The 57,671-nt window shown below is 62.9% G+C and carries 46 protein-coding genes and 3 tRNA genes; 28 read left to right on the forward strand and 21 right to left on the reverse strand.

Going from position 1 to position 57,671, the window contains the following annotated elements; genetic code table 11:
- Positions 1-67 precede the first annotated feature (67 nt).
- Entirely contained in the window at positions 68-487 is a 420-nt protein-coding gene (locus AC3RCG_RS14200) for a YidB family protein (RefSeq protein WP_070218647.1), read from the forward strand.
- 165 nt (positions 488-652) lie between these two features.
- Here the strand turns inward: AC3RCG_RS14200 and AC3RCG_RS14205 are convergent, their stop codons facing one another.
- The gene (locus tag AC3RCG_RS14205; RefSeq protein WP_492401563.1) at positions 653-1,678 is read right to left on the reverse strand and encodes a LacI family DNA-binding transcriptional regulator; all 1,026 of its coding nucleotides are present in this window, start codon (positions 1,676-1,678) and stop codon (positions 653-655) included.
- Positions 1,679-2,122: 444 nt separating this feature from the next.
- Between AC3RCG_RS14205 and AC3RCG_RS14210 the strand changes: the two genes are divergently transcribed.
- The 5 genes from AC3RCG_RS14210 (at position 2,123) to AC3RCG_RS14230 (ending at position 6,690) form a co-directional block, all read left to right on the forward strand.
- On the forward strand, positions 2,123-3,373 hold the full coding sequence (locus AC3RCG_RS14210) for an Hsp70 family protein (RefSeq protein ID WP_492401562.1): 1,251 nt from the start codon (positions 2,123-2,125) through the stop codon (positions 3,371-3,373).
- Between the two features lie 119 nt (positions 3,374-3,492).
- Positions 3,493-4,122 (forward strand): 3'-5' exonuclease, encoded by a 630-nt coding sequence (locus tag AC3RCG_RS14215; RefSeq protein ID WP_175444733.1) that lies wholly within the window; start codon positions 3,493-3,495, stop codon positions 4,120-4,122.
- 176 nt (positions 4,123-4,298) lie between these two features.
- Positions 4,299-5,687, forward strand: a complete 1,389-nt coding sequence (locus tag AC3RCG_RS14220) for a tetratricopeptide repeat protein (protein ID WP_492401560.1) — start codon at positions 4,299-4,301, stop codon at positions 5,685-5,687.
- A gap of 101 nt (positions 5,688-5,788) precedes the next feature.
- Positions 5,789-6,265 (forward strand): DUF4262 domain-containing protein, encoded by a 477-nt coding sequence (locus AC3RCG_RS14225; RefSeq protein WP_492401559.1) that lies wholly within the window; start codon positions 5,789-5,791, stop codon positions 6,263-6,265.
- Positions 6,262-6,690: a DUF6386 family protein gene (locus tag AC3RCG_RS14230; RefSeq protein WP_492401558.1), complete on the forward strand. Its 429-nt coding sequence runs from the start codon at positions 6,262-6,264 to the stop codon at positions 6,688-6,690. The genes AC3RCG_RS14225 and AC3RCG_RS14230 overlap by 4 nt, the downstream gene beginning before the upstream one ends.
- Before the next feature lie 18 nt (positions 6,691-6,708).
- Here AC3RCG_RS14230 and AC3RCG_RS14235 read toward each other — a convergent pair whose 3' ends face one another.
- Positions 6,709-8,496 (reverse strand): GGDEF domain-containing protein, encoded by a 1,788-nt coding sequence (locus AC3RCG_RS14235; protein ID WP_230506141.1) that lies wholly within the window; start codon positions 8,494-8,496, stop codon positions 6,709-6,711.
- 410 nt (positions 8,497-8,906) lie between these two features.
- Between AC3RCG_RS14235 and AC3RCG_RS14240 the strand changes: the two genes are divergently transcribed.
- Positions 8,907-11,102 (forward strand): prolyl oligopeptidase family serine peptidase, encoded by a 2,196-nt coding sequence (locus AC3RCG_RS14240; RefSeq protein WP_492401556.1) that lies wholly within the window; start codon positions 8,907-8,909, stop codon positions 11,100-11,102.
- 93 nt (positions 11,103-11,195) lie between these two features.
- Here AC3RCG_RS14240 and AC3RCG_RS14245 read toward each other — a convergent pair whose 3' ends face one another.
- The 6 genes from AC3RCG_RS14245 to AC3RCG_RS14270 all read right to left on the reverse strand — a co-directional run bounded on the left by AC3RCG_RS14245 (position 11,196) and on the right by AC3RCG_RS14270 (position 17,064).
- The gene (locus AC3RCG_RS14245; RefSeq protein WP_492401555.1) at positions 11,196-12,083 is read right to left on the reverse strand and encodes an STM4011 family radical SAM protein; all 888 of its coding nucleotides are present in this window, start codon (positions 12,081-12,083) and stop codon (positions 11,196-11,198) included.
- Positions 12,077-13,456, reverse strand: a complete 1,380-nt coding sequence (locus AC3RCG_RS14250; RefSeq protein ID WP_492401553.1) for an STM4012 family radical SAM protein — start codon at positions 13,454-13,456, stop codon at positions 12,077-12,079. Before AC3RCG_RS14250 ends, AC3RCG_RS14245 begins: the two co-directional genes overlap by 7 nt.
- Positions 13,453-14,298 carry an STM4013/SEN3800 family hydrolase gene (locus tag AC3RCG_RS14255; RefSeq protein WP_492401552.1) on the reverse strand — a complete coding sequence of 282 codons (846 nt, stop codon included), beginning with the start codon at positions 14,296-14,298 and terminating at the stop codon, positions 13,453-13,455. The genes AC3RCG_RS14250 and AC3RCG_RS14255 overlap by 4 nt, the downstream gene beginning before the upstream one ends.
- Complete coding sequence (locus AC3RCG_RS14260) at positions 14,291-15,373, reverse strand: STM4014 family protein (RefSeq protein ID WP_492401550.1); 1,083 nt, start codon at positions 15,371-15,373, stop codon at positions 14,291-14,293. The genes AC3RCG_RS14255 and AC3RCG_RS14260 overlap by 8 nt, the downstream gene beginning before the upstream one ends.
- A gap of 19 nt (positions 15,374-15,392) precedes the next feature.
- On the reverse strand, positions 15,393-16,319 hold the full coding sequence (locus AC3RCG_RS14265) for an STM4015 family protein (RefSeq protein WP_070288214.1): 927 nt from the start codon (positions 16,317-16,319) through the stop codon (positions 15,393-15,395).
- Positions 16,320-16,488: 169 nt separating this feature from the next.
- Positions 16,489-17,064, reverse strand: a complete 576-nt coding sequence (locus AC3RCG_RS14270; protein ID WP_070218654.1) for a helix-turn-helix domain-containing protein — start codon at positions 17,062-17,064, stop codon at positions 16,489-16,491.
- 222 nt (positions 17,065-17,286) lie between these two features.
- On the opposite strand from AC3RCG_RS14270, the gene kbl reads away from it, so the two are divergent.
- Genes kbl through AC3RCG_RS14285 form a run of 3 tightly spaced genes read left to right on the forward strand, consistent with a single transcriptional unit; the run spans position 17,287 to position 20,948 of the window.
- Positions 17,287-18,513 (forward strand): glycine C-acetyltransferase, encoded by a 1,227-nt coding sequence (gene kbl / locus AC3RCG_RS14275; protein WP_121669322.1) that lies wholly within the window; start codon positions 17,287-17,289, stop codon positions 18,511-18,513.
- 20 nt (positions 18,514-18,533) lie between these two features.
- The gene (locus AC3RCG_RS14280; protein WP_070288215.1) at positions 18,534-19,499 is read left to right on the forward strand and encodes an NAD-dependent epimerase/dehydratase family protein; all 966 of its coding nucleotides are present in this window, start codon (positions 18,534-18,536) and stop codon (positions 19,497-19,499) included.
- Between the two features lie 48 nt (positions 19,500-19,547).
- Positions 19,548-20,948 carry an L-serine ammonia-lyase gene (locus tag AC3RCG_RS14285; RefSeq protein WP_409026421.1) on the forward strand — a complete coding sequence of 467 codons (1,401 nt, stop codon included), beginning with the start codon at positions 19,548-19,550 and terminating at the stop codon, positions 20,946-20,948.
- Positions 20,949-21,115: 167 nt separating this feature from the next.
- Here AC3RCG_RS14285 and AC3RCG_RS14290 read toward each other — a convergent pair whose 3' ends face one another.
- Positions 21,116-21,856 (reverse strand): AAA family ATPase, encoded by a 741-nt coding sequence (locus AC3RCG_RS14290; protein WP_070311981.1) that lies wholly within the window; start codon positions 21,854-21,856, stop codon positions 21,116-21,118.
- Positions 21,857-22,125: 269 nt separating this feature from the next.
- Here AC3RCG_RS14290 and thrC point away from each other — a divergent pair, with 269 nt between their 5' ends.
- Genes thrC through AC3RCG_RS14305 form a run of 3 tightly spaced genes read left to right on the forward strand, consistent with a single transcriptional unit; the run spans position 22,126 to position 25,098 of the window.
- Complete coding sequence (gene thrC, locus AC3RCG_RS14295) at positions 22,126-23,607, forward strand: threonine synthase (RefSeq protein WP_070218659.1); 1,482 nt, start codon at positions 22,126-22,128, stop codon at positions 23,605-23,607.
- Positions 23,607-24,833 (forward strand): molybdopterin molybdotransferase MoeA, encoded by a 1,227-nt coding sequence (locus AC3RCG_RS14300; protein ID WP_492401548.1) that lies wholly within the window; start codon positions 23,607-23,609, stop codon positions 24,831-24,833. The genes thrC and AC3RCG_RS14300 overlap by 1 nt, the downstream gene beginning before the upstream one ends.
- Positions 24,834-24,843: 10 nt before the next feature.
- Positions 24,844-25,098: a MoaD/ThiS family protein gene (locus AC3RCG_RS14305; RefSeq protein WP_492401547.1), complete on the forward strand. Its 255-nt coding sequence runs from the start codon at positions 24,844-24,846 to the stop codon at positions 25,096-25,098.
- A gap of 47 nt (positions 25,099-25,145) precedes the next feature.
- On the opposite strand, the gene AC3RCG_RS14310 is transcribed toward AC3RCG_RS14305, so the two are convergent.
- Positions 25,146-25,379, reverse strand: a complete 234-nt coding sequence (locus AC3RCG_RS14310) for a hypothetical protein (RefSeq protein WP_070218662.1) — start codon at positions 25,377-25,379, stop codon at positions 25,146-25,148.
- Between the two features lie 154 nt (positions 25,380-25,533).
- Between AC3RCG_RS14310 and AC3RCG_RS14315 the strand changes: the two genes are divergently transcribed.
- Positions 25,534-26,775 (forward strand): TIGR03862 family flavoprotein, encoded by a 1,242-nt coding sequence (locus AC3RCG_RS14315; RefSeq protein WP_492401546.1) that lies wholly within the window; start codon positions 25,534-25,536, stop codon positions 26,773-26,775.
- Positions 26,776-26,930: 155 nt separating this feature from the next.
- Here the strand turns inward: AC3RCG_RS14315 and AC3RCG_RS14320 are convergent, their stop codons facing one another.
- From AC3RCG_RS14320 to hpnC, 6 genes are all read right to left on the reverse strand, one after another.
- Positions 26,931-27,737, reverse strand: coding sequence for a head GIN domain-containing protein (locus tag AC3RCG_RS14320; protein WP_070288222.1), 807 nt, complete (start codon positions 27,735-27,737; stop codon positions 26,931-26,933).
- 10 nt (positions 27,738-27,747) lie between these two features.
- Entirely contained in the window at positions 27,748-28,533 is a 786-nt protein-coding gene (locus tag AC3RCG_RS14325) for a DUF1700 domain-containing protein (RefSeq protein ID WP_492401544.1), read from the reverse strand.
- Between the two features lie 28 nt (positions 28,534-28,561).
- Entirely contained in the window at positions 28,562-28,717 is a 156-nt protein-coding gene (locus tag AC3RCG_RS14330) for a hypothetical protein (protein WP_162995637.1), read from the reverse strand.
- Positions 28,718-28,841: 124 nt separating this feature from the next.
- Positions 28,842-30,227: a hydroxysqualene dehydroxylase HpnE gene (hpnE, locus tag AC3RCG_RS14335; protein WP_492490359.1), complete on the reverse strand. Its 1,386-nt coding sequence runs from the start codon at positions 30,225-30,227 to the stop codon at positions 28,842-28,844.
- Complete coding sequence (gene hpnD, locus AC3RCG_RS14340; protein ID WP_070311986.1) at positions 30,220-31,053, reverse strand: presqualene diphosphate synthase HpnD; 834 nt, start codon at positions 31,051-31,053, stop codon at positions 30,220-30,222. Before hpnD ends, hpnE begins: the two co-directional genes overlap by 8 nt.
- Positions 31,054-31,099: 46 nt before the next feature.
- Positions 31,100-31,981, reverse strand: a complete 882-nt coding sequence (hpnC, locus tag AC3RCG_RS14345; RefSeq protein ID WP_070218668.1) for a squalene synthase HpnC — start codon at positions 31,979-31,981, stop codon at positions 31,100-31,102.
- A 291-nt stretch (positions 31,982-32,272) separates the two neighbouring features.
- On the opposite strand from hpnC, the gene AC3RCG_RS14350 reads away from it, so the two are divergent.
- The 3 genes from AC3RCG_RS14350 (at position 32,273) to AC3RCG_RS14360 (ending at position 36,799) form a co-directional block, all read left to right on the forward strand.
- Positions 32,273-33,436 carry an efflux RND transporter periplasmic adaptor subunit gene (locus AC3RCG_RS14350; protein ID WP_083287094.1) on the forward strand — a complete coding sequence of 388 codons (1,164 nt, stop codon included), beginning with the start codon at positions 32,273-32,275 and terminating at the stop codon, positions 33,434-33,436.
- Positions 33,433-36,531, forward strand: coding sequence for an efflux RND transporter permease subunit (locus tag AC3RCG_RS14355; protein WP_070218669.1), 3,099 nt, complete (start codon positions 33,433-33,435; stop codon positions 36,529-36,531). Before AC3RCG_RS14350 ends, AC3RCG_RS14355 begins: the two co-directional genes overlap by 4 nt.
- Before the next feature lie 185 nt (positions 36,532-36,716).
- Positions 36,717-36,799 (forward strand) — tRNA-Leu (locus AC3RCG_RS14360).
- A 74-nt stretch (positions 36,800-36,873) separates the two neighbouring features.
- Here AC3RCG_RS14360 and AC3RCG_RS14365 read toward each other — a convergent pair.
- Positions 36,874-38,445: a hypothetical protein gene (locus AC3RCG_RS14365; protein WP_492401543.1), complete on the reverse strand. Its 1,572-nt coding sequence runs from the start codon at positions 38,443-38,445 to the stop codon at positions 36,874-36,876.
- Complete coding sequence (locus AC3RCG_RS14370) at positions 38,408-38,590, reverse strand: hypothetical protein (RefSeq protein ID WP_070218671.1); 183 nt, start codon at positions 38,588-38,590, stop codon at positions 38,408-38,410. Before AC3RCG_RS14370 ends, AC3RCG_RS14365 begins: the two co-directional genes overlap by 38 nt.
- Positions 38,591-39,189: 599 nt before the next feature.
- On the opposite strand from AC3RCG_RS14370, the gene tig reads away from it, so the two are divergent.
- From tig to AC3RCG_RS14410, 8 genes are all read left to right on the forward strand, one after another.
- Positions 39,190-40,530, forward strand: a complete 1,341-nt coding sequence (tig, locus tag AC3RCG_RS14375; RefSeq protein WP_046685568.1) for a trigger factor — start codon at positions 39,190-39,192, stop codon at positions 40,528-40,530.
- Positions 40,531-40,615: 85 nt separating this feature from the next.
- Positions 40,616-41,233, forward strand: coding sequence for an ATP-dependent Clp endopeptidase proteolytic subunit ClpP (clpP, locus tag AC3RCG_RS14380; RefSeq protein WP_369811567.1), 618 nt, complete (start codon positions 40,616-40,618; stop codon positions 41,231-41,233).
- Between the two features lie 199 nt (positions 41,234-41,432).
- Positions 41,433-42,701: an ATP-dependent Clp protease ATP-binding subunit ClpX gene (clpX, locus tag AC3RCG_RS14385; RefSeq protein WP_010398446.1), complete on the forward strand. Its 1,269-nt coding sequence runs from the start codon at positions 41,433-41,435 to the stop codon at positions 42,699-42,701.
- Between the two features lie 276 nt (positions 42,702-42,977).
- Positions 42,978-45,389 carry an endopeptidase La gene (gene lon, locus AC3RCG_RS14390; protein WP_034751007.1) on the forward strand — a complete coding sequence of 804 codons (2,412 nt, stop codon included), beginning with the start codon at positions 42,978-42,980 and terminating at the stop codon, positions 45,387-45,389.
- Between the two features lie 204 nt (positions 45,390-45,593).
- Positions 45,594-45,866 (forward strand): HU family DNA-binding protein, encoded by a 273-nt coding sequence (locus tag AC3RCG_RS14395; RefSeq protein ID WP_010398442.1) that lies wholly within the window; start codon positions 45,594-45,596, stop codon positions 45,864-45,866.
- Between the two features lie 125 nt (positions 45,867-45,991).
- Positions 45,992-46,068: transfer RNA gene (locus AC3RCG_RS14400), tRNA-Asp, on the forward strand.
- Between the two features lie 17 nt (positions 46,069-46,085).
- Positions 46,086-46,162 (forward strand) — tRNA-Asp (locus AC3RCG_RS14405).
- 410 nt (positions 46,163-46,572) lie between these two features.
- A complete protein-coding gene (locus tag AC3RCG_RS14410; RefSeq protein WP_492401540.1) occupies positions 46,573-48,495 on the forward strand; it encodes a SurA N-terminal domain-containing protein in 1,923 nt (640 codons plus the stop codon).
- A gap of 167 nt (positions 48,496-48,662) precedes the next feature.
- Here AC3RCG_RS14410 and AC3RCG_RS14415 read toward each other — a convergent pair whose 3' ends face one another.
- On the reverse strand, positions 48,663-49,352 hold the full coding sequence (locus tag AC3RCG_RS14415) for an arylesterase (protein WP_492401539.1): 690 nt from the start codon (positions 49,350-49,352) through the stop codon (positions 48,663-48,665).
- Here AC3RCG_RS14415 and AC3RCG_RS14420 point away from each other — a divergent pair.
- The gene (locus AC3RCG_RS14420; RefSeq protein ID WP_373631156.1) at positions 49,351-50,112 is read left to right on the forward strand and encodes an ABC transporter ATP-binding protein; all 762 of its coding nucleotides are present in this window, start codon (positions 49,351-49,353) and stop codon (positions 50,110-50,112) included. The genes AC3RCG_RS14415 and AC3RCG_RS14420 overlap by 2 nt on opposite strands.
- Positions 50,113-50,222: 110 nt before the next feature.
- Here AC3RCG_RS14420 and AC3RCG_RS14425 read toward each other — a convergent pair whose 3' ends face one another.
- Complete coding sequence (locus AC3RCG_RS14425) at positions 50,223-51,776, reverse strand: NAD(P)H-hydrate dehydratase (protein ID WP_492401538.1); 1,554 nt, start codon at positions 51,774-51,776, stop codon at positions 50,223-50,225.
- A 130-nt stretch (positions 51,777-51,906) separates the two neighbouring features.
- Between AC3RCG_RS14425 and AC3RCG_RS14430 the strand changes: the two genes are divergently transcribed.
- A complete protein-coding gene (locus tag AC3RCG_RS14430; protein WP_492401537.1) occupies positions 51,907-55,479 on the forward strand; it encodes a hydantoinase B/oxoprolinase family protein in 3,573 nt (1,190 codons plus the stop codon).
- Here the strand turns inward: AC3RCG_RS14430 and AC3RCG_RS14435 are convergent.
- Positions 55,461-56,420 carry an AraC family transcriptional regulator gene (locus tag AC3RCG_RS14435; protein ID WP_070288240.1) on the reverse strand — a complete coding sequence of 320 codons (960 nt, stop codon included), beginning with the start codon at positions 56,418-56,420 and terminating at the stop codon, positions 55,461-55,463. The genes AC3RCG_RS14430 and AC3RCG_RS14435 overlap by 19 nt on opposite strands.
- A 178-nt stretch (positions 56,421-56,598) precedes the next feature.
- On the opposite strand from AC3RCG_RS14435, the gene AC3RCG_RS14440 reads away from it, so the two are divergent.
- A complete protein-coding gene (locus AC3RCG_RS14440; RefSeq protein WP_070218675.1) occupies positions 56,599-57,645 on the forward strand; it encodes an NAD(P)-dependent alcohol dehydrogenase in 1,047 nt (348 codons plus the stop codon).
- Positions 57,646-57,671: the final 26 nt, after the last annotated feature.

The following is a 57,671-nucleotide window of genomic DNA, read 5'->3' on the forward strand; positions in this document are numbered from 1 at the left end:
GACTATGCGCCGGCCTTACCGGATGCCGCTGTATGCGGCACCAATTGACAGCGTTCAGGAGAATACGATGAGTTTGCTAGATCAACTTGCAGGACAGGCGATGAGCGCTTTGGGCAACAAGGGTGCGGACGGCGAAGCCTCGTCGGGACTGATGGCCAGCGTGATGGACCTGGTCAACCAGCATGGCGGCTTGCCCGGCCTGCTGCAGAAATTCCAGGAAAGCGGCCTGGGCGACCAAGTGGCCAGCTGGATCGGCACCGGCGCCAATGCGCCCGTCTCCGGCGATCAGATCAAGGATGCGCTGGGCGCCGACACGATCACCGAGATCGCTGCAAAAGCGGGCGTCGCCCCGGACGCGGCCTCGGGCGGCCTGGCCGCCTTGCTGCCCCAGCTGATCGACAAGCTGACGCCGAACGGTCAAGTACCTGAAGGCAATGACCTGGTCAGCCAGGGCTTGAATATGCTCAAGGGCAAGATCTTCGGTTGAGCAGCCAATGCCACAACAAAAAACCTCGCAGCGATGCGAGGTTTTTTTATGTGCAAGGTTTTGTGTGCGAACTATGAACGTCTGAAAAACGCCCAGGGCTAGGCGCCGCCCCGAAGACAGTACGCGAGTACGGCGAGGGGCAGGCAACAACGCCATGGGCGTTTTTCAGGCGGCGGCCATCATGCCGAAGTGGGGAGGCGCGCCGGTCAGCCTGGCTGTACTCCCCTCGACCAGATAGGAGCAATAGCGGCGCCGCTCGGCGATGCCGCCGCGCCGTTCCATCAGTTCGCCCAGCATGGCGACGGCGTCGGTGGCCATCTTTTGCACGGGCTGGCGCAGGGTGGTGATGTCGTAGCTGAGCCAGCCCGATGCTTCCAGCGCGTCGAAGCCGGCCACGGACATTTGCAGCGGCACCTGGATGCCCATCTGGTGGCGTGCCGTGTCCAGGCAGCCGATGGCCATGATGTCGTTGCCGCAAATGACGGCGTCCGGCACGCGTCCCAGGCGGTCGATGACCTTGCGCAAGCCATGGCCGCCGCTGGCGTAATCGTAGTTGCCGCTGACGACGATGGGCGCGGGCAAGCCCAGTGTGAACAGCCGGTCCAGCACGCCGGTCTTGCGCTCCTGCGCGACGGCCGAGTCGCCGGGGCCGTCGATGACGGCGAACTGGCGGTGGCCCGCATCGGCCAGGCGCGAGACGAGCAGGCGCGCCGCTTCGCCCTGGTCGCACAGCACCGCGTGCACGGCGTGTTCGCGCGGGCTGCGGTTGAACAGCACCAGCGGCACGTCGCGCCGGCCGAATTCGGCCATCTGCTCGTCCGACAGGCAGGCGGCCACGACGGCGCCATCGACCTGGTATTGCCACACGTCGCTCAAGACCTTGCCGATGTCTGCTTCGCGCTCCAGGGTAAACAGCAATAAACGCTTGCCCTGGCGGGCGATTTGCTGGCTCAGGTCGGACAACACTTGCGGATAGTACAGATTGGCCAGGTTGGAAATGATGACGGCCACCAGATTCGAGCGCCGCGTGATCAGGCTGCGCGCGGCCGCGTTGGGAATGTAGTCGAGGCTGATGGCCGCCTGCATGACCTTGGCATGCGTGGCGGGCGAGACGCTGGCGCCCGGCTTGAAGCAGCGCGACACGGCCGATTGCGACACGCCGGCCAGCAGGGCCACGTCATACGAGGTCACGCGCCGTCCGGCACCGGGTATGGCGCGGGCAGTGGTGCCGGGTGTCCGGGCTACAGTATTCTTTTTTCGCATATTGGTCTGGCAAGCAACCTGTCTCAAAATATTCCTGCAGGCCCGGCCGCTTGTGGCGGCCTGGGCGGGAAAAATGAGCATAGCGAAAATATTTCCATGTGGCAAGACTGTTTTCTTATCCATGTTGCAAATAATTTGATTGAATGGCAAGTGGTATGCATGCCCTTCCATGGTCATGGTCGCAGGGGCCGCTGCCATAGGGGCGGAGGCGTCGCGTCGGGTCCGGCATCAATTTTCCAACAGGAGCTTTTGCGCGCGGCCCGTACCGAATGCAAAGCAAGCTTGGGATGTTCACCGGGCTGAACGGGTTTTTCTGGTGCAATGGCCTGCCTTCTGATAACATAACGCCCCTTTATTCAGGGAAGGGTCGACATGGCCAATGCTTGCGGCGTCGATTTCGGCACGTCAAATTCCACGGTAGGCTGGGCGCGTCCCGGGCAGAGCACCATGCTTGGCCTGGAAGATGGCAAGACGACCTTACCGTCCGTTGTCTTCTTCAATGCGGAAGACGAGGAAGTCAGTTTTGGCCGCGCGGCGCTGGCCGGCTATCTGGCCGGTTACGAGGGGCGTCTGATGCGCTCGCTGAAGAGCTTGCTGGGCACCAGCCTCATCGATGGCCAGACGGAAGTGGGCGGCCGCGCGCTGCCGTTCCGCATGTTGCTGGCGCAATTCATCGGTGAAGTGAAACGCCGCGCCGAGCAGTCCGCCGGCCGCGAATTCTCGTCCGCCGTGTTCGGCCGTCCCGTCTTCTTTATCGACGACAATGCGCAGGCCGACCAGCTGGCGCAGGACACCCTGGCCGAAGTGGCCCGTTCCGTCGGTTTCAAGGACGTCGCCTTCCAGTTCGAGCCGATTGCCGCCGCCTTCGATTACGAGTCGCAGATAGCCAAAGAAGAGCTGGTGCTGATCGCCGACATCGGCGGCGGTACTTCCGACTTTTCGCTCGTGCGCCTGTCGCCGGAGCGGGCGAAAAAGGCCGAGCGCCGCGACGATATCCTCGCCACGGGCGGCGTGCACATCGGCGGCACGGACTTCGATAAATACCTGAGCCTGTCCTCCGTCATGCCCTTGCTCGGCTATGGCAGCCGCCTGCACAACAATAGCGAAGTGCCGTCCAGCTATTATTTCAACCTGGCGACCTGGCACACGATCAACCTGGCCTACACGAAGAAGATCTGGGTACAGCTGGCCGACGTGTGCCGCGATGCACGCGAGCAAGACAAAGTGAAACGGCTGCAAACGCTGATCGACGAGCGCGCCGGCCACTGGCTGGCCATGAAAGTGGAAGAGGGCAAGATCGCCCTGTCCGATGCGGCCGAAGTGCAGCTGGAGCTGGACCGTTTGTCGCCCGCGCAAAGCCTGTTGCTCAAACGTGCGCAATTCGACGACGCCATCGGCCACCTTTGCGGCTCCGTGGAAGAAACCGTGCTGCGGCTGCTGCGCGACGCGGGCGTGGCGCCGGACGCCGTCGACACCGTGTTCTTCACGGGCGGCTCGAGCGGTGTGCGCTTGTTGCGCGAAAAGATCGCCGCCCTGGTGCCGGCCGCGCGCAAGGTCGAGGGCGATCTGTTCGGCAGCATCGGTGCGGGCCTCGCGCTGGACGCGGTACGTAAATTTGGTTGATAAAATGTGCATGGCGGCGTTGCCGCGTCTTGCCGTACTAGTGTACTGTCTGCGACGCGGCGCCTTGTCCTGCGCATTTTATCGATACACCCACTGTTGCACCCACGAAAGAACGCCCCATGCATGTGTTTGACAAACCGATCGTCATGATCGACTTCGAGACGACCGGCTTGTCGCCCGACATGGGCGACCGCATCACGGAAGTGGCGGCGCTGCGCATCGAGGGCGGGCGTATCACCGACCGCTATGTGACCCTGATCAACTGCAATGCGCGCATTCCCGCGTTCATCACGGGCTTGACGGGCATCACGCAGGCCATGGTGGACAAGGCGCCGCCCGTGGCCGAGGTGGTGCCGCAATTGCTGGATTTTATCGGCAGCGACGCCTTGTCGGCGCACAATGCCAGCTTCGATGAAAAATTCCTGCGCGCCGAAAGCGCCAGGCTGAACCTGACGCCCGCGCACCAGTCGCTCGTGTGTTCCTTGAAACTGTCGCGCCGCGTGTTTCCCGGCATGGCCAGCTACAAGCTGGGCTTGCTGTCGAGCCAGCTGGGTATCGCCTTCAAGAGCGCCGCCCACAGGGCCGAGTCGGATGCGGAAGTGGCGGCGCAAGTGCTGATCCATATCGGCCGCCACTTGCGCAGCAGCTACGGCATCGCCGATGTCGATGCCGACCTGCTGGTGTCGCTGAACAAGCTGGCCGCCGCCAAGGTGCCGCAATTCCTGCAAAAGCATCCATCGCGCCGCTGAGCGCCTTAGCCTGTCTAAGCAGGCTCATCAAAACGATATAATTTTGTTATTTCCTTTGAGCCTGCTCAAGTCCTTCCCCCGCATCGAATTTAAAATTTAAGCAACACACGATTTCGCCACCCTGGGCCGCCGTTTTGCGCGTGCCGCCGGCAAGCGCGATGTGGATGGGGGCGCACATGGACAAGCACCATACTGCCAGAGATAGCCACGAAGCATATATCTGGTTCCGCACGGCTGCCGAGCAGGGCAATGCGTACGCCCAGTTCAATCTGGGATTGATGTACAAGAAGGGCGAAGGCGTGGCGCAGGACGATGCGCGCGCCTTTGTCTGGCTGCGCCTGGCCGCGCTGCAAGGGCTGGCTTTCGCGCAGAACCATTTGGGCGCCCTGTATTACCACGGCCGCGGCGTGGCGCAGAGCGATGCAGACGCCGTGTTGTGGTTTCGCCGCGCGGCTGCCCAAGGCGATGCCTCGGCCCAGCAGAACCTGGGGCAGATGTACCGCAAGGGGCGCGGCGTGCTGCAGAGCGACGAGCTGGCCCTGGCGTGGTTCTACCGCGCTTCCGAGCAGGGCGTGGCCAGTGCGCAATCCTTGCTGGGCGAAGCGTATGCGCAAGGCCTGGGAGCGAAAAAAAACGATGCGCTGGCCCTGGCCTGGTTCCGCAAGGCGGCCTTGCAGGGCGATGCCCAGGCGCAGTTGAACCTGGGGCTCGTCTACAAACGCGGGCAGGGCGTGGTGCAAAGCGATGCCCAGGCGCTGGCCTGGTTCCGCCAGGCCGCCGCCCAGGGCCTGGCCGTGGCGCAGCGGCAACTCGGAGTGGCATATGCGGAAGGCCTGGGCGTGGCGCCCGACCAGCTGCGCGCCTACGCCTGGCTGCAGCGGGCGGCCGAACAGGATGACGCCGACGCCCAGTTCAACCTGGGCCTGATGCTGGCGCGCGGCCAGGGCGTGGACCAGGACGAGGCGCGCGCCGTCGTCTGGTACCGGCGTGCCGCCCTGCAAGGCCATTGCATGGCGCAATACAATCTCGGCGGCATGTTTGCTGGCGGGCGCGGCGTTGCCCGCGATTTGCGCCAGGCGCTGGACTGGTATGCGAAGGCGGCGGCGCAAGGCGCGTCGAATGCGCAATTCAACCTGGGCGTGATGTATGCCAACGGCCAGGGCGTGGAGCGCGACGAGGTGTGCGCCGTGCGCTGGTACCGCACGGCTGCCGAGCAGGGCGATGCCAGCGCGCAAAATAACCTGGGCGTCATGTATGCGAATGGTCATGGCGTGCCGCAAGACGATGGCTTGGCCGTGCATTGGTATGCGCGCGCAGCGGGCCAGGGCCATGCGCTGGCCCAGTACAACCTGGGCGGCATGTATAACAGCGGGCGCGGCGTGGAGAAGGATCGCGTTTGCGGCTATATGTGGCTGGCGCTGGCGGCCGAGGGGGGCGATAGCGGGGCGGTCAGGGCCAGGGAAGCGGCTGCCACCAGGCTGGCGCCGGCGCAGCTGCAGGAGGCGCAGCAGCGCGTGCGGCAATGGCATCAGGTGCGCTCGCCGCCGTTGCCGCCGGTCGAATGACGCGCCGGCGCCGTGCGCGCAGTGATGCGCGCTGCATGCGATAATTGCCCAAGAGCATGCCGCGAAGGCGGCGCGGTTTTCGGCACAGTGAAAGGTGGAGCATGGTAAGGCAGGCAGGTGAGGATGCATCCGAGCAAAAAGTTATCGACGACATCGCCACGCATGGCTGGCATGGCGTCCACATCGGTGCCGATGAAGAGGGGCCCGGCTATGCGTTTACCATAGGCGCCGGCCACAGCTTCGGCCAGCCTGAATTGCTGATCATGGGCTTGCCGCGCGCCATGGCCCACCAGATACTCGACGTGGCGCTCGATGCCGTGCGCAGCGGCGCCATCACGGATTTTACGGCCACCACGGACGCCTTGCTCGAAGGCCATCCGTGCGCCTTCGTGCGCGTGCCCGTCGAGCAATACCGCAACTACGTCGGCTATGCGCGCTGGTATTACCAGGGCGATGATTTTACCTTGTACCAGATCGTCTGGCCGTCGCGTGATGGCCATTTTCCGTGGCAGGCGCAAGCGAGCGCGCAGTATGTGGAGAGCCAGCCCCTGCTGGGACCGGCGCCACTGGCCACATGACGAACATTGTGACCGGGACGGCTACCCTGTGCGTGTTCGACCCTGCGCTCTTGCGCCACAAGCTGGAAGATGACTGCGATTGGTGGAGCCTCCCCAGCGCGGAACTGGCGGCCGTGAATGCGGGGCAGGCGGCGTTTTTCAACGTGGGCGGCGACGGCGCGTATGACGTGGTTTTGCACGGGGAACTTGCCGAGCCGCATGCGAGCGTGCACCTGGCCATCGTCTCGGGCCGCGTCTTCATCGGCGCCGGGGAAGACGTCACGGGCGGCGGCCTGGAACCGGACACGGCATACGGCGGCCTGTTCGTGGACGTGCCCGTGGGCAGCTACCGCGTGCAGGCACGCCGCGATGGCGCGCGCATCAGCCTGGCATTCGTGCCCGATGCGCGCAGCAGCAATGCGTTTGCCGACCTCGTGCGTATTTGATGCGCCGTTGCACCTTGGCTAGGCGTCCATGCGGGCCACGGCCGCGCCTTGCCGCCGGTCCAGGAACAGGCTGTTGCCGTGGATTTTCTTCGCCTGTTTCTTCGCTTCCGCCGCCTGGGTGGCGATCTGATGGTGCGTGTAATACTGGTGCGCCTCGACCTTGATCGCGCCCAACGATAGGCTGATCAAGGAATAAAACACTTTTTTGCCTTGCCGGTCTTCGCTGATGTAGCCGCCCCGTTCGCAGTCGCTGGTGCTGTAGTAGGCGGGGATGGCGGCCGCGAAGTCGTCCAGCATGGCCTGGCAGCGCGTTTCCCAGTCTTCGCTCTGGAACAAAATCATGAAGTCGTCGCCGCCGATGTGGCCGATGAAGTCGCGGTTCGGGTCGCAATGGCTGCTGAGAATTTCTCCCGTCAGCTGGATCACGTCGTCGCCCTTGCGGTAGCCGTACACATCGTTGAAGGGCTTGAAGTGGTCGAGGTCGCAATAGCAGACCCAGAAGCGGCTGCCGCTGTGCAATAAGCGGTCGATATGCTCGTTGATGGGGACGTTGCCGGGCAGTTGCGTCAGCGGGTTGGCGTAACGGGCCGCGTTGATTTGCATCTGCGTGATTTCGCGCATCAGGTCGTGGCCCGTGCCCATGCCGAGATAGCGGCCGTGTTCGGTAATGATGAAGCCGTTGAACAGGTGGTGAGCATCAGACTGCACCATGGTGTAGCTGAGTTCCTGCAAGCTCGTCTCGTGGTCGGCGATCAGGGGCGTGGCATCCATGAACAGGCTGCATGATTTCTTGCCGTACAGTTCGCGCTGGTAGGGGCGGGCGAAGTGGTCGATCATTTCGAAGCGGCTGATCAGGCCCAGCGGCACGCCGTCGTCGACGACGGGGATGATCATCAGCTTCGGTTCTTTCAGAAAGATGTCGTAGACCTCGTTATTATTGAACTGCGGCGAGACGGCCGCCACCTTGTTCAGCAGTTTGCGGATGCTGGCGCCGTTCTTTTCCAGGCTGCTGCGTTGCGGATACACGGCCACGCCATTGCGCCCCAGCGCCTGCACCACTTCGGCGGGAAGGGCGCGCGCCGGCACCGCGTTGGGCCGGCCCAGGTGGTAGCCTTGCCCGAACGCCACGCCCAGGTCGCGCAAGACCAGCAATTCCGTCTGCGCCTCGATGCCTTCGGCGATCACCAGGGTGCCAGATTTTTCCGCGATTTCCTGGATCGAGCGCACGAACTGCAGTTTCACGGGGTCGTTGTTGATGCCCTGGATGAAATGCATGTCGATCTTCACGTATTCGGGCCGCAGTTCCGACCACAGGCGCAGGCTGGAAAAGCCTTCGCCCAGGTCGTCGATGGCGATCTGGAAACCCATGTTGCGGTAGTGCAGCACCGCTTCGCGCATCAGCTCGTAGTCATACGTGGGCTGGTTTTCCGTCAGTTCGATGATGACACGGTCCGGGTTGATGCCGATGTGCTCGATATATTCGAGGGTTTCGCCATGGCGGGCATTGCGCAGCAGCAGGCATTCAGGACTGACATTGAGAAACAGTTTTCCTGGCAACTGCAGTTCGGCGAAGCGTTCGAGCACCACTTGCCGGCACAGGTGTTCCACTTCCAGGGTCAGGTCGTGCGCGCGCGCCACCTTGAACAGATTCATCGGCGCGTGCAGCGGGCTGTCGGACGGACCCCGTATCAAGCCTTCGTAGCCGATGATGTCGCCGCTGTGCATGTGGATGATGGGCTGGAACAGCGCGCTGAGCTTGCGGCCCGCCAGGATGTCGTGCAAGGCATCCGTCCCTTCGATGGTCATGCTGGCCGATGGGGGCTTCAGGTAAGCCACGTTCGATGGCGTCGCGGGAACCGGCGCGGCGGTGGCGGAGGGGAGGGCGAGAGTGTACATAGGCGGACGTGGCGGCACGGCCTCTGGACGGGCCATGAACATGTTGCCGATAGTAAAGAAGATTTATGACAGCTTGATGAAACGACTTTTCTTTTGATAATGTTTCTTGTATGAACGTCAGTTTGCCGATTCCGCCGAAAGCGAGATTTATCATGGCGATCCATGTAAATTTGCCAAACAAAAGACGGCAAATCCATCGGATAACTGTGCTTTAAAAGTGGCAATCCGCGCTATGATTTCTCTTGGCGAAAGTCAACATGGGCAGCCGCGGTGTGTGTGCGGCTTGCTTTCCTCGACATCCAACAATGAGACAACAACCCATGCAATTACGTAGTGCAACCCTCATATTCAGCTTGCTGGCCGCTTTCGGTGGCAATGCCCTGGCGCAAAACGCCGCGATGCCATCGTGCCCAGCCGGCGACGGCGCTCCTGTGACGTATCCGGTCAGCAAAAAAGTCGATCAGCAAGACAGCTATTTCGGCACCACCATCGCTGATCCGTACCGCTGGCTGGAAGACGCCAACAGCGCGGAAACGGGCGAGTGGGTTACGGCGCAAAACAAGCTGACGCAGTCGTACCTGGGCACCATCCCCGAGCGCGCGGCGATCAAGCAGCGCCTGACCAAGCTGTGGAATTATGAGCGTTTCTCTACGCCAACGAAGCAGGGCGGCCGCTACTTCTACAGCCGCAACGACGGCTTGCAGAACCAGGCCGTGCTGTACACGGTGAAAAAGCTGACGGACGAACCGCGCCTGCTGCTGGACCCGAACACCCTGTCCACCGATGGCACGGTGGCGCTGGCCGGCACTTCGATCAGCCCGAACGGCAAATACCTGGCCTACGCCACGTCCGCGTCCGGTTCCGACTGGAACGAGTGGAAAGTGCGCGACATCGAATCGGGCAAGGATATGACGGACCACATCAAGTGGGCCAAGTTCTCGGGCGCTTCGTGGACCAAGGACAACACCGGTTTCTTCTACAGCCGCTATGACGCGCCGAACGAGGCAACCAAGCTGGCCGATATCAATTACTTCCAGAAATTGTATTTCCACAAGATCGGCACGCCGCAAAGCGACGACGTGCTCGTCTTCGACCGTCCCGACCAGAAGGAATGGGCGTTCGGCGGCAGCACCGTCAGCGATGACGGCAATTACCTGATCATCACGGCCACGCAGGGCACGGAACGCAAGAACCGCGTCTTTTACAAGGACTTGCGCCAGAAGAATGCCAAGGTCGTGGGCTTGCTGGAAGAATTCGACGCTTCCTACTCGTTCATCGACAATGACGGCCCCGTCTTCTTCTTCAAGACGGACAACAAGGCGCCGAAATCGCGCGTGATCGCCATCGATACGCGCAAACCTGCTCCTGCCGACTGGAAAGAGATCGTGCCGCAAAGCGCGGAAACCCTGGTCGCCGTCAACCTGATCAACAACCAGCTGGTGCTCGACTACTTGAAAGATGCGCAAACGCAAATCAAGATCGTCGATCTGAACGGCAAACTGGTGCGTGAAGTGGCCTTGCCGGGCATCGGTTCGGCCGGTGGTTTTGCGGGCAAGCGTGGCGACACGGAAACGTTTTATTCGTTCACCAGCTTCACGACGCCGGCGACCATCTATCGCTACGACATGAAGTCGGGCAAGAGCACGGTGTACCGCCAGCCGAAGGTCGATTTCGACCCGAACGCCTTTGAAACGCGCCAGCAATTCTTCACCAGCCGCGACGGCACCAAGGTGCCGATGTTCATCGTCTCGAAAAAAGGCATGAAGCTCGATGGCACGAATCCGACCTACCTGTACGGCTATGGCGGTTTCAATATTTCACTGACGCCGAGCTTCTCCGTGGCGAATCTTGCCTGGGTAGAAATGGGCGGTGTCTACGTGATGGCCAACCTGCGCGGCGGCGGCGAATACGGCGAAGCGTGGCACCAGGCTGGCACCAAGCTGAACAAGCAAAACGTGTTCGACGACTTTATTGGCGCGGCGCAATGGCTGGTGGACAACAAGGTCACCTCGCCATCGAAGCTGGCGATCGGCGGCGGCAGCAATGGCGGCCTGCTGGTGGGCGCGGCCATGACGCAGCGTCCCGACCTGTTCGCCGCTGCGATTCCGCAGGTGGGCGTGCTCGACATGCTGCGTTTCCACAAGTTCACGGTGGGCTGGGGCTGGGTGCCTGACTACGGTTCGTCGGACGACGCCGAACAGTTCAAGGCGCTCGTGAAATACTCGCCGCTGCACAACCTGAAGACGGGCGGCTGCTATCCGGCTACCATGATCACCACGGCCGACCACGACGACCGCGTCGTGCCTGCCCACAGCTTCAAGTTCGCCGCCGCCGCCCAGGCAGCGCAAGGCGGCCCGGCACCCGTGCTGATCCGCATCGACAGCAAGGCGGGCCACGGCGCCGGCAAGCCGACGACCAAGCAGATCGAAGAAGTGGCGGACCGCTGGGGCTTCCTCAGCCGTTCGCTGAAGATGACGCCGGTAGTGGCGGAGCCGGCCAAGGTGGCGGCACAGTAAAACCGGGTAGGTCGGATTAGCGCGGCATCGCCGTGCGTAATCCGACACCACCTGTCATGTCAGCACGATGTCGGATTACGCGGCGTGCCGCCGCTAATCCGACCTACGCTGGCCTGCTTCTGTAATCCTCGCCAATACCCCCCCTCCAAACACCGCCTGAAACGGCAAATCCTTGCGCTGCGCATAGCCGATATAGCAATCGCACTTGAAACGCGGACAGCTGCGTTCCTGCAGCATGTCGGCCAGGTCATCCTCATATAAATTCCCCAGCCGCTCGGGCACGAAGTGGCAGCGCGCCAGTTCGCCGTCGCCATCGACGGACAGCGACGCTTCGCCCGCCAGGCACGGTTTATTGCGCGAGGGAGACGGGCGGCGGTTTTGCGCGAACCACGGGTCGACGGCGTCCAGTTCGGCCAGGTCTTGTTCGCTGTAGTAGCCGGGGCCGCGGCGGTCGTAGGCGTTCAGCCACAGGTAGACGTGGGCGGGCAGCGCTGCGCGCAGGGCGCGGATGGCGTCCAGGTGCTCGTTCATGGCGACGACGCCGACGGAATAGCGCACGCCCATGGCATCGAGCCGCGCACAGCGGGCGAGAAAGCGGGACAAGGTCGTCTGGTCCGGGTGGAAGGTGCACCACAGGCCGACCTTTTCCAGCCCGTCCATGTTCTCCAGCCAGTCCAGGGGGCCGGACAGATTCGTCTGCAGCGCCACTTGCCGTACGTGCGGCAGGCTGGCCAGGGTTTGCATCGCGCTCCGGTAGTGGCGCCGCACCAGCGCCTCGCCCCAAGGCGTGAACAGCACGCCGATGGGGCGCGTCTGCTGCGCCACCCAGCCGGTAAAACGCGCCACTTCGCGCGCGTCGCGGGCCAGCGCGGCGCGGCTGTCGCGCTTCTTGGCGAACGGGCAGTAGCCGCAGGCGTAATTGCAGCTGGCCAGCGTGCCCCGGTACAGCAGGGACAAAGCGCCAGGCTGCGTTGTCAGCACGTCTGGCCGCCTTCGGCCATCAGCGCGCGCACCGTCTCGGATGCCAGCCAGGGGCCGATGGTGTCGGCGTAGCTGTAGCCCCGGTCATTCAGGCGCAGCAGCGGGCCATTTTCTTCCACTAATTCCAGCGCGTGCAGCTCGGCCAGCTGCGGCAAGTCTGCTTCGCAGCGGGAGCCGAAGCGCGCCGCGTAGGCGTCGCGGTCCAGGCCCGGTTCCGTCAGCAGCGACTGGATTACGTAGCGCCGGCGCTGTTCTTCGTCATTGAGCTGGTAACCGTGTTCGGCCTGCGCGAAGCGCGCCTCGTCGAGCGCCAGGTAGTTGTCGATGATGTTGATGGTGTCAAGCCGCGCCACCGCGTACTCGCTTGAATAATGCAGGCTGGCCGTATACGAGCGGGCGCCCGCGCCCAGGCCCACCATGCCGTCGTTCTGGCAGCAGTACGAGGGACCGTTCTGTTCCGGCGCATGGGGGGCGCGGAACATGCGCATCGAGACCTGCTCATAGCCCTGCGCGCGCAAATGGTCGCGCGCGGCCGCGTACAGGGCCAGACGGCTGTCGCCATCGCGCGCCAACATGATGGGGTTGAGCGACTGCGCGCCCTGGCGGCGCGCTACCTTGCCGAGACCCGTCTGTTCGCGCACATACAGCGGATACAGATAGAGCTCCTCTGGCCGGAAGGCCAGCGCGCTGTCGATGGAGGCCAGCAGGCTGGCGACGGTTTGCCCCGCGATGCCGTAGATCAGATCCAGGTTCAGGGTGGGAAAACCGGCCGCGCGTATCAGACCGATGGCGTGATGGACGGTGGCGTTTTGCTGCGGACGGGCCAGCGCGCGCATTTCGCCGGCGGCAAAGCTCTGGATGCCCAGGCTGACCCGGTCGATGCCATGCGCGCGGCACACGGCCAGCCGTTCCGCCGTGATGGTTTCGGGCGACGCTTCGATGCCGGCCGGTGTGTGCTGCAGGTCGATGCCGAGGATGTCGCGCGCGCCGCACAGCAGGGTGCCCAGCTGCGCGGGCGACAGATAGGTGGGCGTGCCGCCGCCCAGCGCGAAGCGGGCGAAGCGCCGTTCGCCCAGCGCGCCGTTGAGTGCGCGCATCTGCACCAGCACTTGCTGCACGTAGCGCTCGACCATGTCGGCGCTGGGGCGGGCCATGGCGAACAGGTTGCAAAAGCCGCAGCGCATCTCGCAGAACGGGATGTGGATGTAGGCGAAGAGGGCGGAGCGGTCCTGCTGCGCCCACAGTGGCGCCAGCGGCGCCGCCTGCGGCAAGGCGCGGTAGGCGGCCTTGTGCGGATACGAATAGGAATACGCCTGGTAGGGCGTGTGGCGCATGCGCTGCGCCAGGGGGCCCGGCTGTTCGGATGGGTTCACGGTGCGGCTTCCTTGGAATGCGGTGGTAAAGAATCAATGAAAAAGTGCGCATACGGCACGTTCCACACGCTGTCGTGGGCGACCCGGTGGCCCCGGTAGCCATCTTCGCCGTACGCGCTGCCGTGGTCCGAGCAGACGATGGCGAACGTGGGCGCGCGCGCGGCGCAGGCGGCGAACAGCGGCGCCAGCGCCCCGTCTACATAGCGCAGGGCAGCAGCGTGGCTGTCCAGGCAGTCGGCGCGGCAGCCGGGCAGGTAGGCGCGGTTGGGCGTATGCAGCGCGCTGACATTGATGAACAAAAAAGTGCGTTGATCGTTTTGCGCCAGCAGCTGGGTCGCCAGCGCCACCTGTTTTTGCGTCGAATGACGGCTGGCCACGCCCATGCCCGCGCTCCAGTGGCTTTCCTGGAACAGCGACGGCAGCACGGAGCCCAGCGCCGTCTGTTTGTTAAAGAAACCCACGCCGCCGATGCAGATGGTGCGGTAGCCGCGCGCGGCCAGCGCGGCGGGAAGGTCGGCCTCTTCAAACGCAAAGGTATGCGGCGACGTCGTTTCGCTGCCGGCAAACGCGGAAGCGAACAGGCGCGGATGGCGGCCCGGCGCGGCCGGCGTGGGCAGGAAGCCCGCGAAGAAGGCCTGGTGCGCCGCATACGTGAACGTGGCGGGCGAGTGGCGGCGTTCCCAGCCGCCCGGTGGTAAAAAGCGCCCCAGCACGGGCAATTCGCCCGCCTCGTACAGGGCTTGCGCCACGTCAAAGCGCAGGGTGTCGAGCGTGAGGAAGACGATGTCGTGGCTGCCGACGACGGCGTGCATGTCGGGGATGATCGGTGTTTCTTTAAGCATGGGCCAGTTGTGCCGTGTAAGTATCGATGCCTTGCCAGAGCAGGCCGGGCAGCAGGTCGCCGAAGGCGTTCGCTTCCAGCACATGGGCCTGGCCGCGGCGCACGACGAGGTCGTAGCCCGTCACGTGGCTGGCGGGGAAGGCGCGCGCGGCCAGGGCGGCGGTGTCTTCCAGCGCGGCCAGATCGGCTGCGTTCAAGAGGCCGGACGCGTCGCCGCGCCGGTTGTCGAGGTGCAGATTCGTCATCATCTGCTGTCCGATGCGCGCCACGCGGTGCGCTGGCTGGCCCGCCACGGTCACGACGCGCAGGTCGTAATGGCTGTCGCCGCAGCGGGGCTTGTTCAGCCACCCTTCCGCGTACAGCTCCTGCGCGGCCAGCGCGTCGACGAGGGCGGCGATGTCGGCGGTCGTCTCGTAGCGCGCCATGCGCTTGACGTTGAACAGGCGCACCGCGCCGGCCCCATGCTGCAAGGCGGCCGAGGTGGTGGCTTGCTGGCGCCCGGCCCGGTTGCGCCGGTAGGCGACGACGCCCGATGCGGACGAGCCGTAGCGCGGTTTTAAATAGACGCGGTCCAGGTCATGCTGCTGCAGCAGCGCCTGCAGATGCTCGTAGCCGTGCACGGGTCCCAGCAAGTCAGGTATCGGCACGCCGTGCGCGGCCAGGTGGCGCTGGCATGCCAGCTTGTCCGTCATGCGGCTGATTTCGGCCGGCGCATTGAATACGCGCGTTTGCGGCAAATCAGCCAGTTGCGCCGCCAGGGCAGTCATGGCGGAAGTAAAGCCGGCAAACCAGGCATCCATGGCCAGCAGCTCGCCGTGTTCGGGCGCGGCGACCGGCGGACGCCCCAGCAAACGGCCGCCCGCCTGCAGCAACAGCCGGTGGGCGGCGGGATCGTCGCCGGGCGGTTCGATTTTCAGTAAGCCTGGCTGGCTCAGTGCAGCATCGAGCAGCGCCGGCTGCGCCAGCCAGTCGCGCCATTCCAGCACTTGCGCGGGCGGCAGGCGCAGTTGCGCGCGCGCCGCCTGCATCAGGCGCACGCGCTTGCTGCCCTGTGTCGCCAGCAGGGTGAGGTGCATGTGCAAAGGGGGAATCCGCTTATTCTCCGACGGCCACGTAGCGGTAGCTTTCGCCGTCGTCCTCGTCCGCTTCCTGCGGGTCGTCCAGCACCACCTCGAAAGGCAGCGCCTTGAGTTTCGCCTGGTTTTCCTCGGAAATGTAATGGTGCGACAGGTCCAGGCGCTTCAGGTTCCCCAGCTGCGTGTGATTGAGCACGGCCACGGCGCCCAGGTCGCCGATGGTGCCCAGCGACAGGTCCAGCGTGTCGAGCTGCGCCACCAGCGGTTCCTCCGCCAGCCAGACGGCCAGGTCGTCGGCGATTTCCGCGTCGCGCAAGCCGAGGTAGCGCAGGGTCGGCACGGTCAGCTGCGCCAGCACCTTGCGGTACAGGTCCACGTCGCCCGAGAAGCCATAGTCGTCCGTACCCAGCCACAGTTCCAGGTGTTCCAGCTGCGGCATGCTCGATTGGGCCAGCGCTTCGGCGATCTTTTGATCGAGGCCGCCCGCTTCGATGGTGAAGCGGCGCAGGTGCTGGTGCGCGAACGGCTCGATGACGAGCTCATTGCCGCCACGGATGCGCAATTCTTCCAGCAGCGGGAAGGCGTCCAGCAGGGGCTTGTAACTGCCTTGCACGATCCACGAGATTTCGCATTCCTCGTACGTCATGTCGCCGATGAACAGGGCGCGCAGCTTCGGCAGCTGCGGCGCGTGGGCGATCAGCGCGGCCATCACTTCGTCGGCGCCCGATTCGTACGGGTCGCCCCACATGCCGATGATCAGCGCTTCGAGCGCGCCCTTGTCGGCTTTGTCGAGGAAGCCGGCGATCAGCTCGTCCATCTTGCGCTTGTCGTCGTATTCGAGCGACAAACGGTAGACGATGCCCGGTGACGCATCGAACGGCAGGTCGGGGTCGTACTGGACGACTGTCTTGTTGTGGAAGGTGGTGGTGCTGTCGGAAATGGTCATCGCTGTGGCTCCGTGTAGGCGGTGGAGGCCTAGATGCCGCGCGCAGTGTGGCGGAGGGACGAGCCGGGATGTGCCGCGACACTCTGCGAAGACATCCAGGCCTGGAAATCTTGTCTATACTAAAATCTTAGCATAGCCATATGGACATATTGCGCACTGCTGGCGTGCCTTATCGATGGATCACCACCAGCAAAGCCTTGCCCTCGGTCTTGCCCAGGTTGCGTATTGTATGCGGCTGGTCCGCCGGATAGCGTGCCGTGCCGCCATTCTTGACCTTTTTCTTCGCCGCGCCCACTTCCAGTTCCAGGTTGCCGTGGATCACCGTCAAATGCTCGGTGGTGCCCGGGTCGTGCGGCTGCGACGCCAGTTCGCCACCGGGCGCCAGGGTCACTTCATACCATTCGTATTTGCCGGCCAGTTCCATCGGCCCCAGGATGCGCAGCACGTAGCCAGCGTGGTCGCCGGGCAGGGTGGGGGTTTCGTGGGCATCCGTGATGCGGATGGTTTCCACGGCTTTTTCCGCGCTGGACAGCAATTCGCCGATCTGCACGCCCAGGGCGTTGGCCAGGCGCCACGTAATGGCGATGGTGGGATTGGCTTTTTCGCGCTCGATCTGCGACAGCATGGACTTCGACACGCCCGCGATGCGCGACAAATCCTCGAGTGTCAGGCCGCGCGCCAGGCGCAGCCGTTGCAGGGTGGCACCCACTTCAGGGGGAGAATTGGTCGAAACGCTGGTTTTCATCGGCAGGTGGCTTGCAAAGTTCAAAAGGCTTGGGTAATATCCACTATATTGAATTTTAGTTCGAAATAGTGGATTTTGAAGGAAATCACGGAAACGTGTAGACTTCAAACAGCGCTTCACGGTACAGCATTGTGCGCGCACCGGTCAAGCGGCGGCTTTTCCCCTATGGCGGCTGAAACCACACGCACACCACACGCATACATCAGGGACACAAGGAATATCATGAGCGAGCAAGCGAAGAACACCTTTTTCAGCGGTCTGCAACAGAATCTCGATCAACTGCGCCAGCAGGGCTTGTACAAGCCCGAGCGCGTGATCGCCTCGCGCCAGGGCGCTGAAGTGGTGTGCGACGATGGCCGTACCCTGATCAATATGTGTGCAAACAACTACCTGGGCCTGTCCGGCGACCTGCAGACGCAGGAAGCATCTATTGCCGCCACGCAAAAATACGGCTACGGCCTGTCATCCGTGCGTTTTATCTGCGGCACGCAAACCGTGCATAAAGAACTGGAACAGGCGATTTCCGCCTTCCTGGGCACCGAAGACACGATTTTGTACGCGGCCGCCTTCGACGCCAACGGCGGCGTGTTCGAACCGCTGTTCGATGAAAACGACGCCATCATCTCGGACGCGCTGAACCACGCTTCCATCATCGACGGCATCCGCCTGTGCAAGGCCGGCCGCTACCGCTATGCGCACAACGACATGGCCGACCTGGAAGTGCAGCTGCAGGCGGCAATTGCCGCCGGCAAGCGCCATAAAGTCATCGTCACGGACGGCGTGTTCTCGATGGACGGCACGATTGCGCAACTCGACAAGATCTGCGACCTGGCCGACAAGTACGGCGCGCTGGTGATGATCGACGAATGCCACGCTTCCGGCTTCATGGGCGCGACGGGACGCGGCACGCACGAGCACCACAATGTGATGGGGCGCATCGACATCATCACGGGCACCCTGGGCAAGGCCCTGGGCGGCGCCATGGGCGGTTTTACCTCGGCGCGCAAGGAAGTCATCGACACCCTGCGCCAGAAATCGCGTCCTTACCTGTTCTCGAACACCCTGGCGCCATCGATCGCCGGCGCTTCGCTGTCGGTGCTGGAGCGCCTGGCCAAGTCGACGGAACTGCGCGACCGCCTGCATGACAACACGGCGTTCTTCCGCAGCGAGATCGAGCGCATCGGTTTTACCATCAAGCCGGGCACCCATCCGGTGGTTCCCGTGATGCTGTTCGACGCGCCCGTGGCACAGAAATTCGCCGCCCGCCTGTATGAACTTGGCGTGCTGGTGACGGGCTTCTTCTACCCGGTCGTGCCGATGGGCCAGGCCCGTGTCCGTGTGCAGCTGTCCGCCGCGCATACCCGCGAGCAGCTGGTGCAGGTGCTGGCCGCCTTCGAGCAGGCCGGCAAGGAACTGGGTCTGCTGACCGCCACGACCACGACCAATTAACAAGAATTCAGGAAAATAGCATGGAACGCATCTTAGTCATTGGCGCAAACGGCCAAATCGGTAGTGAACTGGTGGGCGCGCTGGCGCAGCAGCACGGCGCGGACAACGTCATCGCCAGCGACATCGGCACGAACAATCTGTACCAGGCCAGGCGCTACGCGCAGCTGAACGTGCTGGACAAGGACGGCCTGGCGAAGATCATCGCCGACGAGAACATCACCCAGGTGTACCAGCTGGCGGCCATGCTGTCGGCCACGGGCGAAGCGGCGCCGCTGAAGGCGTGGAGCCTGAACATGGATGGCTTGCTCAATATCCTGGAACTGGCGCGCGAGCGGGGCGAGGCGGGCAAGCCGCTGCGCATCTTCTGGCCATCGTCGATCGCCGCCTTCGGCCCGAACACGCCGCAAGTGAACACGCCGCAAATGACGGTGATGGACCCGACGTCGATGTACGGCATCAGCAAGCTGGCCGGCGAGCGCCTGTGCGAATACTACTTCAACAAGTATGGCGTGGACGTGCGCAGCATCCGCTACCCTGGCATCATCAGCTACAAGTCGCCTCCGGGCGGCGGCACCACCGATTACGCGATCGCCATCTTCCATGCGGCCTTGCGCGGCGAGCGCTATGACTGCTTCCTCGATGCGAACACCACCTTGCCGATGATCTACATGCCCGACGCGATCCGCGCCACCATCGAACTGATGGACGCGCCGGCGGCATCGATCAAGATCCGCTCGTCCTACAATGTGGCCGGCGTGTCGTTCAACCCCGAGCAGCTGGCGAAGGCCATCGTGCGCATGGTGCCCGACTTCAAGATCAGCTACAAGCCGGACAGCCGCCAGGCCATCGCCGACAGCTGGCCGCAAAGCCTGGACGACAGCAAGGCCAGCGCCGACTGGGGCTGGAAGGCGCAGATCGGCGTCGAGCAGATGGTCACCGACATGCTGGCCAATGTCGATGCGGGGCAGGCGGCCAAGGCGGCCTGAATTCAGCACCGGCATTCATAAAAACATACTAATATAAAGAGACACTACATGGATATGAGCGTATTTGACCTATTTAAAATCGGCATCGGGCCGTCGAGTTCCCACACGGTGGGGCCGATGGTGGCGGCGCGGCGTTTTCTGGTCGAATACGGTCCGCTGGACCAGGTGGTGGGCGTCGAGGCGGCACTGTATGGCTCGCTGGCGCTGACGGGCGTGGGCCATGCCACGGACAAGGCCGTCATTCTTGGCCTGATGGGCGAAACGCCGCAGGACGTGGCACCCGACGAAGTCGACAGCAAGCTGGCCGCCATCGAGGCGGCCGGCGAGATCGCGCTGCTGGGCACGCACGTGGTGCCGTTTACGGCGGCCACGGGCTTGATCTGGCACAAGAGCGAATCCTTGCCCGAGCACCCGAACGGCATGCGCTTTACGTTGAAACTGCTTGATGGCAGCCGCGTCGACAAGGTGTATTACTCGATCGGCGGCGGTTTTATCCGCGAGGCGGGCGAGGCGCAAGCGGAAGCGGCCGTGGAGTCGGCCGCTTCCGCCCGCGTCGTCTTCCCCTTCGATACCATGGAGCAGTTGCTGGCGCATGGGGTGGAAAGCGGCCTGTCGATCCCGGAAATGCTGCGCGCGAACGAGTGCGTCAAGCGCAGCGACGAGGAATTGAACGCGGGCCTGGACCGCATCTGGCACGTCATGCGCGACTGTATCGCGCACGGGCTGGAAACGACGGGCAACCTGCCGGGCGGCTTGAACGTCAAGCGCCGCGCCGCCAAACTGTGGCGATTGGCGCAGGAAGCGAAAGCGTCGGACAACCGCGCCAACGACTTGCCGCACGACGCCGTGCACCTGGTCAGCCTGTACGCGATGGCTGTCAATGAGGAAAACGCGGCGGGCGGCCGAGTGGTCACGGCGCCGACCAATGGCGCCGCCGGCATCATCCCGGCCGTGCTGCGCTACTACGCGCAGGATTGCCGCCCCAGCGATCCGGTCGGCGGCGTGCGCCGCTTCATGCTGACGGCCGCGGCCATCGGCATGTTGTGCAAACGCAATGCTTCGATCTCGGGCGCCGAAGTGGGCTGCCAGGGCGAAGTGGGCGTGGCCTGCGCCATGGCGGCAGCCGGCCTGGTGGCGGCCTTGGGCGGCACGAACGAGCAGATCGAAAACGCGGCCGAAATCGGCATCGAGCACCACTTGGGCATGACGTGCGACCCCATCGGCGGCCTGGTGCAGATCCCGTGCATCGAGCGCAATGGCATGGGCGCCGTGAAAGCGATTACGGCCGCCTCGCTGGCGTTGAAGGGCGACGGCACGCACTTCGTCAGCCTCGACGAAGTCATCGAAACCATGCGCCAGACGGGCGCGGACATGCAGGACAAGTACAAGGAAACGTCCCTGGGCGGCCTGGCCATCCACGTGATTACAGTCAACCACGCCGCTTGCTGATGCGCTGGTGGTGGCGTCGGATTACGCGCGCAGCGCTAATCCGACCTACGCCATGACGCAAGCAACGCAGGTTGGCGCATGTCGGCGCCGGTCGGCTTAGCCCGCAGGGCGTAAGCCGACATCACCAAATAAGTAAGCCGACATCACCAAAGCAGCAAGCCACCACCTCACTCCTCCTCAAACAACTGCTCCAGCCTCCGCGGGTAGTTATTTAAAAAATCACGCGTCACGGCATAGTGTTCCGTGTCTTCATACGCCACCTCATGGATGCCGCCGCCTGTAAACATCAGGATTTTCGCGTTCGGGTAGGCGAGCAGTATCGGCGAGTGGGTGGCGATGATCAGCTGCGAGTCGTCCTGCACCAGCTGATGGATCACCGATAAAGCCGCCATCTGGCGGCTGGGCGACAGGGCCGCCTCCGGTTCGTCCAGCAAATACAAGCCTTTGCCGCGCAGCTTGTTGATCAGGGTCGCCATGAACGCTTCACCGTGAGACTGCGCGTGCAGCGACTTGCCGCCGTAGCTGCCCAGGTATTCCGGCATGGCGTCCATGTAGGTGGCGACGTTGAAAAAGCTTTCGGCGCGCAGGAAATAGCTGTCCTCGGGTTTTTTATAGCTCTTGCTCAGGCGCAAGTGTGCATGCAAGCCCGATTCCTCGTCCGACGGCAGGGCGATGCGCACGTTGCGCGTGCCGCCATCCTTGCCGAAGCCCAGCCCCACGGCCAGCGCCTCGAGCATGGTCGACTTGCCGCTGCCGTTCTCGCCCACGAAAAACGTCACGTCGGGGTGGAAATCCATGTGCACGAAGTCGCGGATGGCGGGGATGGTGAACGGATAGTGATCGAGGTCGACGACAGCGTCGGAGCGCAGCGCGGCGCTTTGCAGATATGGTTTTTTACTCAGCGACATGGCCGGTTTTCGACTCCATTATTGGCACTTTGCAGGGCAGAAAGCTCAGTGTGGCCTAAATCGTCGGCGCGCGCCAGTGCATACGCGGGTCATGTTCGCCGGGCTTGATCTCATACAATTATGGCTTGTTTGATAATAAGCAGGCTCTCCAATTGTCACATCTTGATCAGGCTGGCGCCACGCGATTCGCCTTGGACGGCCGCTGGCACTATAATATCCGCTGCCATTCATGATCAACCGCACTCAGCTCAACTGGACTCTTCAAATCTATGCATTACGTGTCTACCCGCGCTGACAAAGCGCCATCGAATCCGCAGCAATTCTCCGACATCCTCCTGGGCGGCCTGGCCCCCGATGGCGGACTGTATCTCCCTGAACACTACCCGCAAGTCACTGGTGCCGAGCTCAATGCCTGGCGCACATTGTCGTATGCCGACCTGGCCTGCGAAATCCTGAAGAAGTTCGCCACCGATATCCCGGCCGCGGACCTGAAGGCACTGACGGCGAAAACCTATACCAAGGCAGTCTACAAGAACGCCCGCGCCGGCGAAAACGCAGCCGACATCACGCCGCTGCGCGTGCTCGAAGAAAACGTCGTCAAGGGCGGATCGACCACGCTGATGCTGCAGGCGCTGTCGAACGGCCCGACCCTGGCCTTCAAGGACATGGCCATGCAGCTGCTGGGCAACCTGTTCGAATACACCTTGGCCAAGCACGACGCCGAACTCAATATCTTCGGCGCCACCTCGGGCGACACGGGCAGCGCGGCCGAATACGCGATGCGCGGCAAGAAGGGCATCCGCGTCTTCATGCTGTCGCCGCACAAGAAAATGAGCGCCTTCCAGACGGCGCAGATGTTCAGCCTGCAAGACCCGAACATCTACAATATCGCCGTCGAAGGCGTGTTTGACGACTGCCAGGATATGGTGAAAGCCGTGTCGAACGACCTGCCGTTCAAGGCCAAACAGAAGATCGGCACCGTCAATTCCATCAACTGGGCGCGCGTCGTGGCGCAAGTCGTGTATTACTTCCGCGGCTACCTGGCGGCCACCACCAGCAACGAGCAGAAAGTGTCGTTCACGGTGCCGTCGGGCAACTTCGGCAATATCTGTGCCGGACATATCGCCCGCATGATGGGCTTGCCGATCTCGAAACTGGTGGCGGCGACGAATGAAAACGACGTGCTCGATGAATTCTTCCGCACGGGCGTCTACCGCGTGCGCAAGTCGGCCGAGACGTACCACACGAGCAGCCCGTCGATGGATATCTCGAAAGCGTCGAACTTCGAGCGCTTCGTCTACGACCTCGTGGGCCGCGACAGCGAGCGTGTGCGCGCCCTGTTCACGAAAGTGGAAACGCATGGCGGCTTTGACCTCTCCGGCAAGCCTGGCAGCGACGGCGATGAATTCAAGCTGGTAGCCAAATACGGCTTCAAGTCGGGCAAGTCCACGCACCAGGACCGCCTCGACACCATCCGCGACGTCGCCGACGACTACGGCATCACCATCGACACGCACACGGCCGACGGCATCAAGGTGGCGCGCGAACACCTGGAGCCGAACGTGCCGATGATCGTGCTGGAAACGGCGCTGGCGGCCAAGTTCAACGAAACCATCCTCGAAGCGCTGGGCGTGGACGCGGAACGCCCGGCCGGCTTCGAAAACATCGAGGACTTGCCGCAAAAGTTCGTTGTGATGGGCACGGACGTGGAAAAAATGAAGGCGTATATCGCCGCCAATACGGGCTTGTGATGACGGACGCCAGCACTGTACGCAAACCCATGCTGTCGGTGGCCGAAGCGCAAGCCTTCATGCTGGGCGCGGCGCGCCCGGTGACCGAGGTGGAGCTGGTCGACACCATGCGCGCCAACGGCCGCGTGCTGGCCACGGCGCAAACGTCGACCCTGAACGTGCCCGAGCGCGACAACACGCAGATGGATGGCTATGCCGTGCGCGCCAGCGATTGCGCCAGCGGTGCGGCCAGCCTGCCCGTGTCGCAGCGCATCGCGGCCGGTCACGTGGGCCAGCCCTTGCAGCCGGGGACGGCGGCGCGCATTTTTACGGGCGCCCTGATCCCCGAAGGCGCCGACTGCGTCGTGATGCAGGAGCAGTGCACGGCGGCGGACGGCGTGGTGACGGTCAACCACGTGCCGAAAGCCGGGGAATGGGTGCGCCGTCAGGGCGAGGATATCCGCGCCGGCGGCATCATCCTTGGCGCGGGCCGGCGCCTGCGCAGCCAGGAAATGGGCCTGGTCGCTTCCGTGGGCCTGGCGCAGCTGCCCGTGCTGCGCAAGCTGCGCGTGGCCGTGTTCTTCACGGGCGACGAGCTGGCCATGCCGGGCGAACCTTTGGCGCCGGGCGCCGTCTACAACTCGAACCGTTTTACCTTGCGCGGCCTGCTGGAAAACCTCGGCTGCGAGATCACGGACCTGGGCATCGTGCCCGACAGCCTGGAAGCGACGCGCGCCGTGCTGCGCCAGGCGGCGCAGGGCAATGATTTGATCATCACCTCGGGCGGCGTGTCCGTGGGCGAGGAAGACCATATCAAGCCGGCCGTGGAAGCGGAAGGGCGGCTGAACATGTGGCAGATCGCCGTCAAGCCGGGCAAGCCGCTGGCGTTTGGCGAAGTTAATGAGGCGTTCTTTGTCGGTTTGCCCGGCAATCCCGTCTCCAGTTTCGTCACGTTTTTGCTGTTCGTGCGCCCGTTCATCCTGCGCCTGCAGGGCGTGGCGGGCAGCCTGGCGCCGCGCAGCTACAAGCTGCCGGCCGCGTTCGAGCGCCTGAAGGCGGACAAGCGCAACGAGTTCCTGCGCGCCAAAGTGAATGATGAGGGCGAGCTGGAATTGTTCGCCAACCAGAGTTCGGGCGTGCTGACGTCCACCGTGTGGGGCGACGGTTTGATCGATTGCCCGCCGGGGCTGTCGATTGCGCGCGGCGACATGCTGCGTTTTATCCCGTTTAACGAATTGCTGTACTAAGGAAGTATCGATGAAGATCAATCTGCGATTTTTTGCCAGCGTGCGCGAACTGGTGGGCAAGGGTCACGAAGTGCTGGAAGTGGCCGGGCCGCTGACGGTGGGCGAGCTGAGAAACCTGCTGATCGCCCGGGGCGGCAACTGGGAGTACGCGCTGGCCCAAGGCCGCGCGCTGCGCACGGCGCACAAGCAGGTGATGTGCGATGCCGACACCGTGATCGGCGAAGGCGACGAGGTGGCGTTCTTCCCGCCCGTAACGGGCGGCTGATCCCGTTTCTCAAACAAGACGGCCACTTCATCGAAGTGGCCGTTTTTTCATGACGATCTGGTTTTCGGTTTGTCCCCGCTGCACGTGGCGCAGGCGACGGCCTTCCTGTAGCGCCAGTATTTCGAGCCGATGAAGATGGCCGACGCCACCAGCGACCAGGCCAGCGCGCTGAGGATGTCGGTCTGGCTGGTCGTGCCCTTGCTGTACTCGACCACCGTCAGGATGATGAATAAGATCGAGCTGGCCAGCAAATAACGGGAAATCCAGAATCCTGCGCCCATGTGTTTCTCCTCTTGTCGTCGCGTTGTCGCGTGAAGTCAAGCCGCCGGTCGCTGCGGCCTCTGCGCGCAGTATGCATCATTTTTTTGCATTCTTGCCATCTCCGGGCCTTATCTCGACTAAAATGCCGGGGTTTTCACCGTCTTTCAGCCTGCCATGACCGATTCCAGCCTTCCTCCCTTTCACATCGCCGTCATCGGCGGCGGCCCCGCCGGCCTGATGGCCGCCCAGGCGGCCAGCGACCAGGGGGCCAGGGTGGAGTTGTTCGACGCCATGCCGTCCGTCGGCCGCAAATTCCTGCTGGCGGGGCGCGGCGGCATGAACATCACGCACGCGGAAGGCTACCAGGCCTTCGTCTCCCGCTACGCCCGGCAGGCGCACCGCGTGAAACCGGCGCTGGACCAGTTCGGGCCGCAAAAGGTGCGCGACTGGGTGCACGGCCTGGGCGTCGAGACCTTTGTCGGCTCCTCGAACCGCGTCTTCCCCACGGACATGAAGGCGGCGCCCCTGCTGCGCGCCTGGCTGCACCGCCTGCGCGAAGCGGGCGTGCAATTTCACATGCGCCACCGCTGGACGGGCTGGCGCGACGGCCAGCTGGCCTTTGCCACGCCGGACGGCGAACGCCTGTGCGCCTTCGACGCCGTGATCCTCGCGCTGGGCGGCGGCAGCTGGGCGCGGCTTGGTTCGGACGGCGCCTGGGTGCCGCTGCTGCAAGGGCAGGGCGTGGCCGTGGAAGCGCTGGCGCCGGCCAATTGCGGCTTCGACGTGGACTGGAGCGAACATTTCAGCAGCCGCCATGCGGGCGAACCGCTGGCGACCGTGGCCATCACGGCGCATGACATCGACGGCTTGATCATCAAGCGCCAGGGGCAGTTCGTCATCACGGCGGGCGGCGTCGAAGGCAGCCTGATTTATGCGCTGTCGGCCGCGCTGCGCGAGCAGATCGCACGCGACGGCCACGCCACCATCTGGCTCGACCTGGCGCCCGACCACACGCATGAACGCGTGTTCGAGGAAGTGACGCGCCCGCGCGGCGCCCGTTCCATGTCCAGCCACCTGAATAGCCGGCTGGGCATCAAGGGCGTGAAATCGGGCTTGCTGCGCGAATGCCTGAGCGCGGCCGACTTTGCCGACGAGGCCAGGCTGGCGGCCGCCATCAAGCTGCTGCCTGTCACGCTCAAGCGTGCGCGCCCCATCGATGAAGCGATCAGCAGCGCCGGCGGCGTGGATTTCGAGGGCATCGACGGCAGCATGCTGCGCGCCATGCCAGGCGTCTTCGTGGCGGGGGAAATGCTGGACTGGGAAGCGCCGACGGGCGGCTACCTGCTGACGGCCTGCCTGGCGCAAGGCAAGGCGGCCGGCGAGCAGGCGGTCAGTTGGCTGGAAGGGAATTTTTGAAATTACAACAGCATTTGATCGTTAGCGCCACGACGCTGTTCACAATCGTAGCGAGCGGCCCCGAGTTGTGGCTGAGAAGCGCAGCTGTACTCTAGTACAGCGAGCATCGCCAGCCGCAAATCGCGCCGCGCAGTAGATTGTGAACTGCGTCATCATTAATGCCAGATGATGTCGCCTGACCCGCTTTTCTGGGTCTCGCGCTGGCGCGGGTTGCCGTGCACGTGGATGTCGCCGCTGCCGCGCAGGGTCAGGTTGGCGGCGTCGCGCACGAAGACGGTGCTCTGGCCCGAGCCTTGCAGACTGACGCTAGCCTTGTCGGCCGCCAGGTGTTCGGCATCGATGTCGCCTGAGCCGCTCAGGTCGGCACGCAGGAATTTCGTGTTGCCGCTGGCGGCGATGCGCCCGGAACCGACCATTTCCAGCACGACGCTGTCGCTGTTGCCGGCATTGATATCGAGATCGCCACTGCCGTTGACGGTCGCTTGCACCTGCTTGTAGCGGCCCGTGAAGCTGACGTCGCCTGAACCCATAAGTTCCAGGATGAAACTGTCGCCGGAAAATCCCGTGATCCTGCTGTCGCCATTGCCGTGCACTTCCAGTCGCACGAGGCTTGGCAGCACCAGTTCCACCTGCAGCGGCTGGCGATGGTGGAACAGCATGCCTTTCGGGCCGATATGCAGGGTCGTGCCGTCGGCCGTCGTGTCGACGTTTGACAGCAGGCGCTGTTCGCCGCTCACTTTCAGCGATGGCGTGGCGCCGCGGCGCAGCACCAGGTCGATGGGACCGGCCAGATCGATGCTGTTGATATTGGCGGAAATCGGGCGCGTGTCGCTGCGCACGGCGCGGCCGGCAGCGCTGCTGGGATTGCTGATCCCCTTGGCGCGCAGCGCCGCATACGACATGGCGATCAGGACCATGGCCAGCAAGAGCATGGACAGGCCGACTTTGAGCAAGCGTTTCATGGCAGCCTTTCTAGTGACCTTTGAGCAGGGAGACATTCATGGCGATATAGCGCTTGATACCGATCAAGGTATAGCGCGTGACCACCAGACTGAGCAGGAATATGGCGATGCCGCCGAGCAGCATGCCGACGCCGAAGACGGTTTGTGTGGTGCGCGCATCGCGGTCCATGTCGGTGGAGATGCGGATGCCGCCGCCGGCCAGCGCTTCGGCCCGCTCCATCATGCGCGACGAAGCGCCGGGCGCCTCCGCTTCAGCCGGTTCACGCTGCAAGGGGCCGGGCACATGGTCGATTTCGATGCCCTTGTCGCCGATGGTGATGCGCGTTTCGCGCCGTTCGTCGCCTTCGCCGCCGTCATGAATGAAGACGTGGCGCAGCGGCCCCTCGAGCACCAGTTCGTTGGCGCCGGACAAGCCGCTGGCCGTGATGGCGATGCCGGCCAGGTAAAAGCTCAGGCCGGCGGCATACAAGGTGGCCAGCAGCGCCGCGTACACGGCGGCGGGCACGACCATGAACAGGTTGAAGATGGCCAGGCCCACCAGCGAGACGAGCAGGCGCAGCAGGTTGACGGGAGTTTTCTTTTGCTCGAACGCCTGGCGGTGGGTGCTGCTGCGCAAGGTGAGGGCGATCTTTTTCGGGTCGCCCAGGTCGTCGGCGATTTCGTGCTCGCTGCGGCCGGCCGCCGCGCCTTCGATGAAGGTCTGTTCGTAATAATCGAGGGTCTTGGCCACCAGGTCCGGCGGCAAGCCTGCCAGCGCGCGCCGCAGTGCCTCGAGATAGTCTTGCTTGTTCATCATATTCTTCCTGTTACTCCGCTTCGCCGCCTCAGCCCACCGCCGGCAGCAGCATGCTTGCCTGGCTCAGCAGCAATGGCGTTTGTGGCACTTGCTGTCCGTGAATGACGATGACGGTGGCGAGCAGCACACAAGCGAGCAGCGCCACGGCTTTCAAGCTGTTTTTCAAGTGCAAGGTGGTGTGCATGGTATTTTCCGTGGCATGGCCGTTGTCGATGATCAGACTGTACCCAAGCGCACGCGAGCGCACCAGCACGGTGCGACAGAATGCAATTTCGCGGGGGCGAGCGACACCAGGGCGGGATGCACCGTCAAGTCTGTTTTGCCGCCTTGCCCGTGTTCGCCATCCTGGCCGCCGCCACGCCGCTGCGCACGGCCGCTTCGATGGTGGCCGGATAGTCCTGCGTCCGGTCGTCATTGGCCGTGTAGTCGCCGGCCAGCAGCAGGCCCGGCATGCCGCTGGCATTGCCGGGGCGCGCCAGGTCCGGCGTGCAGGCAAAGGTGGCGCGCTTTTCCGTGATCAGCTGGCTCCAGGCCGGTTGCGCCAGTTCCGGGCGCTGCAGCACTTGCGCCAGCTGCGCGGCGATCGCCTGCGCCAGCGGACCATGGCCTTGCTCGGCGGCAGGGCCGGACGCGCTGATGACGACGGCCAGCAAGCCCGCCTGATTCGCGTCGAGCTGGCCCCGGTCGAAGACGAACTGCCCCCAGTGCTGTTGCTCTGGCGCATCGACAAGCGCGTAAAATGGCAAGTCCAGGCGCACGCTGGCGTCGTACTGCAGGTAGCAGGTGCTGATGGCTTCCGGTGTGAAGGCCTGCATTTTGGTAATAACGTCATCGAGGCGCGCGTCCTGCACGCCTTGCAGCAGACTGGCCGCTTGCACGGATGAGGTGGCGACGATGACGCCGTCATAGTGTTCGCCATCATCGACGCCATCATCGAGTCGCCAGCGGCCATCGGGCAAGGCGTGCAAGGCGGCCACCTTGGCGCCCGTGCGCACCGCGCCGCCATGCTGTTCCACATAGCGGGCGGCCGCGTCGGGCAACAGGGTGGAGAGGTCCGCTTTCGGGATCAGCATGTCGGAGGCGCGGCGGCGCGATGCGCCCAGGCTGTCGCGCAGCACGTTGATGAAGACGCGGGCCGACGCGCGCTCGGGCGGCGTATTCAAGGCTGCCAGGCACAGCGGGTGCCACATCAGGCGGTTCAAGGTGTCCGTCTGGTCGAAGCGCTGCAGCAATTCGGTTACCGTACAATCGTTGTACAGCTGCCAGCCCATCCAGCGCATGGCGGTGGAAAAACGCATCAGGGACAGCTTGTCGGCGCGCTGCAGCCCCTTGGCGCGCAGCAAGGCCCATGCCAGGTGCAGCGGCGCAGGCAGGCGCGGCGCGAGAAAATCCATGCCTTTGGTGCCGGGCGGATAGCGCATCTGCAGGGGCAGGGTGAGGATCAGCTCGGCCGGGTCTTGCCCCGCCAGCTTGATCAGGCGCAAGGTTTCCGTGTACGCGCCCAGCAGGATGTGCTGGCCGTTGTCGAGCACCGTCTTTTCCCGTTCGACCCGGCGCGCACGCCCGCCCAAGGTGCGCGCCGCCTCGTAGACGGTCACGGCATGGCCGGCGCGCGCCAGTTCCATGGCCGCCGCACAGCCGGCCCAGCCGGCGCCGATGACGGCGTAGCGTTGCTTCACGCTACTGTCAGCCACGAACCCAGGTCTTCCAGGCCAGCCACAGTTTGCGGATCGGCGTGAGCGAGATGCGCTGGTTCAGCACGTGATAGCCGTCGCGCTCGACTTCGTTGAGCAGGGTGCGGTAGATGGCGGCCATGATCAGGCCCGGGCGCTGGGCGCGGCGGTCTTCCGCCGGCAGCAGGGCGAACGCTTCGTCGTAGGCTTTTTGCGCGCGCGCCACCTGGAAGCGCATGAGGTTTTCAAAGTTTTCGCTGTGGCGCGCGTTCAGCAAATCGGCCGCCGTCACATTGAATTGCTGCAATTCGCTGATCGGCAGGTAGATGCGACCCTTGCGCGCGTCTTCGCCCACGTCACGGATGATGTTGGTCAGCTGGAAGGCATGGCCCAGCTTTTCCGCGTACAGCAGGGTTTCCGGGCGGGTCGCGCCGAAGATGCTGGCCGACAAGATACCGACCACGCTGGCCACGTGCCAGCAATAGCGGCTCATGGCCTGGTAATCGAGGTAGCGGGTCTGGTTCAAGTCCATTTCCATGCCGTCAATGATGGCCTGCAAATGCTTTTCTTCCAGCTGATACATGTCCAGGTGCGGCTGCAGCGCGCGCATCACGGGATGTGTGGGGTTGCCCTCGTACATGGCCTTGACTTCCTTGCGCCACCAGACCAGCTTGGTGCGTGCCACGGCTTCGTCCGTGCATTCATCGACCGTATCGTCGACTTCGCGGCAGAAGGCGTACAGGGCCGTGATGGCCTTGCGGCGCTCGGCCGGCAGGAACAGGAAGCTGTAGTAGAAGCTGGAGCCGCTCTGGGCGGCCTTTTGTTGGCAGTATTCGTCGGGAGACATAGTCAAAAGAGCAAGGGTTGCAGATCGAAGCCGCTATTCTATCGTCTTACAGAGTGGGCGACGGGGGAAAAGCCGTTTTTACTTGTGTCTCTTGATGCAGGCTTTTGCGCGACATGCGCAGGGCGCGCCAGAAAATGATCAGCCAGTCGCGTTTCTCCAGCTTGGGACGGCGTCGGAACACGTCGTAATTGACGGCTTCGATGCATTCGAGAATGCGCAAGCCCCCTTGCACCACCAGGCGCAGTTCCCAGCCGATGCGTCCGCGCAAGCGCAGGGCCAGCGGCGCGCCGGACAGCATCAGCGCGCGCGCGCGGGCCACTTCGAAGCGCATCAGGGCACTCCACTTGCCGTGCGCCTCGGGCCGCTCGAAGGCGGCGGCGGAGACGGCAAAGCGGCTCAAGTCTTCCATCGGCAGATAGATGCGCTCTTTTTGCTGGTCGATGGCAACGTCTTGCAAGAAATTAATTAGTTGCAAAGCTGAACATATGGCATCGGAATCGCGTACATTCTGTTCATCGGCCGCACCGTACAGATGCAGCATCAGCAGCCCCACGGGGTTGGCGGAGCGGGCGCAGTAATCGAGCACGTCATCGTAGCTGGCGTAGCGCGTCGTTTCCACATCCTGCTTGAAGGCGGACAATAAATCGTGGAACGGCTTGAGCGGCAGCTGGAACTTGGCGATGACGGCGGCCAGGCGTTCGAACATGGCGGCGTTCTCGCCGGCATGGCCTTCCTGGCGGGCGATGCGGCCCAGCGCCTCTTCGTAGGCGTGTAGAAAGGCCAGGCGTTCGGCCGGTGTGGCGTCGCCTTCGTCGGCCAGGTCGTCGGCGCTGCGGGCGAAGGCATAGATGGCTTCGACGGCGGGCACCAGGCGGCGCGGCAGTAAAAATGATGCAACAGGAAAATTTTCGTAATGGTCTACAGGCATGAACACACTTCTCTAGTCTTGCGTTTGTCCGGCACTCCCGCAAACGCTGGAATGTGGTCGGACGTTGTACGTCTCAAGATTAATGACGCAAAAGTCACTAAAAACTTTTACGCACGATTATAATTAATAACCAGAAAGTCATTAGCGGAAAATCGTCCTCCGCTACGACCAAACTGATATTGTCACAAATTTAAGGATATCGCGTGCGAAAAAGTTTGGCTTGGCCCAAAGGACAGGCAAAAAGTTTCTCCGCATAAAAATATTGCAGCCCGCATAGTAAAGGAAAATACCTTGTTTGCCCTGAAAACCCTGCGCCGCGAGACCGGCGCATCCGCACTTCCTGCCTTGCGGCTGATTGCCGCCGCGGCCCTTTCGACTACCTTGGCGGCCTGTTCCAAGCCTGCCGTCAAAGTGGAAGACGTGCGTCCCGTCCGTGCCATCGTGTTGTCTAGTAGTAATGTTGACGTGAGTGCCGAGCTGTCGGGCGAAGTCGTGCCCCGCGTCGTATCGCAGCTGGGTTTCCGCGTGGGCGGCAAGATCGTCGCGCGCAAGGTCGACGTGGGCGCCAGCGTCAAGAAGGGGCAAGTGCTGATGCAACTCGATCCTGTCGACTTGCAGCTGTCGCAGGCGCAGGCCAAGGCTTCGCTGGTGAGCGCGGAAACGAACCGCGACCTGGCGCGCGCGGAATTGAAGCGCTACCAGGACTTGCGCGAGAAAAATTTCGTCAGCCAGGCCGTGCTCGATGGCAAGGACGCCACCTACAAGGCGGCGCAGGCAAACGTGGAAGCGGCGCAAGCCCTGTACCGGGGCCAGGCGAACCAGTCCGGCTATGCCAGCCTGCTGGCCGATGCGGACGGCGTCGTCACGCGCATCGATGCGGAAGTAGGGCAGGTGGTGGCGCCCGGTGCGCCCGTCGTGGTGGTGGCCAAGAGCGGCGAGAAGGAAGTGGTGATCGGCATTCCTGAAGACAAGGTAGAAACCTTGCGCAGTGTCAAGGATGTGGTCGTGCGTCTGTGGGCCGACCCGAAGCAGGCGCTGCCGGGCAAGATCCGCGAAGTGTCGCCCGTGGCCGATGCGGCCACGCGCACCTATACTGCCAAGGTGAGCATCCCGGACGCGCCGCAAGTGCGCCTGGGCATGACGGCCGTCGTGCAGTTCGCTTCCCAGACGGCCACGCCGCAGATCAAGGTGCCGCTGACGGCCCTGTTCAATGAAAAGTCGCAAAGCTCCGTCTGGGTGGTGGAAAACGGCGCCGTGAAGCTCGTGCCGGTGACGGTGGGCGGCGTGGCGGGCAATGAGTTGCTGCTGGCCTCGGGCGTGAAAGCGGGGCAGACGGTGGTCACGGCCGGCGTCAACCTGCTCAAGCCTGGCCAGAAAGTGACCATCCTCGGCGCCGAACTGGCCAGCAAGCCGGATGTCGCCGCTGCCGCCGTCAGCGTGGGTGCGGCCAAATGAAGGGCGGCTTCAATCTGTCGCGCTGGGCCCTCGAACACATCCCGCTGACGCGCTACCTGATGGCCGTGCTGCTGATCGGCGGCATGCTCAGCTACGCCAACCTGGGCCAGGATGAGGATCCGCCGTTCACCTTCCGCGCCATGGTACTGCAAGCGTACTGGCCCGGCGCCACGGCGCTGCAAATGGCCGAGCAGGTGACGGACAAGCTGGAAAAGAAACTGCAGGAAACGCCCTACATCGACGAGATCACCAGCTATTCAAAGCCGGGCGAAACCTTGATCCTGCTGGAGCTGCGCGAATCGGCGCCGCCCAAGGAAACGGCCGCCGCCTGGTACCAGGTGCGCAAGAAGATCGGCGACATCAAGGGCACCTTGCCGGCCGGCGTGGTGGGCCCGTTCTTCAACGACGAGTTCGGCGACACCTACGGCTCCATCTTCGCCCTGTCCGGCGACGGTTTTACCTATGCCGAAATGAAGGATTACGCGGACAAGGTGCGCCAGGAACTGCTGGCCGTGGGGCAGGTGTCGAAAGTGGAACTGTTCGGTGTGCAGGATGAAAAGATTAATATTATCTTTTCGCACAAGAAATTTGCCCAGCTGGGCATTCCTTTCGACGCCATCGTGCAGCAATTGTCCGAGCAAAACAGCATCAACGCCACGGGCGTGCTGGTGACGCCGACGGATAACCTGCAAGTGCGCGTGACGGGCGCCATGCTGACCGTCAAGGACCTGGAAAATCTGGAATTGCGCGCCAACGGCACCACCTTCCGCCTCGGCGACTTTGCCACGGTGAAACGTGAATTCGTCGATCCGCCCAAAGACAAGATGCGTTTCAATGGCAAGGAAGTGATCGGCCTGGGCGTATCGATGGAAAAGGGCGGCAACATCATCGACATGGGCAAGGCCCTGCAGGCAACCGTCACGCGCATGAAGGGCGAATTGCCGGTTGGCATAGAATTGCAGCGCGTGTCGAACCAGCCGGAAGCCGTGTCCGCTTCCGTGGGCGAGTTCGTGCATACCCTGATCGAAGCCATTCTGATCGTGCTGGCCGTCAGCTTTGTCGCGCTGGGCTTGCACACGAAGCCGCTGCGCATCGACGTGCGCCCGGGCCTGGTGGTGGCGCTGACCATTCCGCTGGTGCTGGCCGTCACCTTCCTGTTCATGCGCCTGCTCGACATCGACTTGCACAAGATCTCGCTGGGCGCCCTGATCATCGCGCTGGGCTTGCTGGTCGACGACGCCATCATCGCCGTCGAGATGATGGTGCGCAAGATGGAAGAGGGCATGTCCCGCTTCGATGCGGCCACGTTCGCCTATACGTCCACGGCCATGCCCATGCTGACGGGCACCCTGATCACGGTGGCGGGCTTCTTGCCCATCGGCCTGGCCAAGTCGGCCGCCGGTGAATACACGTTCTCTTTGTTCTCCGTCAATGCGCTGGCCCTGATCATCTCGTGGGTGGTGGCGGTCGTCTTCACGCCCTATATCGGCTACATCTTGCTGAAGGTGAAACCGCACGCGCATAACGACCATGAATTGTTCGACACGCCGAACTTCCGCCGTTTCCGCCGCGCCGTCACCTGGTGCGTGGAATGGCGCAAGACGACGATTGCCGCCACCCTGGCCATCTTTGCGCTGGGTATCTACGGCTTTAACTTTATCGAAAAGCAATTCTTCCCCGATTCCAGCCGTCCGGAGCTGATGGTGGAACTGTGGTCGCCCGAAGGCACGACGTTTGCTGCTAACGAGAAACAGGTGAAGAAATTCGAGGCCTTCGTGGGCAAGCTCGACGGCGTGGAAAGCGTCACCAGCTACGTGGGCACGGGTAGTCCCCGTTTCTACTTGCCGCTCGATCAGATCTTCCCGCAGACCAACGTGTCGCAAGTGGTGGTCTTGCCGAAGAGCCTGGCCGACCGCGAACGCTTGCGCCAGCAAATCGTCGACGTCTTCAAGAAAGATTTCCCGGAAGTGCGGGGCCGGGTGAAACTGTTGCCGAACGGGCCGCCGGTGCCGTATCCCGTGCAATTTCGCGTCATGGGGCCGGAGGTGGCCGGTGTGCGGGCCATTGCCGACCAGGTCAAGGACATCATGCGCGCCAATCCGAACACCCTGGGCGTGAACGATAACTGGAACGAATCGGTGAAAGTGCTGCGCCTGGACCTGGACCAGGACAAGATGCGCGCGCTGGGCGTTACCTCGAAAACGGTGATGCAGGCGGCCAATACAATTCTGTCGGGCACGGTCATCGGCCAGTTCCGCGAAGACAACAAGCTGATCGATATCCAGGTACGCCAGCCTTTGGCCGAACGGGCGACGATTTCCGTGCTGAATGACACGAATATCCCGACGGCGACGGGCAAGTCCGTGCCCATCTCGCAGCTGGCCCGCGCGCATTTTGTATGGGAACCGGGTGTGGTCTGGCGTGACAAGCGCGAATGGGCCATTACCGTGCAGTCCGACGTGATCGACGGCATCCAGGGCGCCACCGTGTCGACGCAACTGGCGCCGCAGCTCGATGCCTTGCGCGCCAAAATGCCGGCCGGTTACCGCATCGTCGTGAAAGGCGTGGCGGCCGACAGCGGCGAGGCGGAAGCGTCGATCTCGGCGAACTTGCCGCTGGCCATTTTCATCATCTTCACCTTGCTGATGCTGCAACTACACAGTTTCTCGCGTTCCTTGCTGGTCTTCCTGACGGGGCCGCTGGGCGTGGCGGGTGCCGCGTTTGCCTTGCTGGCGCTGGGCCGGCCACTTGGTTTCGTGGCCAACCTGGGCATCATCGCGCTGTTCGGCATGATCATCCGCAACTCGGTGATCCTTGTCGACCAGATCGAGCAAGACATCAATGACGGTTCGACGCCATGGGACGCCATCATCGACTCGGCCGTGCGCCGCTGCCGACCCATCGTGCTGACGGCCGCCGCCGCGGCGCTGGCCATGATCCCGCTGTCGCGTTCGGTCTTCTGGGGACCGATGGCGGTCGCCATCATGGGGGGATTGATCCTGGCAACGGCCTTGACCTTGCTGTTCCTGCCGGCCCTGTATGCGGCCTGGTTCCGGGTCAAGAAGCCGGAGCCTGCGACCGCAAAAGAGGGCTAGTAGGCAACGCCAAGGTGCAGTCATAAAAAAGGCGGCATTCCTCTGGGAAATCCAGTAGAATGCCGCCTTTGCTTTACCGAGGGCTTGCTCTATCAGTCCACGGTAGCCAGATCGCCCACGAGTTGTTAAAATCAGGGGCAGCAGCCTGTGGCAAGTAGCACAAAGTAGCACAAAGTAGTACAAATGCGGATGTGGTGGAATTGGTAGACACGCTGGTCTTAGAAGCCAGTGCTTCGGCTTGGGAGTTCGAGTCTCCCCATCCGCACCAATCCGGGTTGTTCCAGCCCGGAAGTGCAGCACCATCAAAATTTTCCCTGAACTTATTTCATCAGCCCAGTTTCATCAGCCCAGTGCGCCGAGTGCGCCCAGTTGCCGGCTCGACTGTTGCACCATCTGCGCAATCAGTGCCTGCGCCTGCGGGTAGCCGCTTCTTTCCATTAATTTATCATCTTCAGTCAGCGGCCAAAGTGCCTGCAAGACGCGCTGCCGTGCCTGCGGCCAGTTGTACTCCTGCGCATGGGTTGACTGCGGTGCTTCCTGATCCAGCAGGTACAGCGCCTCGCGCGTCATCGCCACCTCTTGCTGCGCTTGGGCGGCCAGCGTGTCGCTGCGGGGCGGCGGCTGCCGCGCGAGGAAAGTGTCGAGCTTGCGGCTCTGGCGTTCGTACAGGTCGAGCAGCAGGTGCAAGGTGGCGCCGCTGGGCCGCCGTTGCGTGTCGAGTGCGTCGAGCACGTGCAGCAGCCAATGCGTCATCTGGCGCCCGGCCAATCCCAGTTCCGGCCAGGTGGTGCTGTGCAATTGTTCGCCCAGGTAGCGGGCGCGGTCGATGGCGCGCCGGCTGCCGCTCATGTGCTGGCCGATGGGGCCGTACTGTGGCGCCAGCGCCGCTTCCTGGCGCTCGGCCAGCAGGCACAGCAACGCCAGGTGGACATATACATGAAAGGCGGCCAGGGTGCGATGGGCATCCCAGTAGTGATTGCCGTCATCATCGGGCGCGTTCCACAGCGAGCAGACCTTGGCGCCGTCGTCGCGCGCATAGTCGGGCGCCAGCAGGCTGTGGCCGTGGCGGAAGTCGTACAGTTTCTGGTGCAGCGACTCGTGCAGCAAGTGCTCGGCCAGCCACCAGGGGTTGCCGATCAGCTCCTGGTTCAGGAACACGCTGCCATTGACGCGAAATTGCGAGCTGGACGCCTTGCCGCGCCACGTGCCCAGCTTGGGAAACAGGGCGATCAACTGGACATGAGAAAGCGCGCTGGCCGTCAGGCGGGGCAGCAGGGTTTCCAGCAAGCCTAGCCCGCGGCGCAGCAGCGCCCGTTCCTGCGGCGTGGGCGTGGCCAGCGGTGCGCCGTAGTTATCGTCCATCACGGCAAGGAAAGCGCGCGCATACGGCGTGCCTTCCTGCCAGGCATGCCATATGTAGGTGTCACATTCGGTGTCCGCTTCTTCCATGGTGCGCCCCTCGTGCAAGCGTGCCACGGGCGGCAGATGGGCCACCAGCGGGCCGCCGGGCAGGCCCGCTTCCAGGTGCTCGCTGGCCGCCCGGAACAGTGCCGCGCATTGCGGCAGGGGCAGTCCGTACTCGTCACCCAAGTGCAGCTGGCGCATGGCGTGCTGGACGGCGCAGCGCAGCACCGTGTCGCCCAGTAACTGGCGTTGGCGCGCGGGCGGCGCCGTATCGAGCGCGCCGGCCAGCCGTTCGGCCTCGGGCAGGGTGCCGCCCAGCTTGTGCAGGCGCCGCCGGTAGGCGACGGCCAGCTGGTCGCGGATGTAGCCGCTGTCGCCAAAGGCGCGGTGGGTCACCAGCGCCGTTTCCACGGCGGCCAGCACGTCCGCATCCGGTGGAGCGGCTCGCAGGGTAGGCGCAGCCACTGCCGGGTCAGGCGACGGTAGGGTGGTCGTGGTCGTGGTGGCCATCGCCCTTCATGCGCAATTCCATTTCATCGACTTCCGTCTGGATTTTTTGCAGATCGTCGTCCGTGACGCCGTCGAGCAGGCGGCTGAGGACCATTTGCAGCTTGGCTTTGGCATTGCTGGAGTTGCTGGATGTGCTATCGCTCATGATGTTTTCTCCTTTAAATTCACTTGGAGAGGGGATGCGCGGCTTAGGTTTGCCTGAAAAATGGCCAAATTGAGGTAAATCAAAGGTTTTTTGGCCGAAATCTTCGCCAGGAGCGCATTTCTTTGTTTCGGACGGGGCGCCAGTTCGCATATACTAATGAACGAAGCAGGCTGGAAAGCCTGTCTCTGGCGAAATAAAGAATGCCGGGGCAAGAGTAAAGACAGGGCCATCCAGGCTGTAGCGATTCGTTCGCCGCCGCCGGTATCCTCTGTGGCGTGGCTGCAAAGCCAGCCACTTTCCCGAAGTCCTTTGTTATAATGCCACGCTTTACCGAATGATGGCCGGCCCTGCATTTACTGAGAAGCAGGGTTGGACGCTCGGAGCCCTGTCGCAGTACTGGAAGCGGCGGATTGTTTGGTGCCTGGTGCGGGTTTTTCCCTCCGCCGGGTAGACCAGGTCCATCGTCCTGTTTTCAGTGCTTTTACAGATGAATATGCGAGCGAGTGAAGCTGGACCCATGTCTTGCGCCAGTGATGGCGCAAGGGGTCGGGTCTTCTTTTCTCGCACCAACAGTGTTTATTTTTTGGACGATTTTTTACATGGCAACTGCAGTCGAAACCTTGGGCAAACTCGAACGTCGTATCACGATCTCCTTCCCGCTGACGGACGTCCGCACGGAAGTTGAGAAGCGCCTGAAAGTGCAAGCCCGTACGGCTAAGGCACCGGGCTTCCGTCCGGGCAAAGTGCCGTTGAAAATGGTCGCAGCACAATACGGCTACCAAATTGAATCCGAAGTGCTGAATGACAAAGTCGGCCGCGCGTTCAACGACGCCGCCAACGAAAACAATCTGCGCGTGGCCGGTTTCCCGAACATCGTGCCGAAAGAAGAAGCCGCCGAAGGCCAGCTGGCTTTCGACGCCACGTTCGAAGTGTATCCGGAAGTCGCCATCGGCGACCTGACGGCCGTTGAAATCGAAACCGTGCAAGCCGACGTGTCGGAAGCCGAAATCGACAAGACCATCGACATCCTGCGCAAGCAGCGCGTGCACTTCCACACCAAGGGCGAAGCTGGCGAACACGGCGACGGCGGTGAGGCTATCGCTGCCAACGGCGACCGCGTGACCGTTGACTTCGTCGGCTCGATCGACGGCGTTGAATTCCCAGGCGGCAAAGCTGAAGGCTACGCTTTCGTGCTGGGCGAAGGCCGCATGCTGCCGGAATTCGAAGCAGCGACCCTGGGCCTGAAAGTGGGCGAGTCGAAGACTTTCCCGTTGTCGTTCCCAGAGGACTACCACGGTAAAGACGTGGCCGGCAAAACCGCTTCGTTCACCATCACGCTGCAAAAGCTGGAATGGGCGCACCTGCCGGAAGTCGATGCCGAATTCGCCAAATCGCTGGGCGTTGCCGATGGCGACCTGGCCAAAATGCGCGAAGACATCAAAGTCAACCTGCAGCGCGAAGTCGCTGGCCGCGTAAAAGCACGCAACAAGGAAGCCGTCATGGACGCGCTGATCAAAGTTGCTGAGCTGGAAGTGCCAAAAACGCTGATCGCTCAGGATTCCGAGCGCCTGGCCGAAATGACCCGCCAGGACATGGCGCAGCGCGGCATGAACGTCAAGGACGTGCCTTTCCCAGCAGAACTGTTCGCGGAAAAAGCCGAGCGTCGCGTACGCCTGGGCCTGATCCTGTCGCAACTGGTGGGCGATAACAACCTGCAGGCTACGCCTGAGCAAGTCAAGGCGCAGATCGAAGACTTCGCCCAAAGCTACGAAGATCCACGCGAAGTGCTGAAGTACTACTACAGCGACCGTCGTCGTCTGGGTGAGATCGAAGCCCTTGTATTGGAAGAAAACGTCGTCACTTACGTGTTGGGCCTGTCGAAAGTCACGACGAAAGCAGTTGCTTTCGACGAACTGATGGGAAGCAACGCACAAGCGTAAACCAGTTGGTATCCGGATGCCGCTCCCGGCCGTCAGGCCGGGGCGGCGCCCTCTAACTGCTTCACAAGGAAATGAAATGACAGGTATGAACCGTAATCCGGCGCTGGACACAGAGATGCTCGGCCTGGTGCCGATGGTGGTGGAACAAAGCGGTCGCGGCGAGCGCTCGTATGATATTTACTCGCGCCTGCTGAAGGAACGCTTGATTTTCATGGTCGGCCCGGTCAATGACCAGATGGCCAACCTGGTTGTCGCCCAGCTGCTGTTCCTGGAAAGCGAAAATCCGGAAAAGGAAATCTCGCTCTACATCAACTCGCCAGGTGGTTCGGTCTCGGCCGGCATGGCCATCTACGACACCATGCAGTTCATCAAGCCGGACGTCTCGACCCTGTGCACGGGCATGGCTGCTTCGATGGGCGCTTTCCTGCTGGCCGCTGGCGCCAAGGGCAAGCGTTTCTCGCTGCCGAACTCGCGCATCATGATTCACCAGCCGTCCGGTGGTTCGCAAGGCATGGCGTCCGACATCGAGATCCAGGCGAAGGAAATCCTTTACCTGCGCACCCGCTTGAACGGCATCATGGCCGAGCGCACGGGCCAGACGATCGAACAGATCGCCAAGGACACCGACCGCGACCGTTTCATGTCCGCCGACGAGGCCGTTGAGTATGGTTTGATCGACAAAGTGTTGACCAGCCGCGCTTGATGAGCCCCTACCGGTATTGCTAAGCAAGTAAGTAAACGCCCGGGCGATCAAACGTTCGGGCGTTTCGCTTTTATTTCGGGTAGCATGGAGCTTGTGCACGTTGTTGACTTGCGCCATGGGTAGCTGCCTTTCCGGCAACTACCGCACTCCGGCTTGCGATTTTGCAATATTGTTAATGCAGTTCCAACCAAAATGCCTTATGTCAGACAAAAAATCCTCTAGCGGCGAAAAATTACTGTATTGCTCGTTCTGCGGCAAAAGCCAGCACGAGGTGAAGAAACTCATCGCCGGCCCGTCCGTGTTCATTTGCGACGAGTGCATCGACCTGTGCAACGACATCATCCGTGATGAAACGTCGAGCATCGAGACGGTGACCGGCACCAAATCCGACCTGCCGACGCCGCAAGAAATTGCCGCCTTGCTCGATCAGTACGTGATCGGCCAGCAGACTGCCAAGCGCATCCTGTCGGTGGCGGTGTACAACCATTACAAGCGCCTCAAGCACCTGGGCAAGAAAGACGACATCGAACTGGCCAAGAGCAACATCTTGCTGGTCGGTCCTACCGGCTCGGGCAAGACCCTGCTGGCACAGACCCTGGCGCGCATGCTCAACGTGCCGTTCGTGATCGCCGACGCCACCACCCTGACCGAAGCCGGTTACGTGGGCGAGGACGTGGAAAACATCATCCAGAAGCTGCTGCAAAGCTGCAACTATGACGTCGAGAAAGCCCAGCGCGGCATCGTCTACATCGATGAAATCGACAAGATTTCGCGCAAGTCCGACAATCCGTCCATCACGCGCGACGTGTCGGGCGAGGGCGTGCAGCAAGCCTTGTTGAAACTCATCGAAGGCACGATGGCTTCCGTGCCGCCACAAGGCGGCCGCAAGCATCCGAACCAGGATTTCGTGCAGATCGACACGACCAACATCATGTTCATCTGCGGCGGCGCCTTCGACGGCCTGTCGAAAGTGATCGCCAACCGCTCCGAAAAGAGCGGCATCGGCTTCTCGGCCACGGTGCGCAGCAAGTCGCAAAGCTCGGCCAGCGAACTGATGTTGCAAGCGGAACCGGAAGATCTGGTCAAGTTCGGCCTGATCCCGGAACTGGTCGGCCGTCTGCCCGTCATCGCCACCCTGGCGGAATTGACGGAAGAGGCGCTGATCCAGATCCTCGTCGAGCCGAAGAATGCGCTGATCAAGCAGTATTCGAAGCTGCTCGAGATGGAAGGCGCGGAACTGGAGATTCGTCCGGCCGCCCTGCATGCGATCGCCAAGAAGGCGCTGGCGCGCAAGACCGGTGCCCGTGGCCTGCGTTCCATCCTGGAACATGCTTTGCTGGACGTCATGTACGAACTGCCGAGCGAACAAAATGTGGTGAAGGTCGTCATCGACGAAAATACCATCACCAGTGGCGCCAAACCTTTGTTGATTTATCAAGAGACTGCCAAGGCCTCCGGAGAAAATTGATTACTGCCGAGACAAATGCATAAAAAGGATTTTGATTCCTTAATGCATGGCAGTACAATTTAAATCAATGAGTGCAGGCTTCAATCGGAAAGCCACTCGCGGCGCTTAGCTGCGCGTGGCTTTTTTACTGTGAAAACTGCATTTATTACCGTCATGCGGGTGTGTTTTGCGAAATAGACAGAAAAATGTTTGTTTCACAGAATTATTTATTCTCGCCGGTCTTGTGTTTTGGCAGCGAGCGCCAACATCGTAAACACGCTTTCTATAAGGTACGCCATGACAACTTCCAAATTAACTGAGCAAACTCAACTGCCGTTATTGCCGTTGCGGGATGTCGTCGTTTTCCCGCATATGGTGATACCGCTGTTCGTTGGCCGTCCAAAGTCGATCAAGGCGCTGGAAGCTGCGATGGAGCAGGGCAAGAGCATCATGCTTGCCGCTCAAAAAGCAGCCGCGAAGGACGAGCCGTCTCCTTCGGATATCTATGAAATTGGCTGTGTTGCCAATATTCTGCAAATGCTGAAGCTGCCCGATGGCACCGTCAAGGTGCTGGTCGAAGGCGCGCAGCGTGCCCGTATCAACCACATCAGCGATGCGCCGACGCACTTCATCGCCGACCTGACGCCGCTCGAGTCCGAGCCGGGCGACGAGTCGGAAGTCGAAGCCATGCGCCGCGCGATCGTGCAGCAGTTCGACCAGTACGTCAAACTGAACAAAAAGATCCCGCCCGAAATCCTGGCATCCTTGTCGGGCATCGACGATGCCGGCCGCCTGGCCGACACGGTGGCCGCGCATCTGCCCCTGAAACTGGAGCAAAAACAAGTCATCCTGGAAATTTTCAGCGTGGCCAAGCGCCTCGAGCACCTGCTGGGCCAGCTCGAAGGCGAGCTCGACATCCTGCAGGTGGAAAAACGCATCCGCGGCCGCGTCAAGCGCCAGATGGAAAAGTCGCAGCGCGAGTACTACCTGAACGAGCAAGTCAAGGCGATCCAGAAAGAACTGGGCGAGGGCGAAGATGGTGCCGACCTCGACGAGCTGGAGAAAAAAGTCGCTTCGGCCAAGATGCCGAAGGAAGCGCTCGACAAGGCCACCAACGAGTTGAAAAAACTCAAGCTGATGTCGCCGATGTCGGCCGAAGCCACCGTTGTGCGCAACTACATCGACACCCTCGTCAACTTGCCTTGGAAAAAGAAATCCAAGGTCAATAACGACTTGTCGAATGCGGAAAAAGTGCTCGAAGGCGACCACTACGGCCTCGACAAGGTCAAGGAACGCATCCTGGAGTACCTCGCGGTGCAACAGCGCGTTGACAAGCTCAAAGCGCCTATCCTGTGCTTCGTCGGTCCTCCGGGCGTGGGCAAGACCTCGCTGGGCCAGTCCATCGCCCGCGCGACGAACCGCAAGTTCGTGCGCATGGCCCTGGGCGGCGTGCGCGACGAAGCCGAGATCCGCGGCCACCGCCGCACTTATATCGGCTCGATGCCGGGCAAGATCCTGCAATCGCTGTCGAAAGTCGGCGTGCGCAATCCTTTGTTCCTGCTCGATGAAGTCGACAAGATGGGCGCCGATTTCCGTGGCGATCCTTCGTCGGCCCTGCTGGAAGTGTTAGACCCGGAACAGAACCACACGTTCTCCGACCATTACATCGAAGTCGATTTCGACCTCTCCGACGTGATGTTCGTGGCCACGTCGAACTCGTACAACATTCCGCCAGCCTTGCTTGACCGCATGGAAGTGATCCGTCTGTCCGGTTACACGGAAGATGAAAAGACCAGCATCGCGCAGCGTTACCTGCTGCCGAAGCAGATCAAGAACAATGGCTTGAAGGAAGAGGAAATCTCGGTGGCCGAGTCGGCCTTGCGCGACATCATCCGCTACTACACGCGGGAAGCCGGTGTGCGTTCGCTAGAGCGTGAAGTGTCGAAGATCTGCCGCAAGGTGGTCAAGATGCTGCTGCTGAAGAAATCCGACAAGAAAGTCATCGTCAACTCGAAGAACCTGGACAAGTTCCTCGGCGTGCGCCGCTATGATTTCGGTGTCGCAGAGAAAGAAAACCAGGTGGGCCAGGTGGTCGGTCTGGCATGGACGGAAGTGGGCGGCGATCTGCTGACCATCGAAGCCGTGTCGATGCCGGGCAAGGGCGGCATCATCCGCACGGGTACCCTGGGCGACGTCATGAAAGAGTCGATCGAGGCAGCCCGCACGGTGGTGCGCAGCCGGGCACAGCGCCTGGGCATCAAGGCGGACGTGTTCGAGAAGAGCGACATCCACATCCACGTGCCGGAAGGCGCGACACCGAAGGACGGTCCTTCGGCTGGCGCGGCCATGACGGTGGCGATGGTCTCGGTCTTCACGGGCATTCCCGTGCGCGCCGACGTGGCGATGACGGGCGAGATCACCTTGCGCGGCGAAGTGTTGCCGATCGGCGGCCTGAAGGAAAAGCTGCTGGCGGCCCATCGCGGCGGCATCAAGACGGTCCTGATTCCAGAGCAGAATGTGAAAGACCTGGCCGATATTCCGGACAACGTCAAGAACAAACTGGAGATCGTACCGGTGCGCTGGATCGACAAAGTGCTGGAAATCGCCCTCGAACGCATGCCTGAAGCGTTGGCGGACGTCGCTGCGGTGGAGGCTGTCACGGCCGCCGCGGCCAAGCCTGACGCGGCCGGCGAGGTAGTAAAACACTAACGTTTTACCCCTGTTTTCCCCAAACAAGCGCTTTTAGAGCGCTTGTTTTATATTGAAACGTGAATTGCGCCCCCAAAGCGCTTGACACATATACAGTGTGGCTTGTTTAATACGCCTGCACATTTTTTTCGCCGGACAGCTGTGGTGCCAAAAGTGCCGCAACGATACGGTAAACGTTTTATACCTTTGTAATTGGGGATGCTAGTGAACAAGACTGAATTGATCGACCACATTGCTGAAAAAGCTGACATTTCCAAAGCCGCCGCTGCGCGCGCACTCGACGCTGTTATCGGCGGCGTGACGGAAACTTTGAAAAACAACGACAGCGTAACGCTGGTTGGTTTTGGCACTTTCTCGGTCAGCGAACGCGCTGAACGTACCGGCCGCAATCCGCGTACCAAAGAAGCGATCACGATCGAAGCAGCAAAAGTTCCAAAATTTAAAGCTGGTAAAGCTTTGAAGGATGCTGTAAACTAACGGACTTCGGTGAGGTGACAATCACCGGAAACATTTGGCGGCGCCTTCGGGTGCCGCGATTTCAAGGTTGACGTTCTGCGAATTGCAGCCTTGAATGCAAATGCAAGCAGTACTGTGTATTTTTCGGAGTGGTAGTTCAGTTGGTTAGAATGCCGGCCTGTCACGTCGGAGGTCGCGGGTTCGAGTCCCGTCCGCTCCGCCAAAAAAATACGCTCTTAAGGAGTGGTAGTTCAGTTGGTTAGAATACCGGCCTGTCACGTCGGGGGTCGCGGGTTCGAGTCCCGTCCGCTCCGCCAGAATATAGAAGCCCGCGCTGCTGAATAAGTAGCGCGGGTTTTTCTTTTTCAGCGCCAGATTATCTCGGTGCGACGTCTTTTAGAATCCCTTCCTGCTGTTTTGAATAAAACGCACCTCGATTTAAATCCGCTTTATGCTACGCCCGGTTTAATGCCTGCCCTGGCGCCTTGCCGTTCAGGCGGCGCAAGGGCAGGGCGCGCGCCCTGATTTACCCTTGCTATAGCGCTATGGGCATTGTAGAATCAGGAGATAATGGCTTGGGCGTCAGAATCCTGCTTTAGTTCCAGCGCCAAGTTGTTGAATCTAAAGGGGAAGTGGACATCTGTCCCGTCCATTCCGCCGAAGAAATCAAGGCGAACGCATGTTCGCCTTTTTTTATAGTGATCCACTCATCCCGAATTGGCTGACCATGTTTGAATTTATTCGTACCCATCGACGCTTGATGCAGTTTCTTCTGATGCTGGTCATCGTCCCGTCTTTTGCACTGGTCGGTATCAGCGGCTACCAAAGCTTCGGCGATGGCGCGAACACCATCGCCAAGGTCGGCGACCAGGTCGTTACGCAGCAGCAATATGAAGAAGCGCAACGCCAGCAGATCGACCGCTACCGCCAGATGATGGGCGAGCAGTTCGACCAGAAAATGTTTGACACGCCGGAAGCCCGCAAGAGCATCCTCGACAACCTGATCGCCGAGCGCGCCGTGGCCGCCGAAGTGGGCCGTAGCCGCCTGGTCATCAGCGATGCCGTGCTGCAAAAGGAAGTGCTGGAAATCCCAGGCTTGACCTTGCCGGACGGTAAATTCGACCTGGAACGCTACAAGGCCATGCTGGCCGCCCAAGGCATGTCCCCACAGCAATACGATGCGCGCCGCCGCAGCGACCTGGCCCTGCAGCAACTGGCGGGCGCCGTGCAAGGCACGGCCTTCGCCCCGAACACCGTCTCCAAGCGCCTGTCCGACATCACCTCGGAAGAGCGTGAAGTGCAGGAACTGCTGTTGCCGATCGCCCAGTACGTGCCGGAAGTCAAAGTGACGGACGCCATGATCAAGGCCTTCTATGACAAGAACAGCAAGTTCTTCGAAATCCCGGAACAAGCCAAGATCGAATACGTCGTGCTCGACGACAGCGCTGCGGGCGAGCAAGTCGACGTCAGCGACGCCGACGTGACTGCCTACTACGCGAAGAACCAGAAAGCCTACACGACGCCAGAGGCGCGCCAGGCCAGCCACATCCTGGTCGCCGTCAAGAAAGATGCATCGGCCGCCGACAAGGCCGCCGCCAAGGCCAAGGCCGAAGCGATCCTGGCGGAAGTACGCAAGGCGCCTGCCAGCTTCGCCGCCGTGGCGAAAGCCAAGTCGGAAGATCCGGCATCCGCCGAACAGGGCGGCGATCTGGGCGTGATCGGCAAGGATGGCTTGCCGGCACCGTTGCTGAGCGCTGTAAGCAAGCTCAAGCAAGGCGAAATCAGCGACGTCGTCGCTTCCGATTTCGGCTACCACATCCTGACCGTCACCTCGCTCAAGCCGCAGCACGTGCGTGCGCTGGACGAAGTACGCGGCGAAATCACGGCCGACCTGCGCAAGCAATTTGCTGCCAAGAAATACTCGGAAATGGCGGAAACGTTCACCAACACGGTCTACGAGCAATCGGACAGCCTGAAACCGGTGGCCGACAAGCTGAAGCTGAAAGTGGAAACCGCCGCCAACCTGTCGCGCACGCCGTCGCCGGCACTGGGCAAGGCGCCGTTCAACAACGCCAAGTTCCTCACCGCCATCTTCTCGAACGATTCGCTGAAAGACAAGCGCAACACGGAAGCCGTGACCGTCGCGCCGAACGTGCTGATCGCCGGCCGCGTGGTGGAATTCAAGCCCGCTTCGAAGCGTCCGCTGGCCGAAGTCGAAGCGATGATCCGTCAGCGCGTGACCATGGAAGAAGCGGAAAAGTTGGCCAAGAAAGCGGGCGAGACCAAGCTGGCCGCCTTGAAAGCCTCGGGTGATGCGAGCGGTTTCGGCGCAGCGCAATGGGTGTCGCGCAGCAAGCTCGACGGCATCAACCGCGCCGCCATCGCGCAAGTCATGAAGGCGGACACGAGCAAGCTGCCAGCTTATGTGGGCGTGGACTTGCCAGCCCTGGGCTACGGCATCTACCGCATCGCCAAGGTGCAGCAGCCGGCGCAAGTGGATGCTGCGCGCCGCCAGCAAGAGAAAGACCAGATCAGCGGCATCCTGGCGCAACAGGAAATGTTCGACTACGTCGAATACCTGAAAGCCAAGGCCAAGGTGAAGATCGTCAAACCGGTCACCGCGCCAGCGGCCCCAGCGCCGGCACCGTAAGATTTAGTTTCCACGCATAAAAATAGCCGCTCTTGAGCGGCTATTTTTTTGTCTGTGAGTCGGGAACTTTATTTAACCCACCGGCGTAAGACTGGGGTCGGACCCTCAGGGGCCGACCCCGGCAGTTCGGCCTTTGGGGTGAAAATTGAGTGAGCTTATGAACCGGCTTACTTCGCCCCCAGCAACGGCGCCAGCCGCGGCCAGATATTTTTCAAAATGGTCGGGTGCGCCTGCGCATTCGGGTGCATGCGGTCGGCCTGGAACAGCTGCGGCTGGTCGGCGATGCCCTCGAACATGAAGGCCACGAGCGGCGCCTTCCATTCCTTGGCCAGCTTGCCGTACACGCCATAAAACTGCTCGCCGTAAGCGCGGCCATAGTTGGGCGGCATGCGCATGCCCACCAGCACCACCTGCGCGCCCGATTTTTTTGCCGCTTCGCCCATGGCGCGCAGATTCGCTTCGGCGGCCGCCACGGGCAAGCCGCGCAAGCCGTCGTTGGCGCCCAGTTCGATCAGCACGACATCGGGCTGGTGCTTGGCCAGCAGGCCGGGCAGGCGCGCGCGGCCGCCGCTGGTGGTCTCGCCGCTGATGCTGGCGTTGACGATGCGCGTGTCGTTCTTTTGCGCTTGCAGCCGCTGTTCCAGCAGCGCCACCCAGCCAGTACCGCGTGCCAGCCCATACTCGGCCGAGAGACTATCGCCGAGCACCAGCAGCGTTTTTGGTGCAGAATAGGCGTTCGTCATGCTCGATACCAGCAGCAGGGCTGCCGCAGGAAGCAGGGACAGCGTGCGCCGCCGCAGGCGGTTGCCGCCCTTGACACTTATTTGTTCACGAAATTTTTTAAGATAGATCAGCATGCCCGAATTCCCTAAAGCGACTTCCACCAGTTTTCTTCCGTCCGACGCGGCGGCCCAGCGGCCCGCCGCACTCAACAGTCAAAACAGCCAAAATGCCCGGCCGGCCATCGAAGTGGTCCAGCTGGCCAAGCGCGTACCTGATGCCGATGGTGAGCTGACCATCCTGCATCAAGTCGATTTTACCGTGCAAACGGCGGAGACGCTGGCCATCGTCGGCGCCTCCGGGTCCGGCAAGTCCACCTTGCTGGGCTTGCTGGCCGGGCTGGACACGCCCAGCGACGGCAAGGTCGTGCTCGACGGTACCGATATCTTCGCCCTCGACGAAGACGGCCGCGCCGGTTTCCGCAAGGAAAAGCTCGGTTTCGTGTTCCAGTCGTTTCAGCTGCTGGCCCACCTGACGGCGCTGGAAAACGTCATGCTGCCGCTGGAATTGCGGGGCGACCCCGATGCGAAGGAAAAGGCGCAAGCCATGCTGGGCAGAGTCAACCTGGGCAGCCGCCTGAAACACTATCCGAAATACCTGTCCGGCGGCGAGCAGCAGCGCGTGGCCCTGGCCCGCGCCTTTGTCACGGAGCCGCCGCTGCTGTTTGCCGATGAACCGACGGGCAGCCTGGACGCCGCCACCGGCGAGGCCGTGATCCAGCTGATGTTCGAGCTGAACCGCGAACGGGGTTCGACCTTGGTGCTCGTCACGCACGACAGTTCAATTGCGGCCCGTTGCGGCCGCACCATCACGATTGCGGCGGGCAGGTTGGTGTGATTGCTGGTGGTGATTGTCGGATTACGCGCTGCGCGCTAATCCGACCTACCCGACTTCCGGGCCGTAGGTTGGATTAGCGCAGCGTAATCCAACGCCACCACACCGCATGCCTATGCCGACAAGGCATTGATCAAGCTGCGTATCGCCGGGATCAACTCCCCCGCCGTCAGGCCGATCGGGCCGCTGCCTGCCGCCACCAGCGCATCGGCCGCCGCGCCGTGCAGCCAGACGGCGCCGAGCGCCGCTTCCCATTCCGGCCAGCCCTGGGCCAGCAGGCTGCCGCACAGGCCGGACAGCACGTCGCCCGTGCCGGCCGTCGCCAGGGCGGGGCCGCCCGTGTTGTTGACGACCACCTGGCCATCGGGCGCGGCGATCACCGTGCCCGACCCTTTCAATACGACGATCACGCCCAGCTGCGCCGCCAGCTGGCGCGCCGCGCCCAGGCGGTCGGCCTGCACCTCGGCCACCGTCATGTCGAGCAGCCGGGCCGCTTCCAGCGGATGCGGCGTCAGAATCGTCGCGCCCGCGCCCGTGCGCACGGCCAGCGCCGATTGCAGCTCCGGCTCTGCCGCCATCAGGTTCAGCGCATCGGCATCGAGCAGCAGCGGGCTGTCGCTGTCAATGGCACGCTGCAGCAGTTCCACCGTATCGGCGTCGTCGCCCAGGCCCGGCCCCGCCACCAGCGCGGCAAAGTGCAGGCCGGAGAAATCCACGTCCTGCGCGCGGCGGCACATCAGCTCCGGCTGGCCGCTGTCGAAGGCGGGCGGTGCATCGGGAAAGGCGATGTAGACTCTTCCCGCGCCCGCATGCAGGGCCGTGCGGGCCGCCAGGATGGGCGCGCCGGCCATGCCTTGCGCGCCCCCGATGACGGCCACGCTGCCGTAGCTGCCCTTGTGCGTATTTTGCCGGCGCGGCTGCAACTGGCGCGCGAACAGGTGCAGGCCGCCCAGCTGGGCCCTGGCTTCGGGCAGCAGCGATGGGTCGATGGCCAGCGCCGCCACTTCCACTTCGCCCGCGTAGTCGCGGCCATTCGCCGTGTGCAGGCCCGGCTTGTCGCCGATGAAGGTGAGCGTGTGCGTGGCGCGGATGGCGACGCCGTCGATGGCGCCCGTGTCCGCATGCAGGCCGCTGGGCACGTCGAGGGCCAGCACCGGGCAATCGAGATTGTTGACGAGCTGCGCCATGTCGCGGCATTCGCCTTCCAGGGGGCGCGACGCGCCGATGCCGAACAGGCCATCGATGACCAGGTGCCACGGCGCGGCGCCCACGGCGGCCGAGGCCATGGACGTTGCCGCATCCATGAAGCGCGCGGCGCTGTTGCGGGCGCGGCTCAGGGCCTGTTCGCGTTCGGGCGACGTGGCCGGTGCTTCGGGCGCCAGCCAGACGAGCACTTCGAGGCCGCTGGCGGCCAGGTGCGCGGCCGCTTCCAGCGCATCGCCGCCGTTGTCGCCGGGGCCGGCGAGTACCAGCACGCGCCGGTGGCTCGTCTCGTCGCCATCCTCCTGGGCGTGCAGCAGCTTCAGGGCGGCGCTGGCGGCGGCCTGGCCCGCGCGCTGCATCAGCAGCCCTTGCGGCAGGTCGCGCAGGGCTGCTTGTTCGATGGCGCGCAGTTCGGCGATGGAGTACAGCGCGAGGGTGTTACCGGCAGAGTCGATCAGGGTCATGGGGTGTTCCGTTAGTCAGCATGTCTTCAACATAAGGCCGAAGCGGGCGAAAGGCAAGGCGCGCACGCCTGAAACGCGCCCCTGTTTGGCGGCTACAATAGCCATCTCACATAAGCGCGGGGGCAGGGCGATGGACTGGCAATTCTGGATCGACCGGGGCGGCACCTTTACGGACATCGTGGCGCGCCGTCCTGACGGCAACCTCGCCACACATAAACTGCTGTCGGAGAACCCGGGCCAGTACCGCGATGCGGCGCTGGCCGGCATGCGCCAGCTGATGGGCCTTGCGTCCGGCGCGCCGCTGCCCGTGGAACAGGTGGGCGCCATCAAGATGGGCACGACGGTGGCGACCAATGCACTGCTCGAACGCAAGGGCGAGCCCACCGTGCTGGCCATCACGCGCGGTTTTCGCGACGCCTTGCGCATCGCCTACCAGAACCGTCCGCAGCTGTTCGCGCGCCAGATCATCCTGCCGGAACTGCTGTACGGCGACGTGATCGAGATCGATGAACGCCTGGGCGCCCATGGTGAAGTGGTCGCGCCGCTCGACGAGGCGGCTGCCCGCGCCGCGCTGGCACACGCGCATGCGCGCGGCGTGCGCGCCATCGCCATCGTGCTGATGCACGGCTACCGCTACCACGCGCACGAGGCGCGGCTGGCGCAGCTGGCGCGCGAAACGGGCTTTACGCAGGTGTCCGTGTCGCACGAGGTCAGCCCCATGATGAAGCTGGTGGCGCGCGGCGACACCACGGTCGTCGACGCCTACCTGTCGCCGATCCTGCGCCGCTACGTCGACCAGCTGGCGATGGAGCTGCCCGGCGTGCACCTGCAATTCATGCAGTCGAACGGTGGCTTGACGGATGCGCGTGCCTTCCAGGGCAAGGACAGCATTTTGTCCGGCCCCGCCGGCGGCATCGTCGGCATGGTGCGCGCCAGCGCGCTGGCCGGCTTCGATAAAGTCATCGGCTTCGACATGGGCGGCACCTCGACGGACGTGTCGCATTACGCGGGCGAGTTCGAGCGCGTGTTCGAGACGCAGATCGCCGGCGTGCGCATGCGCGCTCCGATGATGAGCATCCACACGGTGGCCGCAGGCGGCGGCTCCATCCTGCATTTCGACGGCGCCCGCTACAAGGTGGGGCCGGACAGCGCGGGCGCCAATCCCGGTCCCGCCAGCTACCGGCGCGGCGGCCCGCTGGCCGTCACCGACTGCAACGTCATGCTGGGCAAGCTGCAGCCCGCCTTCTTCCCCCGCGTCTTCGGCCCCGACGCCGATGAAGCGCTGGATGCGGCCACGGTGCGCGCCCAGTTTGAAGCGCTGGCGCGCACGGTGGACTCGACGCCGGAACAGGTGGCCGAAGGTTATATTGCCATCGCCGTGGGCAATATGGCCAACGCCATCAAGCAGATTTCCGTGCAGCGCGGTCACGACGTCACCGACTATACGCTCACCAGCTTTGGCGGCGCGGGCGGCCAGCATGCCTGCCTCGTGGCCGATGCGCTGGGCATGCGCACGGTCTTCATCCACAGCCTGGCGGGGGTGATGTCGGCCTACGGCATGGGCCTGGCCGACCAGAGCGCCATGCGGGAAAAGGCCATCGAGGCTTCCCTGGGCGCGGATATCGGCGGCGATGTTGCGGCCCTGGGCGCCCTGGCGCGCGGCGACTTGTTGCGCCAGGGCGTGGCGGGGGAGCGCATCGCGCTCGTGCACCGCGTGCACCTGCGCTACGAAGGCACGGATACGGCCCTCGTCGTGCTGTTCGATACGGCCGCCGGCATGCAGGCGCAATTCGAAACTGCATACAAAAAACGCTTTTCCTTTTTGATGCCGGCGCGCGCCCTGATCGTCGAAGCCATTTCCGTGGAAGCCATCGGCGCGTCCGATGCGCCGGAACCGGCCGCGCCCGCGTATGCGCCCCGTGAAGGCGCGCTGGCGCCCGTGCAGACGGTGGCCATGTACTGCGCCGGCGCGTGGCGCGACAGCAGCCTGTATGGGGCGGACAGCCTGCGGCCCGGCGATACTATTGACGGCCCGGCCATCGTCAGCGACGCCAATGCCACCACCGTCATCGAGCCGGGCTGGCGCGCGGACGTGACGGCGCACGGCCATTTGATCTTGCGCAGAGTCGTCGCGGTGCCGGAGCGTGTCGCCATCGGGACGAATGCCGACCCCGTGATGCTGGAAATTTTCAATAATCTGTTCATGTCGATCGCCGAGCAGATGGGCCTGCGCCTGCAGAACACGGCCCATTCCGTCAACATCAAGGAACGGCTCGATTTCAGCTGCGCCATCTTTGACGCCCAGGGCCACCTGATCGCCAACGCGCCGCACATGCCCGTGCACCTCGGTTCCATGGGCGAGAGCATCCGCACCGTCATGACGCGCAATGCGGGCGCCATGCGGCCCGGCGACGTCTTCATGCTGAACGACCCGTATCACGGCGGCACGCATTTGCCCGACGTGACGGTCATTTCCCCCGTGTTTGACGAAGCGGGCGACGCCATCCTGTTCTATGTCGGTTCGCGCGGCCACCATGCCGATATCGGCGGCACCACACCCGGCTCCATGCCGCCCGATTCCACGCGCATCGAGGAAGAGGGCGTCCTGATCGACAATTTCAAGCTGGTCGACGGCGCCACGGGCGTGATGCGCGAGGACGACACCCTGGCCCTGCTGGCGGGCGCCAGCTGGCCCGCCCGCAATCCGCAGCAAAACCTGGCCGACCTGCGCGCCCAGGTGGCGGCCAACCAGAAGGGGGCCGACGAACTGCATAACATGGTCGCGCATTTCGGCTTGCCTGTCGTGCAAGCCTACATGGGCCACGTGCAGGACAATGCCGAGGAAGCCGTGCGCCGGGTCATCACCACTTTGAAGGATGGCAGCTACGCGCTGGACCTGGACAACGGCGCGCGCGTCCAGGTGGCGATCAAGGTGGACGTGGCGCAGCGCAGCGCCGTCATCGACTTCACGGGGACGTCCGTCCAGCTGCCGAACAATTTCAATGCACCGTCCGCCGTCTGCATGGCGGCCGTGCTGTACGTGTTCCGTACCCTCGTCGACGACGAGATTCCTCTCAATGCGGGCTGCCTGAAGCCCTTGACCGTGATCATCCCGCCCGGCTCCATGCTCAATCCGCAGTACCCGGCCTCCGTCGTCTCGGGCAACGTGGAAACCTCGACCTGCATCACCAACGCCCTGTACGGCGCGCTGGGTGCCATGGCCGCCTCGCAAGGCACGATGAACAATTTCACGTTCGGCAGCGAGCAATATCAGTATTACGAGACGATATCGGGCGGCTCGGGCGCCGGTCCCGGCTTCGACGGCACGGACGTGGTGCAGACGAACATGACCAATTCGCGCCTGACGGACCCGGAAATCCTCGAGTGGCGCTTCCCCGTGCGCCTCGACAGCTACGGCATCCGCGCCGGTTCCGGCGGCGCGGGGCGCTGGCACGGCGGCAATGGCGGCGTGCGCCGGGTGCGCTTTCTGGAACCGATGACGGCGGCGATTTTGTCGAACAACCGCATTATTCCGCCGTTCGGCATGGACGGCGGCGAGGCGGGCGCGCTGGGGCGCAATTACGTCGAGCGCGCGGACGGCACGGTGGAGCCGCTCGCGCATATCGGCAAGACTGCCATGCTTCCTGGCGACGTGTTCGTCATCGAGACGCCGGGCGGCGGCGGCTACGGCAAGACGGAATAGGCCAGGTCAGCGCTGGCACTGGCTCCGCTCAGCTGCGCGCGCACCTGACCCACGTCGCGCATGGGTGCGCGGCCGAACTGGCGGCTGTATTCGCGGCTGAACTGCGACTCGCTGGCGTAGCCGACGCGGTAGCCGGCCGTGCCCGCGTCGATCTGCTCGACCAGCATGAGGCGCCGCGCCTCCTGCAGGCGCAGCAGCTTCTGGTACTGCATCGGCGTCATGGCCGTAATCGCCTTGAAGTGGTGGTGCAGCGACGACATGCTCATGTTCGCCATGCCGGCCAGGTGCTCGATGCGCAGCGGCTGCGCGTAGTGGTGCTTGATCCAGTCGATGGCTTGCGCCACCTGGTGCGACTGGCTGCTGGCCAGCGCCATGTGGCGCAGGCGCGCGCCGACGGGACCATTGAGCAGGCGGTAGGTCAGCTCGCGGCGGATCAAGGGCGCCAAGGTGGCGATTTCCTCCGGCTTGTCGAGCAGGCGCACGAGGCGCAGCATGGCGTCGAGCAGTTCGGCCGACACGTCGCTGACGGAAATGCCGCGCGTGGCGGGCAGGATTTTCTGCTGCGCCGCGCCGGCTGCGCCGCTGGCGCTTTCACTGTCGAGCAGCGCGGCCACGTCGGCGATGTCGATGCCCAGCACCACGCACAGGTGCGGCTGCTCCACGCTCGCCTCCACCACGCGCACCTGCACCGGCAAGTCGACGGACGTCAGCAGATACTGCATGCGGCTGTAGTGGAAGGTTTCGCTGCCCAGGGTGACGTCCTTCGCGCCTTGCGCGATGATGGCCACGCTGGGGCGCGCCGCATGGAACAGCGATTCCGTGACGGACGACTGGCGGTGAAACGTCAGGTTGCCGATGGCCGTCGTGAAGTCGCCCGTGCGCGGCGCGTGGCGGATGATCAGGGCGGCGATTTCATCTTGCGGAGTAAGTGGCGTGGACATGGAGGTCAGTATGCGTGAGGCGAGGGAGGGCAGGGGCTGATCTTACGCAGATTTGGAGGATCGTGCAAAGGTCTTGCAGGATCGCGGTAACGGCGGCGCAGCATCTCGGGCACACTTGTGCAATCGCATGCACGGCACGCGTCACCCCTTGCCACACATTACAGATACAGGAGTTTTCATGACCACCATCGCCAAAGGCTACGCCGCACTGGGCCCGACTTCCGCACTGCAACCGTTCACGTTCGAGCGCCGCGCCCCGCGCGAAGACGACGTGGCCATCTCGATCAAATACTGCGGCGTGTGCCATTCCGACATCCACCAGGCGCGCGACGAATGGGGCGGTGCCGCCTTCCCCATGGTGCCCGGCCATGAAATCGCGGGCGTCGTCACGGCCGTCGGCGCCAATGTGAGCAAGTTCAAGGTGGGCGACCACGTGGGCGTGGGCTGCTTCGTCGATTCCTGCACTACCTGCAAGACGCGCAACGTGGATCTGGAGCAGTACATGCCAGGCCTGATCCAGACCTACAACGGCCTGGAAGCGGACGGCAAGACGGCCACGCAGGGCGGCTACTCGGACAGCATCGTCGTCAAGGAAGGCTATGTGCTGTCGATTCCCGACAACCTGCCGCTGGACGCGGCCGCGCCGCTGCTGTGCGCCGGCATCACCCTGTACTCGCCGCTGAACCACTGGAAGGCCGGCCCCGGCAAGCAGGTCGCCATCCTGGGCATGGGCGGCCTTGGCCACATGGGCGTCAAGATCGCCCACGCCATGGGCGCCGAAGTGACGGTGCTGAGCCAGACCCTGTCGAAGCGCGAAGACGGCCTGCGCCTGGGCGCCGACCATTACTACGCCACCAACGACGCGGAAACGTTCAGCAAGCTGGCCGGCACCTTCGATCTGATCATCTGCACGGTGGGCGCGGCCATCGACTGGAACCAGTACATCAACCTGCTGAAAGTCGATGGCAACATGGTCATCGTCGGCATCCCCGACGGCGCCGTGCCGCCCGTGAACGCCTTCGGCCTGGTGGGCGCGCGCCGCAGCCTGTCCGGCTCCATGATCGGTTCGATCAAGGAAACCCAGGAAATGCTCGATTTCTGCGGCAAGCACAATATCGTGTCCGACATCGAGATCATCCGCATCCAGGATATCAATGAGGCGTTTGAGCGCGTGGTCAAGAGCGACGTCAGGTATCGTTTCGTCATCGACATGGCATCCCTGTAACACCCGGCCCGCCTGTGTTTGTTGGA

The sequence above is a fragment of the Janthinobacterium sp. GW823-FHT01H08 genome, assembly GCF_058797855.1.

Excerpts from the sequence above, each read along its gene's own strand:
- AC3RCG_RS14200 (WP_070218647.1), top strand. The coding sequence starts at position 68 with ATGAGTTTGCTAGATCAACTTGCAGGACAGGCGATGAGCGCTTTGGGC.
- AC3RCG_RS14210 (WP_492401562.1), top strand. The coding sequence starts at position 2,123 with ATGGCCAATGCTTGCGGCGTCGATTTCGGCACGTCAAATTCCACGGTA.
- AC3RCG_RS14215 (WP_175444733.1), top strand. The coding sequence starts at position 3,493 with ATGCATGTGTTTGACAAACCGATCGTCATGATCGACTTCGAGACGACC.
- AC3RCG_RS14220 (WP_492401560.1), top strand. The coding sequence starts at position 4,299 with ATGGACAAGCACCATACTGCCAGAGATAGCCACGAAGCATATATCTGG.
- AC3RCG_RS14225 (WP_492401559.1), top strand. The coding sequence starts at position 5,789 with ATGGTAAGGCAGGCAGGTGAGGATGCATCCGAGCAAAAAGTTATCGAC.
- AC3RCG_RS14230 (WP_492401558.1), top strand. The coding sequence starts at position 6,262 with ATGACGAACATTGTGACCGGGACGGCTACCCTGTGCGTGTTCGACCCT.
- AC3RCG_RS14235 (WP_230506141.1), bottom strand. The coding sequence starts at position 8,496 with ATGACCATCGAAGGGACGGATGCCTTGCACGACATCCTGGCGGGCCGC.
- AC3RCG_RS14240 (WP_492401556.1), top strand. The coding sequence starts at position 8,907 with ATGCAATTACGTAGTGCAACCCTCATATTCAGCTTGCTGGCCGCTTTC.
- AC3RCG_RS14255 (WP_492401552.1), bottom strand. The coding sequence starts at position 14,298 with ATGCTTAAAGAAACACCGATCATCCCCGACATGCACGCCGTCGTCGGC.
- AC3RCG_RS14260 (WP_492401550.1), bottom strand. The coding sequence starts at position 15,373 with ATGCACCTCACCCTGCTGGCGACACAGGGCAGCAAGCGCGTGCGCCTG.
- AC3RCG_RS14265 (WP_070288214.1), bottom strand. The coding sequence starts at position 16,319 with ATGACCATTTCCGACAGCACCACCACCTTCCACAACAAGACAGTCGTC.
- AC3RCG_RS14270 (WP_070218654.1), bottom strand. The coding sequence starts at position 17,064 with ATGAAAACCAGCGTTTCGACCAATTCTCCCCCTGAAGTGGGTGCCACC.
- kbl (WP_121669322.1), top strand. The coding sequence starts at position 17,287 with ATGAGCGAGCAAGCGAAGAACACCTTTTTCAGCGGTCTGCAACAGAAT.
- AC3RCG_RS14280 (WP_070288215.1), top strand. The coding sequence starts at position 18,534 with ATGGAACGCATCTTAGTCATTGGCGCAAACGGCCAAATCGGTAGTGAA.
- AC3RCG_RS14285 (WP_409026421.1), top strand. The coding sequence starts at position 19,548 with ATGGATATGAGCGTATTTGACCTATTTAAAATCGGCATCGGGCCGTCG.
- AC3RCG_RS14290 (WP_070311981.1), bottom strand. The coding sequence starts at position 21,856 with ATGTCGCTGAGTAAAAAACCATATCTGCAAAGCGCCGCGCTGCGCTCC.
- thrC (WP_070218659.1), top strand. The coding sequence starts at position 22,126 with ATGCATTACGTGTCTACCCGCGCTGACAAAGCGCCATCGAATCCGCAG.
- AC3RCG_RS14300 (WP_492401548.1), top strand. The coding sequence starts at position 23,607 with ATGACGGACGCCAGCACTGTACGCAAACCCATGCTGTCGGTGGCCGAA.
- AC3RCG_RS14305 (WP_492401547.1), top strand. The coding sequence starts at position 24,844 with ATGAAGATCAATCTGCGATTTTTTGCCAGCGTGCGCGAACTGGTGGGC.
- AC3RCG_RS14310 (WP_070218662.1), bottom strand. The coding sequence starts at position 25,379 with ATGGGCGCAGGATTCTGGATTTCCCGTTATTTGCTGGCCAGCTCGATC.
- AC3RCG_RS14315 (WP_492401546.1), top strand. The coding sequence starts at position 25,534 with ATGACCGATTCCAGCCTTCCTCCCTTTCACATCGCCGTCATCGGCGGC.
- AC3RCG_RS14320 (WP_070288222.1), bottom strand. The coding sequence starts at position 27,737 with ATGAAACGCTTGCTCAAAGTCGGCCTGTCCATGCTCTTGCTGGCCATG.
- AC3RCG_RS14325 (WP_492401544.1), bottom strand. The coding sequence starts at position 28,533 with ATGATGAACAAGCAAGACTATCTCGAGGCACTGCGGCGCGCGCTGGCA.
- AC3RCG_RS14330 (WP_162995637.1), bottom strand. The coding sequence starts at position 28,717 with ATGCACACCACCTTGCACTTGAAAAACAGCTTGAAAGCCGTGGCGCTG.
- hpnD (WP_070311986.1), bottom strand. The coding sequence starts at position 31,053 with ATGTCTCCCGACGAATACTGCCAACAAAAGGCCGCCCAGAGCGGCTCC.
- hpnC (WP_070218668.1), bottom strand. The coding sequence starts at position 31,981 with ATGCCTGTAGACCATTACGAAAATTTTCCTGTTGCATCATTTTTACTG.
- AC3RCG_RS14355 (WP_070218669.1), top strand. The coding sequence starts at position 33,433 with ATGAAGGGCGGCTTCAATCTGTCGCGCTGGGCCCTCGAACACATCCCG.
- AC3RCG_RS14365 (WP_492401543.1), bottom strand. The coding sequence starts at position 38,445 with ATGGCCACCACGACCACGACCACCCTACCGTCGCCTGACCCGGCAGTG.
- AC3RCG_RS14370 (WP_070218671.1), bottom strand. The coding sequence starts at position 38,590 with ATGAGCGATAGCACATCCAGCAACTCCAGCAATGCCAAAGCCAAGCTG.
- tig (WP_046685568.1), top strand. The coding sequence starts at position 39,190 with ATGGCAACTGCAGTCGAAACCTTGGGCAAACTCGAACGTCGTATCACG.
- clpP (WP_369811567.1), top strand. The coding sequence starts at position 40,616 with ATGAACCGTAATCCGGCGCTGGACACAGAGATGCTCGGCCTGGTGCCG.
- clpX (WP_010398446.1), top strand. The coding sequence starts at position 41,433 with ATGTCAGACAAAAAATCCTCTAGCGGCGAAAAATTACTGTATTGCTCG.
- lon (WP_034751007.1), top strand. The coding sequence starts at position 42,978 with ATGACAACTTCCAAATTAACTGAGCAAACTCAACTGCCGTTATTGCCG.
- AC3RCG_RS14410 (WP_492401540.1), top strand. The coding sequence starts at position 46,573 with ATGTTTGAATTTATTCGTACCCATCGACGCTTGATGCAGTTTCTTCTG.
- AC3RCG_RS14420 (WP_373631156.1), top strand. The coding sequence starts at position 49,351 with ATGCCCGAATTCCCTAAAGCGACTTCCACCAGTTTTCTTCCGTCCGAC.
- AC3RCG_RS14415 (WP_492401539.1), bottom strand. The coding sequence starts at position 49,352 with ATGCTGATCTATCTTAAAAAATTTCGTGAACAAATAAGTGTCAAGGGC.
- AC3RCG_RS14425 (WP_492401538.1), bottom strand. The coding sequence starts at position 51,776 with ATGACCCTGATCGACTCTGCCGGTAACACCCTCGCGCTGTACTCCATC.
- AC3RCG_RS14430 (WP_492401537.1), top strand. The coding sequence starts at position 51,907 with ATGGACTGGCAATTCTGGATCGACCGGGGCGGCACCTTTACGGACATC.
- AC3RCG_RS14435 (WP_070288240.1), bottom strand. The coding sequence starts at position 56,420 with ATGTCCACGCCACTTACTCCGCAAGATGAAATCGCCGCCCTGATCATC.
- AC3RCG_RS14440 (WP_070218675.1), top strand. The coding sequence starts at position 56,599 with ATGACCACCATCGCCAAAGGCTACGCCGCACTGGGCCCGACTTCCGCA.